Raw genomic sequence first — 51,142 nt, 5'->3', positions numbered from 1 at the left:
TCCTAAATGATTCTATTAAATTAGCAACACGATCATGTAGGGTTTCAATATCTTCCGCTGATACCGTAAACGTGACTAAGGTGGAAAAGAAGTTTTTCTTTTCTGAAATATGATCGTTTAGCACTTCGGCAATTTCAATCGTTTTATCATCTTTACTAGAAGAAAATCCCTCTGCCTGATAGCGTTCTTCAACATTATTACTAGCAGTCTTTAGCGATTGACTAGCACGAGTTGCCAAGCCATAGATACCCTCTGACTTATAATAATGTGCTTTCAAATTGATGTCGATTGGATAACTCATATTTTGTACCAAACGAAATAAATGAAAACCAGTAATGTTTTCTGGCGTTGTCGATAACACTAATTTGGCAACATAGCGCACATTGTCATCATTAACCAATTTAACGTAGCCACTCACTGCCCCGTCATCAATCACAGTATCACTTAATTTGAAAATATCACGTGCTTGTCCGACTTTTCTAAAATCATGGAGCTGTCCCTGGATAAAGTTATTACGCATTAAATGAACTAATTCATCAGTCGTTAAACGTCTTGTATGATCCAAATAGCCAACTTTTTCATAAGCCTGTTTTTCACTAGGTCTAAAGTCATCAAACATTTTTTTATCAAATGGCTTTTCATAATTAAACCAACCAGCCAGCTCATCTACAAAGTTATTTATAGCATTAGTGGCTTGTTTAATCACTTTACCAGAATTTTGATTATGTAATTTGATACCCAAAACAAATCGCTCAATTGTCTGTGACACACCAGTAGCGGTAATGGCACTAATTTCATCTACAATCATTTGAACAGGTGTCTCACCCATATCTGTTGCTAAAGAGGGTTGTAGTTCTTTATAACGATTAACCAAATCCAAATCACGATTATAAAGACGCAATTCAAAATCTTCAAAATCAGCGAGCCGATCAAATAACAGACTCAATTGTGTTTGTCGTTTGGAAATACCGGCCTCATCATTATCTGAAATACTTAGTGCTCCAATATTGAAATATGCCCAGGCTTCATTGTCCTGGGTTAATAAAATATTATCTTTCACGGCTTTAAATGGTACTGCTAGTTTCATTGATGTCTCCTTATTTTTTTATTTGTTATGTACCTACAAAGTCTAGGCTTTGTAGATGATTGCTAATAGACAATCACTTTTTTTGTATCTTCCAACACAAAACCATTCTTAATGCGCCACCTGATTTGAATTAAGCCATTCGCATCAAAATAGCGCAATTCAAGGGTAGTTTTGAGATACGTCCACTTAATATCTGTGACATTAAGGTCATAGAGATAAGCATTATAAATCGCTTTAAATTCCGCAACTAACACTAAGACCCTACATATTCGCCATGAGGTAGCTTCAAAAAATCGCCACCCAAAATCAGATCATGTCCATACTTTTTAAAGTCAAAATAGGTCTCAATCTCATCATTGGATAGCTGACCAACACCACCACGCCTTGCGATCACTTCGTTGGCTAAGTCATCTTCATCTTCTGCTTTGATAATTGTTAAATTTTCAACTTGGCTGTCAATCTGATTATCAAGTAAAACTAACCCTTGATCATATAAATCAGCCAAAGTCTCCTCATCAACACCATTTTCAACCGCTCTTTTGGCACTCTCAACCATGTTATTTAGCTTAACAATCGACTCATAAGGATCTATTTTAAATGGTGCTTCATAATCACTGATCATGATTTCTTCGTTACCAGTTCCTGATCCAATCACGCCTTTTTCAGTTAAAACTTGTGTTACCCGACTAGGTGACACAGGCAAGGTAAACCATTTACCAAGAGACGGTACATTTACAGCGCCAACAAATATTTTAATTTCACTAAACTTAATCATTAAAAAAACACCCCCTTTAGGTGCGAACTCATCAATCTTTAAAACGTTTGAATATCAATGCGCCTGCCATTGCCAAAACGCCTGAAACAGCACTTAAAATGCCAATTGATGATTTTGCTTGTGTTGCATGTGTTTCTGGTAGGGATTTGGCAACAGCGTCATCTAGCTTTTTCTTTGCTTCAACAACCTTAGCATTGCTAGCGTCCTTATCATTAGCTGTTAGCACTTGATTATAGGCTTCAACAGCTCGGGCAACACTAGGCACACTAGCGACTTGTGTTGGGACTAAAACAACATTACCAGAGCTATCAGGCGTTACTTCAACTGGTTTCACATGATTGATTTCACCCTGATCATTCTTATCAGGTGTTGTCGGTGTCAAAGGTACTGTGTTATTGTCGTTTGATGAACTTGACCCACCAGCATTTGAGTTATCTGTCCCACCATTATTTGATGATGAGCCACCTTGATCACTTGATGAATTTGAACCACCATTGTCTGATGATGAACTTGATCCAACGTTATCTGATGATGAACCACCATTATCAGTTGATGAACTGGAACTACCATTATCTGATGATGAACTTGATCCACCATTTCCTGATGATGAACCACCATTATCATCTGGCGGTGTTGAACCGTTGTCATTATCATCACCTGGTGTTGGCGTCGGTGTATCAGTGCCACTATTGTCACTTGATGAATTTGAGCTACCATTATCTGATGATGAGCTTGAACCTGTGTCGCCACCTGGCAAATTACTATCATCATTATCGCCAAAATCATCACTTGATGATGTCGCACTTGCCACTGGATCAACACTAGCCGTTAAGGCAACTGCCTTGACTTGTGGCAATACAGTAGTAGTCGCTTGTACTGATTGTGCTGTACTAGTATCAGTCGCTGTTGGTACAGTATCAGCGTTGACTGCTTGATGACCTAATGCTAAAGCACCAAGCACTGAACCTGCGATTAAAAGTTGTTTCTGCAACATAAATATTGTCTCCTAACAATTTAATATGATTGGGCTTCACACCCCATTTGGTTATGTTCTGTGATAACGTCACGACCAGCAGTTAATCTAATTAGTTTTGTTTCTTAAACTTTTTGCTGATTGCACCAAAGAAACCAAGACTGGCAATAGTTGCCACAAATCCTAACACTGCCCCACTACCTTGCTCATTAGCATTGGTATGTGGCAAAATGCTTGCCGTTTCAACTGCCTTTGGCGTTTCTGGTGTGGCTGTCTTTTCAACCTTTGGTGTCTTCTTAATGTTGTAATAATGCACCTCAACCTTTTGTGGTTGTGGCTTATCAACATTTGGCATATCCGCAACCGTTACCTTTTTAACACTGGCAACTGGTACAGCAGGTTCTTGTCCCTTTTCAGGTGCCACAACTTGTACATGATGAACCGTTGCTTTTGGTGCCGTAGGCTTCACAGGGTCTTGCTCATAAGTAGGTGCCTTTGGCGCTACGTTAGTATTCTTAATTTGCGTTGAAACTTGACCGTGCGTATTCCAGATCCATTTATCATCAACAATTAATACCTGTGTCAATGGACTAGTCTCATTTGGTGAGATTTTGAAAGTCTTGTTAATTTGAGCAGTCTTATTGATTGTCTTTGAGAATGTCGTGTTGCCGTCATGGTAAACCGAAAATAGTTCGTTGCCCTCATTGTCGTAAACGTGGGAGTTAATATTTTGGTTAACCGCTTGGTTTTGATAAGCATTAGTATACGTATATGAATACAATTCAATTGATGAAATCGTCACGGTTTCTGTCCCGTCACCATTTGAAACAATCTTCCAATTGATTTTACCTTTCAAAACACCATGACCAATGATATGCACACCGTCGTTCATGTCGTGTTCCAACGTAAACTCACCTTTTTTTGATCAACAGTGGCATTCATAAAGGTTTGATATTGACCAGATGAAGCGTCAGTTTGCGTTTGGGCTGTCATACTTGTCGTATGGTTAGTCCCATTCATATAGTCTTCAAGCGCTTTTTCATAGGCTGCTTTTTTATCAGCATTTACCTTATCAACCGCTGCCTTTTGTGCTTCATAGTCAGCCACTTGCTTTTGATATTCAGCCGTCAATTTAACCAATGCTTCAGTATCGGCTTTTTCACTTGCCACACCACTAGCTACTGCTTTGTTGTACAAATTAAGGTTATAAGCCATTGCATCTAATAAATCTTGAGCCTCTAAACCAGTCAAATCTTTGTACTTTGGCGAAACTTTTGAAACTTCAACACTCACGTCAAGTCCGGCATTTTTACTTGCCTCAACTTGTTGATCAAGATCTGATGTTGCATTATTCAAACCAGTTTCGCCTTGTTTAACTGCTTCATCATGATCAGCGTTAGCTTTAGCATAGTCGGCTTGCTTTTGTTGATATTCTGTCGTCAACTTTGCCAATGTTTCAGTATCAGCTTTTTCACTTGCCACACCGTCTGCGATTGCTTGCTTATACAAATTAATGTTATAAACCTTTGCGTCTAGTAGGTCTTGACCCTCTAATCCAGACAAGTCCTTATATTCAGGTGAAGATTGTGCGACTTCAACGTTGACTTTAATACCAGATTTTTCACTAGTATCAACTTGAATATCAAGGTCTGACGTTGCCTGGTCTAAATCAGCCTGTCCCTGGGTAGTTGCGTCTTTTTGATCAGTTGTTGCCTTGTCATAAGCTTGATCATTAGCTTGTTGCTTTGCCGTGGCATCTTTAACGGCTTGGTCTTGCTTATTCAAGTCAGATAGCAGTTCATCTGTTTTTGATGAAGCGTTGTCATCATTGATTGTGACATCAGTTGTATTACCAGTCGTCACATCAACGCTAGCCTTTGAAGCTGTATCTGCGTCATTTTTAACAGTATCTTGTGCCTTATCGACACTATCTTTTGCCTGGTCTTGTGTCACATTTGAACCAGCAGTTGTTGGCACCGTGCTTTTTTCAGCAGTTGATGAAACGGTATCAGCCTTAGCTGTATCATTTTTAGTTTGATCAGTTGATGAAGCCGTCAGTTGCACTTGCTTATCATCTTGCGCTGTGTCAGCCGTTTTTACAGCTTGTGCGTCAGTGTTTGAAACTGTATCAGCGCTTACTTGTGTGGTATTAGCACTCACAGCAACACCAGCTACCGCAACAGCTCCGACTACCCACAACTTACCTGACTTATACAACTTGTATGTTTTAGAATTTTCCATAATGAACTTAAATAAAAAGAGCTATCATTTTTAGCTCTATCCTTTCTCTCAAATATTCTTTTGTAATTGATTGATTAAATGCAAACCTCTAAATGTTCGCTGTACTAAAATAAATAAAATGGTCATCACAGTAGCGATTATCATTGCAACGTGACACGATTGACCAAAACTCATAAAGAGTAACAAAAGCGGTAATGTAAAACCTACATAAGCCAACCATATCACCGCTATAAAGATTAAATACACTAATTTGTTGACCATTCTTGATCCCAAAGACAACTAATCTTTAGTTGTCTTCTGCCTTTCTAATTTCTTGATTTGACTCTATAATGACTGGCGTGTCCGCCATGTGACTAACTTCAAAATAGCCAGTTGGCAAAACATGATCATGATAATAAACCGTTCGATTAAGTATTCTTTTAATACCAAATGTCGCAATCGAAATGGCATACTGCACTAATCCTAAGCCGTCAGGCTTAACTCTATTTGATAAAGAGACAATCCCAACAGGCATGCCAATATATGTGCCCACATAAACTAATTTACCTAAGTCAGAATTAGCATGATAAAAGGCTTGCAAAGGCTCATGCAAAATAAGATAAATCACCACAATTGAAGTAAAAAATATAATTGCTGGTTTCAAACTAATCCCAACAGGTAAGCTATATTCATCTGAAATTTTGCGAATGACAATATCTTGCTTCAAGGCTTTTTGATAGTTATAAACTTCTGCCATATTAACTAAATAGAGATTTGAAGATACCACCCACAGAGTTAAGGACACTATCTGGATTTTTAACCACAAAGTAGACTAAACCACCAATTGCAATCGTTACAACGATTTGACCAACAGAACCCTTAAAGAAATGTTGTCCTACTTTCCACATAATAATCATGGCAACAATGGCTGATACCCAACCTGCTACTTGACTTTGTAGCCCATTAAAACTAATCCCTAGTGTCGGAATTTGAAACATATAATTTGTGATGATTGCTTTCATCATAACCTCCTGTTAATTTAATAAACCGCCTTGTGTATGGATCATCTTAACCACATAATAGGTTGATCCCTTTGGCGAAACGGTCAAGGTAATCTGTTCTGAATGTTCAAGCTTTGTTTCTGTATCGGTTAGTGTCAAAAGATACTTAATGTTCATACTATTCTTAGAACCTGAAACATTGATTTGATCAATACTCTTAACTGCATATTGTCCCTCTAGTCCCTCTGGCTCTTTCATGATCAAGGACATATCACTAGCTTTTGAACTCACATACTTCTCACTAAAGGCTTGTACAAACTTTTGAACTTTATCACTGCTTGCCAACGTGGCATTATTGGTATCATCTTGATCAATCTTGCCAACATGTCCGACAATATCTTGTTCGGTTGTGGCATAAGGTAACGCCAAAACAGTGTACTGCCCTGCTTTTTGAGCAAAAGGCAAATTAAAAACGCGAATAATTGTATTTTTATCGTTGCCAACCGTATAGCCAACTTGATACTGTGCAATCTTCACGTCATTTTTAGTAAACGTATTTAATAATCTGGATCCCACATACGTCTCTTTTTGTGAGTCCTGATTATCATAAATTGTGCTACTGATATTAGTAGCAAAATACTTTTTTAAGGCTTTCAAACGTTTTTGCTTATCATCATCATTATCTGACTGCGTGAAATAAGTTTGAAAAAAACCTTGCGCATAACGATTAAGACTTGGTGAATAAACACTTTGTCCCATACTAGCTTTTTCTAGCTGGTCATCATACGTTTTCATCTTAGCAATGAGCTTATGATTAGTCTGGCTCACATTACTAGCTTTAATAAAAGCAATTGCACCACTCAAACCAACTAACACCAGGGCAATTTTAACAAAACGCCTAATCCATTTGCCCCGTTTTTGGACTTTGGCATAAGGCAATGATTGGTCTGGCTTATCACGAGACTTGACATAACCCTTTTTGATTGACTTTAACTTATCAAACACAAATTTTACATACCCCCAAACCGATCTACTTTTTGCGTAATTTCTTCGGCTAAATTGATGACGTTGTCCGCCACCTTTGGCAATGACTTGTATTGTTTGTTCAAAACAGCCAAGTTACGACGTAGGCTCGCTAGGTCATCACCAATTAAATCGCTCCACTTTGGATCATTTTCCATGATTTCCTTAGCTTTGTTCACAGCAGCATACAAATTACCGTCTTCGATTTTGGACAATGCCTTAAAATTAGCGACTTCGGTTGCAGTAGCGCTAAGTGCTTTTTTGAATTGTGTTCCTTGTTCTGACATCTGTGTGTCCTCCAATTTTTAACTTTTAAAAAGGTAGGTTGACCTTTTCAGCAACTGACAATAATTTCTTTTGACGCGGACTTAATTCTGCGTCATCAATAATTTCATCTATCGTTTCTTGACCAAAATATAGGATCAAGGCTTTTAACGTTGGTGCAACTTGTGTAATAAACCAATCAAGCGAACGCGCCATAGATAAATCGACTGGTTGAGCAACATACTCAACCACACTAGCCTGTTGCAAAAAGGCACGCCAGGGCGCCCATTGCTGTAACTTATCAATCTCTTTCTGCGCCATTTTATCAACGGGCACATCATAGAATCTAACGTATTCTTGAAAGTAGGCAAATAATTCGGTTCCGACTTTACGTTTTTCGACAAGGTGCTGGGCTAGTGTTTGTGCACGATCCTGCTTTAATTCAATTTCATAACGATTTTTTATGCCAATTTCTTCATGTGGAATATGTCTTTTGGTCGCCTGTTCCTTGTCTTTTTCATAAAAGCGAAAGAAAACTTGACCACTGCGCGAACCAAAATACATGGTTGCACCACCTGATTGACCATTACCGATAAAGGTTGGCTCACTTCTAAATTTTTGCGTGTAGCGCTTAGCTTCAACAATCTTGTAGAGATCAAAAATATTAAAAATTCGTTCCATATCGTTAAAAGCATAATCAATTCGTGTCACATGACCACCGTTATCCAAAGCAAGGCTTAGAAAATCAAAGATATTTCTATCTTGTTGCATGAGCATGTTTTCCAAAATACGTATGCCTTGCCCTGATACCGTGATCAAACTTTCTGGCGCGTCTTTTTTGCCATACACGGTGATAAATGCTTGACCTGCAAAAGCGTAGGTAATTGAATAGCCAAAACGTCCACCGTCACGTTGAATAAATAAATCATATCCCGACTGTAAAAGCGTCTTGACTAACCATTCCGCAGTACGCATTTTAAACGAAATACTTAAATAATCCAGCCATAAACTCATGCCATCTGCATTCAACAACACTCTCAGCGTATGCCGTTGATCTGCATTTAATAATCTGGCAATCACCTCATCACTACGTTCAATTTTATTGATGTAAGTGGGGCGCGACACGTTCAAAAATAAAGCCATTTGCGCCTGGGTTAATTCGAGTTCTTGTCGAAACGCAACCAAATCAACACCCGTGGTTGTTTCATAATCTAACTTAAAATATTTCTCTGACATGTTTTACTTGTTTGTAAATAACGTCCCAAATCTGCATACGATCCATTTTTTCATCAACAGACTTTGTAGCAAACGTCATGTACCAATCACCCTCTCCTTTCTGATAGACCTGTTCTGGATCCACAATAGCCCCCAATGCAAGTGCTGGGGGTAATTTATCACCTGCAACTTGATATACCCGCGTATCAATGACGTGATCGTCTAGAAAATGACCAAATAAAAACGCATAACCTGTATTATGCGTTGTGCCATATAATTCATTTGGTAGAATACCAAGATATTGATATAACAATTATCGTTTAAATAACCTCTTTTCTACTTTCATTAGATTAAATCTAATAATTAAGCAAATTTTTCATATTGATTTGTCATTATTACAGACGTTTTTACACGAATATTAAATCGCTGTAAAGCAACGCCCCGTAAGAATGAGGGCTTTTTGCCTGTTGGCTTTTCTGTAAATTTACCCCCCTATTAGTAATTTGGGGGGTTGGCGAATTTGATCAAGTGATTGTACGTTATCCAGCGCACAATCGGCTACAAAGACACAACGGCACGTAATCCCCTTTTACAACGCCACCAGTCGCGCACCAGCAGAGCTGGGCGCTTCCTTTTCCACAGCAGAGCTGTTCCATGGCTGAAAAGGGTCAACGTGCCGTAAGTGCTTTGCTTAACGCCTCATGCACCCCGACTGCCTACAATCACTTGATCAAATTAGACCTGCCAAATAACTAATAGGGACTAACTAAAAGTTCAATTCTACATATTTAGCGCTTTTACTGTCCAAAAATTCCTTAATCTCACCCATTGGCTCAACTGGAACGGCTGGATATTGCTGACCTAATTCATCAAAATACTTAAAAGGCACAAAGTCTTTGGGAATAACAGGCGCAAAAAATGATCTGGCTTGCCCTGGTGTCATTGCTAAATAACCCCACCCCTTTAAATTCTTTGAGAGTTCCTTAAACTGCACTTCGTCAACATCATCAGGGAACATCATAGACAGTCCACTAGATTTCATCTTACCAAGTGCCACACGGAACTGGAATTGATCACGAGACGCACTACCAATCGTATCAGCCGTTGGTTTCTGCATAGCAATCGCTACAAAGTACCCTAATTGACGACCTAACATGGTAATTTGTCCCAAAATTTGCTGGATTGCTTCACTTTCGTTATATTTCAAACCAGAAACAAACGCACCAAATTCATCAAAAACAAAAAAATGTGGTTTCAAGCCATACTTACGATAGTTGCCAACATTTTCTTCTAAATTGTCATTCAATAAAACATGATATTCACGACCACGCTTAATCATTTCCAAATAAAAACGATAAAATGATTTTAGAATATGATCACGACCATAAGTGACACGATACTTTAGTGACGCTGTTCTACCAAGCACTGATAAATCAGTCTCTTTAGGATCCGCAACATCAACAATCGCACCACTTTTAATCAGACCATTCAGCAAGCTAAACAAAAAGAATGATTTACCAGAACCCGTATCACCAGAAATAAGTGCCTGGGGATATTTTTCATAATCCCAAACCACCCCTTTCATAATTTCAATCGTATGATCTGTTATGGTCATGTCAGATAAGCCTAAGCGTAATCCCAACGGATTAGAAATAAAGTCAAATGACTTAAACCCAAAAATATCATTTGTTCCCACACCGTCCGCAAATAGCATAGCCGACATAGGTTGTGAAATACGTCGATCACGAAAACGATCTTGATACTTTTGTCCGTCCATTGGTAAATAGATTGAAAAGCCAACCTTACCATTGTTCTTTAAACTGACTTTTGGCAGCTTAATTTTTTGTTTTACCAATGCCAACCACCTTTCTCACCACTCAAATTGAAACTCAAACGGGGTTCTTTTTCATCAACTTCCTTGACCAAATAATATTGATTAGCAATTAACCAATTAGATAAGCGTTCTAAACGAAAAACAGTCGCCCAAAACCCTTGAAATTGATAAGTCTTCCAATACCAATAACTTGCACTAAGCACTAAGAGAACCATAGCAATCAAAGTTAAATAAAGACCTGGTAACAAACTATTAACAAAAGCCAACCAATCAACTTGTGTAACCAATGATTTGGTGAAGCTGACTAGCCCTTTACTAGGTGGCATAATGGCAAGTAAACGAAAAATAATCGTGATCAAAAATATGACCACTGGCACAGATCCAATCGCAATAAAAACATCACGCCTTAAATGCCTATGCCAATAACGAACACGGAAACCACGGGGAAATAATTTACTCATTGATTAACCCCTTTCCTGCCACTACTTAGTTTTAGTTTCAGTAGGCTTAGCAGTTGTTTGTGGCTTATTATCAGCAGTTGCCTTTGAAATACCACTAGCAGAGAAGAACAAAACATCTTGATCTGGATCATCATTGGTTGAACCGTCAAATAATGACACAACCAAATTTTCAAATTCAACCTTATCAAATGGCTTAAAGGCACCCTCTGGGAATACTTCAACAGGTACACGAACTGTTAATGCCTTACCATTTTCATCACTCACACGCACATCTTTAGCAATCAAATCACCAACACGGGAACCACGATCTTGTTGTTCCTGATAAGTCAAAGTCTCAAAGACATCACGAGTGGCACCATACATAAATGCACCAGTAAAGAAATCTGTATCAACAACAGGGAAATACTCACCCTTAACCACAACCATAGTACGGGCTGACTCATTCGCCCAGGTAGTCGCTACTGTTTCATTTTCTTTCTTAATAACAGCAGTCAAACCAGAAACTTTAGTACGTGAACCACCAATTGACACCAAATCAAGCGTCATATTTTCAAACTTCACAACATCTTTTGGCTTCAATCCCTCTGGCAACTTACCAACTGGTGTAACAGTCAAAGCATCAGCGTCAGAACCTTCAATCAAAAACTGTGGTCGCCCATTATCAGGTGTGCCTAAATACAAAAACTTCAAGTTACCCTTTTCAGGCAACAACTTCAACATTTTACTCATAAAAATAAAAACTCGCTTTCTTAATCAAAATAAAAAGAACACTCTAGATCAAATAATCAAAATGTTCTTAGCAACAAACCATTAAATTTTAGTCTCAACCGACACATGAAACTCATACTTACCAGCCAATGGCTTTAAATCAGCTAACAATTCCGCATGTTCCCTTGATGTCATGAGACGTTGATAGTCACTACGTACCACGAGAACAATTTTTTTGTCATCATCCATCATTGTCGTCCTTTCTTTCACTAAATTCCATCATCAAAAAACTTATTATCTTATAAAAATTAAAATCAAAAATGTAACTATACTTTGATCCATAGCTACAAATCGTACGCTCCACACCCACACTGCTTCATGGCACACTAAATAAACCTAAAATCGAATAAAACTTTATTCTCGGACACCATTGATATTCTATTTATCTCATTGTCCTTGGATCCCCTGACATCAACCAGACGATTACGGTGTTTTAATAGTGCAACGTCAGAACTCAAATCAAAGTAACGCTGCGACCCGAAATCAATCGACCCTCCGTAACTATCGCTACAATTTCAACAATAACTTGCCATGCTTAACCCTACTTTTTAACTAATTATTGTTTTTTCCATCAAAAACCGTTATGCTAAAGGTGCAAACTTTTAAACGAATGATGGTTACCTTTGTAACTTGATATTCAATTATTTGGGGACAATTATGTGTCCTTTTTTATTTCACAATTAAACTTATATTCTGCTGGTTACAAAATTTATTGATAATACTCAATGTGATCTGCTAACCATTTTTTTACCGCTGCCTTCGGATAGACGGTTGATTTTACACCGGTTGCTGCATCCTCTATCTCAATGTGCGGCAATCGATATCTAATACGAGAAAAATACGTTCTACCAAGACCAGTTTCTGCTGCAGCTTGGCTATCAGATTTCCATACAATCACATCATTTTGACGATGAAGCTTGTCAAGTTCTATTAATTGTTGAGAAAACAATTTTTCCATATTTTCTATTACATCATTAAATTCAACTTCAGCCATAAAACACCTTGCTATCTCCATGGATTACTACGTCCTAACTCTCTATATGATGTATGACTGGGTCTTTGTTACGACTAAACTGTTTTCCAGAACAAAAAATAAGCTCATCATAACTAACATTAAAATATGTCTCGATATTCCTAAGTACAGCTGTACTTGGAACAGTTTTCCCCTGTTCATAATTTTGCCAAGTTCGTTTTGAAATACCAACAATTCGAGCCATTTCATGTTGGTTTAGATTAAAGTTAGCTCGAAGAGCTTTCAACGTTACCTTCATGTCTCCTCCTTTCTGAATAACTTCATTCTATTACGGTTAAATCGTAATGTCAATAGAAAATAATGAATGAGGCTAGTTCAGTTTGATTCATTTACGGTTCTGCCGTATAATATCAATATAAAATAACTTGAAAGGTCAACGCTATGAGCTCATTAGGCAATAAAAAAATTATGGCGCAAAATATTTCTCGACTAATGAAATCAAAGGGTGTGACACGCAACAAAATGTCCGACGATTTATCAATTAGTTACACAACACTGACTGACTGGATAAAAGGCAATACTTATCCGCGAATTGATAAAATTGAAATGATGTCAAACTATTTTGGTGTGCCAAAATCAACCCTGATCGAATCCGAAAATTCGTTAACTATTAGTGATAAGGTAACCGCCATTTTAGCCAACCTTTCTATTAGTCGCCAAAAAAAGGTGTTAGCTTATAGTGAGCATCAATACCAAATACAAAATAGCCAGCCACAAATTTTTGATCATCCAAAACAAGAGATTGAACTTTACGGTGCCGTCTCCGCTGGCACAGGAGAATATTTAAGCGATGAGTATCGAGAAACCATCTCATATGACGGTATCATACCTGATCATGATTATGCAGTTATCGTCAATGGTGATTCAATGTTACCTTTATTTGAAGACAAGCAGATAATTTTTGTCAAAAAAAGAACCGATATTCGCACAGGACAAATTGTTATTGCAAACTATGATCAGCAAGCTTATGTCAAAAAGTTTGTTAGTGATGATAGTGGCGCACGGTTTGTTTCACTCAATAAAAAATATGATGATATGCCCATTAATGCCAACCATGAAACATCAATTTTTGGAGTGGTTGTTCTTTAAAAACAAAAGCTGAAAAATATTCTAATATTATCTTTAATTTATCTCGATATTAGTCCACATGGTCATGACTATAAACTGCCCTACTTCCTAGTTAAACACCTTGCTATCGTTTAAAATACAGGAAGGATAACAAAAAATGAGGTACACATATAAGAAAGAACGACGAGACCCACAAATACAAAGCTATATAACTACACAAGGCAAAAAATGGCGAATTAAATTTTCAATTACCGTACGCAACCAAAAGAAATTCATTGAAAAAAACGGTTTTAGATCTTTTGACGCAGCTAGGGCGGCTAAACAAGATCTCTTAAATCAAGTTTCAACAAATTTTAATAACAAAAACATCACCGTATACGAATATTTCAACCAATACTGCCAGGAAAAAATTGACAATGGTTCTTGGCGTTATACAACATATAAACAAAGTACTTATATGTTTGAAAGAAACGTATTTCCTACGTGGGGAAAGTTTAAATTAAAGGACGTAACACGTCTAGACTATCAATCATGGATTACTAAGTACGCAAAAACAAAAAGATATTCAAAAAATTACATGCGCTTACTTAACGGTCTTGTTGCAGGAGTATTCACTGATGCAGTTCTAAATGATGTAATAAGCAAAAGTCCTATACAAAAAATAAAAGTATCTGGCTCGCCCTCAAGGGACACTTCGATTACACGTTCAGAATTTAACACTGTCTTCAATTTCATTAAAGATTCAGAAAGATTAACACTCCAACAAAGAACAATGGCTTTGTTAACACTTATTGGACTCCGTCACGAAGAGATTATGGGGATAAGAGTTAAGTATGTCAAACAAAACATGCTAGGCATTTTTGAAACTATCAATATACATGGACAAGTTTCCACACCAAAAACCTCCTCATCAAATCGTTGGGTCCCAATGCCGCCGATTATTGAAGAACACCTACAGCGATGCATTCAACAGTCGAAGTTGGTATATGCATCTAACAACTTGATTATGTCAAAAAATGATCTGATATTTGTCAATCATTTAGCAAAACAAGTACGATATTCTGAGCTAGCAACAATATTCAAAATCATAAGTCGCGAAACGAATATACATGTTTGGCCACACAAAATGAGACATGCATTTTCAACCATAGCTTTCGGTATACCCGGATTGAATCCTAAAGACATCGCAAACATTCTGGGCCATTCAAAAATTGATATGTCATTGTATTATAATAACGGTACTAAAGAAGGTCAAACAGACGCAATGGAAAAAATAATAAGCCTCTTCTAGCTCCCAACTTTTCCCCAACTATGTATGAAATATATATGCAATTTAGTCAGTATATTAAATTAAAAACGTGATAAAGTCGCAGTATTATACAGTATATATGCTGTTTGCTTAAAACTTTATTATTATACCAAAAAAGCGCCCACCGGCGCTAATTTTTATAATTAATCAAATTGTTTGAGGTAATCCTTATAACCTTCTTCGTCAACGACCCAGTCGAGTTCACCGATATATTCAGCGTTGGGATCGTGGTAAGCAAATTCATGTTTGAACTTATAGAGACCATCAGAAACATCAAATTCACCAATGCCACCAAAATCATATTCGATTTTGCCAAGTGACAGTCCCCATTTCAGCATCTCATATTGAATGGCGGCTGGTGCGTTATGTTTACCAAATTCGCGATAAGAGCCAGCATACATATACCAAATCTCATCACCATAAGCAAATCCTAAGCCACCAGCAATCACTTGCCCTTCAAAATGAGCCAAGTAGACTCGGAACAAGCCTGTCCCTGCCCATAATTTTTGCATACGAAGGAAGTAATCTAATGGTCTGTGTGTGATACCATGATTTTTTGCCATTGCCACGTAGGTATCAAATAGTGCTCGAATATCCTCTTCACTATCACCAAATGTAATTGTCACACCATCACGAAATGCACGTCGAATATCATTACGAAGTTTAGGCTTGAAGTGCAACATCAATTCATCTTCATTGGTAATAGGCGTAGCACCTTCACCGCGACCATCATAGTATAAGACGACATTCTTACGTGGCTGAATATTACCATGCATGTGTGTAACTTGCGTATTACGTGTCTGGAAGCCTGCCTCAAGATATTTTTGATTCAACTCATCCGAATACTGTACTTCAGGATCCATTCTCAACAAGAAGACATTATCCGGTAATGCTGCTAAAGCTTCCTTAATCAAATCCTTAATTAAATCAACATCTTCAATATCGGCAACAGGTCCACGGCCAGCATAAGCTAAAACTTTTCCGGGAACAGCCTCAACTGTTAATACTGACATAACCGCATCAATTTGACCGTCTGTTTCATGATAAACATAAACGTGGTTCCAGTTTGCTTTCAATTCACCCCATAGTGGATCCTGTGTGACTTGTCCTCTTGGATTTTCACGCACAAACTTTTGATATGCTGAGACTTTTTCTTGATCATCTAAATTTAAAATTGTCATTTAACTTATAATCCTGTCGTAATTGAACCGTAATTTTCAATGAAATACACCAAAGTTTGCAATTCATTGGTTAAGTCAACGTTTTGAACACGTACGTTGGCAGGTACCGTGACACGCAAAGGCGTAAAATTCAAAATTCCCTTAACACCGGCACTCACTAATTGATCTGTAATATCTTGGGCAACACCTTGTGGCACAGTCAAGATCGCAATGTTAATACGTTGCGCACTAATCTGTTCCTTCAATTCACTCATTTTATAAATTGGTACACCAGCTAAAATAGTGCCTGTTCGCTTTTCATCGGCATCAAAAGCAGCTGAAATACGCATATTTGACGATTGATGGAAGTTAAAGTTAAGCAAGGCTTGTCCCAAATTTCCAGCACCGATTAGTGCGACGTTGATCAAACTATCTTGGTCCAAAACATTGGCAAAGAAATCCAATAGCGCTTTAACTTCGTAGCCATAACCTCTTTTACCTAGAGCACCAAAATAAGAAAAATCACGACGAATTGTCGCCGCATCGAACTTAATAGCATCACTTAATTCTGATGATGAAATACGATCTGTACCAGCATCATGTAAGAAAGTTAGATAACGAAAATAAATTGGTAACCGCTTAGCGGTTGCGCGTGGTATTTTTGGTTGTTGCGTCATAATATATCTCCAGTAATTTCACTTGTGAACTTTTGCATAGTAATTGTACCATATATTTAAGGGTTTTGCGAAAAGATAGTGAAACATTCACAATGATGTCACGATTGTAATAGTTCAAAATCCAATCCCGGATCCGTATTAAGGTCCAAATCCGCATAGATATTTTGTTTATAATTCCAGTAACCAGCAGCACCAATCATCGCAGCATTATCGCCAGTATACGCCACTGGAACTGGAATAAATACTGTATCATTGAAATCATTTAAAAGTGTTGTCAACGCTTCACGCAACTGGGAATTAGCAGCAACACCACCAGCTAAAACAAAGCTCTTAACTGGATAATGACGTAATGCACGCTCAGTACGACCGATTAACGCATCCACAACAGCATTTTGAAAACTCGTTGCCAAATCATCTTGGTTAATCGTTTCTTGCTTTTGTTCGGCATGGTGAACATAATTAATGACCGCACTCTTTAATCCTGAAAAACTAAAATCATAGTTGTCTTCATGAGCCATAGCCGTTGGAAATTTAATAGTTGCTTTACCACGATGTGCCATTTCATCAATGGTTTTACCAGCTGGATAAGGGAGTTTTAATAACCGTCCGACTTTGTCAAAGCTTTCACCAGCGGCGTCATCTCTTGTTTCACCTAATACTTCAAATTTATTTTCAGTTTTCATTAGGACTAATTCAGTATGACCACCAGATACCATCAGAGCCATAGCTGGATATATGATTGGTTGATTAAAATTTGCCGCAGAAATGTGTCCCGCTAGATGATTAACAGGTATGATTGGCAGGTCATGCGCCAAGGCAAATGTCTTAGCACCCATCAATCCGACCAGTAGTGAACCAACTAATCCGGGCCCATAGGTCACCGCAACCGCATCTAATTCAGATGGGGTGACCTGAGCTTGTTTCAAGGCATCATCAAGTACTCTGGTGATCCATTCAATGTGATGTCGACTTGCTACTTCAGGTACAATGCCACCAAACCGTTGATGGGAATTGATTTGCGTTGCAACACTATTGCTTAAAACAATGTGTCCATCTTCCACCACTGCTACACTGGTTTCATCAGCACTCGATTCAAATGCAATTATTTTAGTCAATTTTTCGCTCCATCATAATGGCATCAGCACCATTTTTGTAATATTTTTCTCGACGATAATAAGGTTGAAAACCAAATTTGCGGTACAGTGCCTGTGCTGCCGTATTGGTATTAGCTACTTCCAATAGTACGCGCTTCGTGTTAGGCAACGCAAAAACCGCCATCAGTAATGCTTGTCCAATACCTTGATGCTGAAATTTCGGCGAAACACCTAAACTACCAACTTCAACCTCATCTAAAATTTGTGTTGCACCAAGAAAACCACCTGTCGTCACAAAATAAATAGAACGTGGACTACGCAGTTCATGCTCAAATACTTCTTTTGGCCAAGGTGACGGTGCAAAAGACTCATTTGCTAATTGCCAAATGTCATCAAGATCTTCAATTGTTGCCCGTCTGATTATCAAAATTTAGTGTCATTGAGACCGCATCTTCGTGGTCACCAAGATAATAACCTTTCTTAATTTCCGTTTGCTCATAACCCAATTTACGATATAATGTCTGCGCATTGGTGTTAGAGCGACGTGCTTCTAATGTCATCGTTGACATATGCATGTTGTGTGCAAATTCATGAATTGACTCGAGCAGCATCGTACCAATACCGTGTTTCTGCCAGACTGGTACAACAGCGATATTAGTAATGTGCATATCGTCAATGTCTGAACGATACGCTGCGCCCGCAAAAGCAATAATTTGCCCACGACGCTCTACGACTAAATATAAACGAATATGTGGCCGAGATAATTCACTCATAAAATCACGCAATAGCCACGGTGCAACGCCCTCATAAACCGCTTCTTCTATTTTGATTAAGATGTCAATGTCTTTTAGTGTCGCTCGGCGCAAAGCAAAAGATATACCATTAATTTCGACCTGTCTTGCCTCAAATTTTGGTAAATTAAACGGTAAATGCTGTTGTCGTTTAAACTTCAAAAACATAATTTTCTGGTTTATCCTCACCGGGATGGGCTGCAAGCCAATTCAATTCGGCTTGCGTTTTCCGTAAATAATTGGGATTGAAATCAGCAATATGAGACGTTGGTGTTGCGGCGATACCTAATTTGATAATGCTTTTACCCTCAGGTAAACTATCTTCTGGCGTCAATACTGACGCACGATCACCAAATTGTTCGTGAATTTGGTCAAGAAATGGCGTCGTATCACCCATGAATAAAATATTATCTGACTGCGTCTTCAAGAAAGCAAATAGGTTGCTGATTGGCTGATGAGACTCTGGAAAAATTGACTTTTCTTCTTGATAGACACCAGCAAAAACATTTTGATTACGTGCGTCAAAAAGAGGCACAACGAGACCATCAAACGAAATTTGTGATGCTAAAACAGCTAGACTAGAAACACCAACTAATTCGGTATTTAATGTATCTGCCAAAACTTTCGCCACAGTAACACCAATTCGTAATCCTGTAAATGAACCTGGTCCTTGTGCCACAACAATACGATCAATATTTTGCAACTGCCATTTTTGACTTGCCAAAGCAGACTTAATAGCTGGCAATAACTGAATCGAATGATTTCGCGCTATATTGGTCGTAAAGACCTGTTTAATTTGTTCATCTTCTGCCAAACTCACTGTCAGTGGTTGGTTACTTGTATCAAATGCTAAAATCTTCATAAGTTTAATTTTATCACAAAAAAGCTGCCATAAGGCAGCCGTTCAAAACATTATTGTGTGACTTCTTTAACGAGTGCAATCACTTCGTCATTGGTTTCAGCATCTAACGCTTGCTTAGCCAATTCAGCCATCTTTGTTGTATCTAATTTTTTCATCAACGAACGCGTCTGCAAAACTGACGGTGCGCTCATAGAGAATTCATCCAAGCCCATACCCATCAAAATAGGAACAGCGATTGGATCGCCAGCCATCTCACCACACATCGCAACAAACTTACCTTCGTTGTGAGCAGCAGCAATAACGTTATTAATCAAACGCAAAATTGATGGATTATAAGGTTGGTAAAGGTAGGCAACCCGATCATTACCACGATCAGCAGCCATTGTATAACCAATCAAATCATTGGTACCAATTGAGAAAAAGTCAACTTCTTTAGCAAATTTATCCGCTAACATGGCAGCTGCCGGGATTTCAATCATGATACCAAGCTTAATGTCACCAACTTTAACACCGGATTCTTCAAGCTTAGTTCGTTCTTCAATATAGATTTTCTTGGCGGCACGGAATTCACCAAGTGTCGCAATCATTGGAAACATAATCCACAAGTTACCAAAGGCTGACGCTCTTAGTAACGCACGTAATTGTGTTCTAAATATTTCAGTTTGATCCAATGAAATGCGGATGGCACGATAGCCTAAGAAAGGATTTTCTTCTTCTGGCAATTGCCAATAGCTCAAATGCTTGTCACCGCCAATATCCATTGTTCTAACAGTAACCGGCTTGTCACCCATTTTTTCAACAACAGCTTTATAGGCTTCAAACTGTTCATCTTCAGTTGGCAAATGGTCTGATTCCATATAAAGGAATTCAGTACGATAAAGCCCAATACCTTCAGAACCATTATCTAAGACCGCAGCCATATCCTTTGGTGAACCAATATTAGCACCGACGACAAACTCTTTACCATCCGCGGAAACAGATTGTTCATCTTTAAGCTTTGCCCACTCAGCGCGTTGTGCGAGATAGTCATCAGCCTTTTTTTGATACGTTGCTAATGTGTCGTCGTCTGGATTGGCAATCACATCCCCAGTCAAACCATCAACAATGACTAAGTCGCCAGCAGAAATTTCCTTTGTTGCAACATCAGAACCAACAACAGCAGGAATCTCTAATGTACGCGCCATGATTGAAGCATGCGCTGTACGACCACCTAAATCAGTTAAAATACCCTTAACAAATTGGCGATCTAACTGTGCTGTGTCAGATGGTGTCAAATCCTTTGAGACTAGCACCACTTCTTCATCAATCAGCGCAGGATTAGGTAGTGAAACATTCAATAAATGCGACATAATTCGCTTTGTCACATCACGAATATCTGCTGCACGTTCTTGCATGTACTCATTGTCTGTCATTGCTTCGAACATGCCAATATACATATCCGTCACTTCTTTAACAGCAGCTTCAGCGTTCACCTTATCATCAGCAATCTTTTGCTTGATTGCCCCAGACATTTCAGGATCAGCTAACACCATCAAATGCGCTTCAAAAACTTGCGCTTCAGAAGCACCAAGATTTTTTTCAGCTTTTGATTTAATTAAAGTTACATCTTCACTAGAAGCCTTCAAAGCATCGTCGACACGTGCTTGTTCAGCCGTCACATCATTAATTGTTTTTTTGTCAAAAGACAAATCAGGATCAACTAACAAGTAGGCTTTGGCAATTGCCACACCATTACTTGCCGCGATTCCTTTGAAGTTCTTAGTCATTGTTATTCTGCGAGTCCTTCTGTGCCCATTGCTTCTACGATAGCTGCCATAGCAGCTTCTTCATCATCACCTTCAGTTTTGATTGTAACATCAGCACCTTGGCCAACACCCAATGACATTACACCCATGATTGACTTCAAGTTAACATCCTTACCTTGATATGACAAAGTAACATCAGAAGCAAACTTTGAAGCTGCTTGTACTAACAAAGTTGCTGGACGTGCGTGAATACCAGTTTCTGCTACGATATGAAAATCTTTTGATTGTGCCATGATTAATTTCTCCTTTTTAGCTGTTAATCAGCTTCTGAATATAGTTTATCAAAGCGCTTACAAAATATCAAGTAAAAAAAAGCACAAATCGCCGTTGTATCAAGCCATGACGCTGAAAACGCCTATCTAACAACGTTTTAAATGTAAACGTTTACATTTTGTTCACAATTTATTTTCTGTAAATTGAAAATATAGGTGTCATCTTGACACTGAACTTGATAACAATACTATCAATTATAAAAAGAAAAACGTCTTTACGACGTTTTTCTTTTACACACTAAACTCTTGATTTCCTGCCGCCTTACCCAGCCGATTGTTAAATGCCTTACCAATGCCAATTGGTGACATTTTTTCAACATAGATAGTGGCAACTGTGGCTTCATCGTCATAATAACGTAAACCAGCAAATAGTTGTTCTGTGGCTGTTTCTAATGACTCGCCAAGTGACCACGTTTTTTCTTTGGGAATTGCCATTGCTGCAATCGTTGCATCTTGTGCCATCACAACATCATTTTTTTGCAACACTTCTTTTAAGGTCAGTGCATCTAATCGGTCAAACATCACTACATTTTTATCTGGGGCATAGTGACGATATTTCATACCTGGTGCTTTTGGTGTGACATCGCTAGCAACTGATTTCGTGCTGGTTGCGTCAACAACCCTCACACCTAACACTGCTTCTAATTGTTGCTGTGTCACCGCACCAGGACGAAGAATTGTGGGTGTCGTTGCTGACATATCAATAACTGTCGATTCAACACCCACAGTTGTTGGACCATCATCCACAATTCCTGCAATTTTGCCCTGCATATCATGCCATACGTGTTGCGCCGTTGTAGGTGATGGCTTGCCAGAAATATTAGCGCTTGGTCCGACAATTGGTACACCAGCCACGCGTATTAATTGACGCGCAGCATCATTATCTGGTAGTCGAAAGGCCACTGTCTGCAAGCCGCCGGTGACGATCATCTCAACACGTCCAGGCTTGATAGGCAAAATAATGGTCAGAGAACCCGGCCAGAATGCTGCCATCAAAGTCTTAGCAGCTTCAGAAATCACCACAAACTCATCTAATTGTGATTCATCAGCAACAGTCATAATCAAAGGGTTATCACTCGGACGTCCCTTTGCCGTAAATACCTTTTGTACTGCTGCCTCGTTTGTTGCATCAGCACCCAAACCATAGACCGTCTCTGTTGGAAATGCGACAACCTCACCTTGTTGTAATAATGCACTTGCTTCAGCTAATGACTGCTTATCTGTTTTAAAAATTGTTGTTTTCATTTCTCCACTCGAATCATGCGGTCAAGTCCCGCAAAGTCTTGCCGCAATGTTATTTTGGCGTTGGGTAACGCCGCTTTCATCAAATTAACTACCGCTGGTCCTTGTTGATAACCGATTTCGAAGTACGCGCGTCCGTGTTCTGTTAAATGTTCATCTAACCCAGCAGCGATTCGTTCATAAATGTCCAAACCATCATGATCCGCAAATAACGCTGTATGTGGCTCAAATGTCAACACACTCGCATCCATCTCGTGCTTATCTTGGGTCGCAATATAAGGCGGATTACTGACAATAATGTCAAACACTAGTCCATCTAATTGACCATACACATCACTTTTGGCAAAGTGTAAAAATGACAATTCGAAGCGTTGCGCATTAGCTTGCGCAATAGTCAGTGCACCGTCAGAAATATCTGTTGCAAAGCCACGCACACGCTGATTTTCCAACATTAATGTTTCAATAATAGCACCGCTACCAGTACCAATATCTAACACAGAGACCGGTTGAACGCCCGATCCAGCATCTTTTAGAATCCAATCGACTAACTCTTCGGTTTCCGGTCTGGGAACCAACACCCGTTCATCCACTAAAAACTCACGACCAAAGAAAGGGGCATGACCCAAAATGTATTGTGGCGGCCTATTCTTTACCAATTCAGAGACCCACTTGGGCCAAACAGTCGCTAACGCTGCCGGCATTTGTCGACTCATGTTAGCGCGCAACATGCCATAGTTAATGTTAAACGCACCACTTAACAAAAAGTCCAGATTATCTTTCGCATCTTGTTCAGACATTCCAGCTTGGCGCAATTCAATTAACGCCCACTTTTTGGCCTCAATTAATGAAATTTTGACATGACTTAAGTCAGTTGGCTTTTTAATATCATCCCATTCAAACCATTTTGGTGCATTTAGCTTGTCCGATTGATTGTTGGCTTGTGGCTTGGATGAACCAAATTGTGGTGGCGTATCAAAATGCTTATCTGTCATTTGTTTAATTCCGCCAGTTTAGCCGTCTGATCAGCAATAACAAGGGCGTCAATAACTTCACCCAAATCACCGTTCATGATTCGGTCGAGTTTATTCAATGTTAACCCAATGCGGTGATCAGTAACACGATTTTGCGGATAATTATAAGTGCGAATCCGTTCAGAGCGATCTCCCGTTCCCACTGCAGATTTACGTTTCTCAGCATATTCTGCTTCATTTTGTTGCGCATAAAAATCATAGACACGACTCGCTAACAACTTTCGCGCTTTATCACGGTTTTTAATTTGTGTGCGTTCTTCTTGCATTTTAACCATAATACCCGTAGGTTTATGGATTAAACGCACTGCTGTTGAAACTTTATTGACGTTTTGACCACCGGCACCACCTGAACGGAAGAACTCTTCTTCCAAATCGGATTCGTTTAGCTCAAAATCAATATCTTCAAATTCGGGCATCACACCAACCGTTGCTATTGAGGTATGGACACGTCCTTGTGTTTCTGTTGCAGGGACACGTTGCACACGATGCGCACCACTTTCAAACTTTAACTTTGAATAGACGCTGTCGCCTGTAATCATTACCGCAACTTCCTTGTAACCACCAACTTCTGTTGTGGACTCATCAATAATACTCAATGACCAATTTTGCCGTTCAGCATAGCGACGATACATATCTAACAAATCGGCTGCAAATAAAGATGATTCGTCACCACCAGCAGCACCACGAATTTCCATGATAATATTTTTGTCATCATTAGGATCTTGAGGTAGCATCAAAACCTTGAGTTTATCTTCTAGTTCTTCTTGTTCTGGCTTGAGACTATTCAAATCTTCTTTGGCTAATGGCGCCATTTCAGGATCATCTAGTAAATCCTGCGCATCTTGAATATCTTGGATAACTTGCTGATAACGATGATAGACCTCAACTGTTTCACGGATACTACCCGCTTCTTTTGATAGTGCCATATAGTGCTGTCCGTCATTCATTACCTCGGGATCGGCGAGTTGTTCATTTAATTCGTCATAACGATCAACGACGGTTTGTAATTGTTGAAATATTGGATTCATATTTTCCTCCGTTATTATGTACGAGAATAATTAGTTCTCATCAAATTAATGCGATAGTAGTTGGTCAATTTTGTCTTGATCGGGGTGATACCAGTGAAAGCGGCAAGTTGGAATATACGCTTCATCACCACCGATAAACACTTGTGCCCCTTCACGTTGCGGTTTGCCATCAACAATTCGCAGTTGTGTCGTCGCTTTTTTGCCACAAAAAGAGCAAATTGTTTTCATTTCTTCTAATTTGTCAGCCATTTCGATCAAGCGCTTGGAACCAGCAAACAATTGATTGAACGCGTCTTGTTTCAGTCCAAAGGCCATGACCGGTATATGTAGCGTGTCAACCGCATAAGCCAATTGGTCGACTTGTTCTGGCTGCAAAAACTGTGCTTCATCTACCAATACTGCGGCTAAATTATCATCTTTGGCCGCTTTAATCACTTCGTACAAATTTTCTGTTTCGTGTACGGCCATGGCGTCGCGCGACATCCCAATACGACTAGCAATTTTGCCAACACCGTCACGTGTATCAACACTGGGGGTCATTAACAACACCTTGCGTCCCTGCGATTCATAATTGTGCGCCACTTTCAAAATTTCAATTGACTTGCCCGAGCTCATTGCGCCATATTCAAAAAATAATTGTGCCAAACCACTACCTCTTCTCAAACCAAACTATTTCAATTATACCAAATTACAACAACAAAAAAGCACGACAATGTCGTACTTTTTCACACATTATATCAAGTGTTCATGTGCTGCTTTTTGTATAGCTTGCTTTTGCCAAACCATGATTAGAATTAATAATACAAATGCCAAACTTGCCGCCGAGTAAAGCACTGTATTACTAGCCGTCCATCCAAAATGAGCCACTAAAATACCAATTAGTGCCGTCGCCGCCACTTCACCAACTAAATATTGGAAAAATCCCATAAATCCTGTTGATGACCCAACAGCAAACTTTGGAACTGCTTCGTTAACCATTAAACCAACCAAAGTCAACGGTGCATATATCAAAGTACTCATCAAGATTAATACAACGACAATTACCGCATGATTAGTTGCGGTGAAATAGACCGTCAAGCAACCAATTAGTGCCAAGACTGAAACGATACATACCAACGCACGTTTGCCCTTCAAGAAATCTGACACTGCACCTAAAATAATCACACCCGGTACGGCTGCTAATTCAAAGATACCAACCAACCACTTTGCCCATGAGGCATCAAAACCTTTAAATTGGTGTAAGTAACTTGGTATCCAAGACATCACACCGTACCGCACTAAGTAAAGTGACATTGACGTCAACGTAATTGCCCAGACAATTTTATTATTTAAAATATAGTGTCGGAAAACAAACCAAATTGATTGTTGCGTGGTGTCGCCTTCAACTGTCTCACCGTCTTGTAGGACAGTCACTTCACCTGTATATTCAGCAATCGAAGGCAGTCCAACGGTTGCTGGCCGATCGGCGCCTAAAATCGCAATTAAAATCGCAATCACGGCAGAAACAGCTGATGCTGTGTAAAAGATAGCAGCTATTGAGTGTGAAAACATCAAAATCGAAAACTCAACAATTGCCACACAAGCAAAGGCACCCGCATTATGGACGGAAGACCAAACAGCATAAACCGTCCCACGCCATTTTTTACCCCACCATAATTGAATGAGTTTTTGTGCAGCAGGTGCACCCATTCCCTGTGTCACAGAAATCAAAATCATCAGAAACATCATGACATAAAGATTTCGAGTTGAACCTAGGAATAAATTCAAAATTGCTGAGCCCATTAATCCTGCTGCTAAATAATAACGTGGATTCGATTTGTCACTCAACGCACCCATAAACAACTTGGAAATACCATATCCTACACCGAAACAGGCTAATACTAAACCAATATCTGCGGTCGTAAAATGATAAGCTTTCATAATATCATTTTGCTCAGTGGTAAAAATCAAGCGAATAATATAGTAGCCTATATAACCCACCACAGCTGAAAATAGTACGCCTACTTGGCGCCACTTATAGGTGGCTGCAATTTTTTCTTGTGGTACTTTTTGGGTGGCATCTGGTGCCGCCATTAAAAACTTAAATGGATTCATCTCTTTTCTCGCATTCGTTATTTATAAGTCACTACCGCTTCAAGTACCTGTTGGTGTGTCTCCCATTGTCCACGTATATTCAGCTTGATATGACTTCGCTTTAAGCGTGATATTCTTTGGAATTTCTAGGTAAAAACCGTTATTAACACGATCACCTTGTGAAAACAATGAACTACCAACAATATTGCCTGCCGTTGCCCAGTTACCACTATCAGGATTATCAGTCTGCCCTTTGAGTGACCCATACTCATAGGTGATCGTACCAAAAGTAGCTGCTGACATACCACTAGCCATGGTTGTAACACTATCATTTAGCGTGGTCGCGGGACCAGCCCCAAAATCACCATGCCAACTTGATTTAAATTGTGTTGCATGACCAGTATCCCCAGCAGCCACCATATTACCCGAAATCGTATAGTCAAATCCTGCATCTGCTTTAAGCAAAATACCCGGTTGAATATCAGAAGATGTCTGATCGTCATCATCTATATAAGTACCTGTAAACGGTTGTGACATTCTGATTGAAACATTCAGTTGTGAGGCGGCCACTTTCCCTGCGCGTTGATCAACCAATTGCACAAACGGACGTAAATACTTAGTTTGATATCCTGTGCCTGTCGCAATTTGATTTGCATTGACCAGTGGCTTAACATGGTATGAACTACCTGTGTCAGTAGCAATGCTTTCGTTTCGAAGATCAACCGCATTGATTTCTCCAAAATTGTAAACCGGCAAGTGAGAGATACCGAAGCCTTCCCCACCAACTAATGTCATCTCTGAATCGTTGACTGTGGCGCCCATATCACCCCAATCTGGATTGGTATTTGTTGTGGATAGCGTGTTGTTGTTTTCAACATCAAATGTAAAACCGTTTGAAATCGAACCATAGTCATCGGCATAAACACTTATTGGGGCCAACATCATGGCCGCTAAACACGTCATTAAGATTTTAGCCTTTATCATGTTTTCTCCTATTACACTACTTGTTTTCTTTCACTAGTCAGTGAGCTGTTAAAAACGCAACGCTATACACATTTATGATTTTTTTGATTGTCCCCCCCCGCTTACTTCAATTTTGAATCAGGCGTCTTAGCCATGACGTCGCCTGTTTTAGAATACGTTAAAATTGTGATCATTTTGCGAGGAATTATCGACTAAATTCGGAATATTCTACCCACCACATTAATCAATGTCCGGCACGTCACCAAGTTGCCATAATAGCACTGGTCCATCGTCATCATCATAATTGAACTTAGCCGGTGAATAATCAGTACGCCAACTATTCAGCGTTAAATACCATCCGTGTCCATTTGTTGTTTGATTCCACAGCGTGTCTAAACGCACGCTAGATTGCCCATTATTCCATTGGGGAGCCGTGGCAACTGTTAGGCTGTCACCAGCACTTGACAAGATTGAAGTGTTGTCTTGTTCATCAACGTATGCTAGTTGTAGCCCAGTATCTGTAAAAACGCCCGTGGACTCTAATTGTGCAGTCATTTGCCATGGTTTATTGTGATTCACAGAGCCATCATCTACGGTTAAATAACCATAATTTCGACTCAAATCAAGTGGTGACACATTAAACATGCCATTTTTACCCCGTTTTAATGGGTCAAAGCGCATCATTTCAATCGTGTCACTGATAAATGGCATTGCGGCATCTGGAGCAATATTGCGATACGTTACTGCCTCAGCCGTATAATCATGATAAACATGAGTAATACGTGTTGATTCAATTAACTCGCCATCACGCTGCGTTTTTACCCAAAATTCAATTTCCATATTAGCCGTAATTGGTTTGTCAGGATGGTCATTATTGTACGCCGCCATATCAAAGGTCCAATTCTTACCTTCACCATTTTCAGAGTTGGCTGCTTTAGTCAATGTCACCAACGGTGCATACTGCTCCGCGCTGTCTTCGGCGTTAAGTATCACCTCGTCAGCAGCAATTGCTGTTTTAAAAGTAATGTCTGACATACCAACAATAACCATTGAAGCTAAATCATATACTGGTGGGGCATAGGTTGGCGTTTTACGCACATTAGTTTCATAAGTCTGACCACCAGCGCTCACACTGATAGCATTATTACCTATTTGGTACTTAACGTGACTTGTAGCTACCCCTTCAGGAACAGAATCATCCATACTTTTCTTACTTTCAAAAACAAAGATACCATTATTATCAGTTACCACAGTATCATCAACTACCCCCGGTGAATTGGGTGACTACCACGTGACAGTAATGCCGTCGTTTTCATTTTCTGTTGCGAAATTAGCCATTCCACTGCACTCACTATCTGGTGTGGTAAATACAGGGACTAATTTTGATGTCGCTGATATTTGGCCACGAATGAAGTGATCAGCATCACTAACAGCGTTAGCCTGATCAGCTGCGTTGGGTATTCCCGCTCGTTTTGCTTCAGTATCGGCATCAGTTAACGGTGCATAGTCCAAAAAGTTCATTTTATGTGATGTGATTTCAAGGACATGGTGTTGTCCTCTGACCATCAAATTTTGTTCAACAGATTCGGTTGCCCCAGTTAATTGGTAATCACCATTTTTCGTTGTACCGTTATTACTCTGTGAAATTTGCTTGATATCGATGTTACCCCAATTACTAGCATCAGCAGGTGGGTTATTCGTCAAATAACTGCCACTGTTGAAACTGGAAATATTCTGATAAAAACTCACATTAGAATCAGTAATATCGGCTTTGAAATTGGCATTAAACGCGCCACTAGAAGCACTACGGCAATATCCGGCCCAAGTACCAGTGTTCGAACTTGATCCTGCATCTGCTATCAAAACATATCTAGGAGAATCAATATTTAATTCAATCCCACGGCAATTACGCGTTTGGGCATAAGAAACAAAAGTTTGCCCATAGCCCGTAGCTGTTTTGAGATAAAAAGTTGCATTTTTTCTAATGTTGATTCGACCTAAATGCTTATCACCAAAAGCTTGAATAACACCTAATGCTGACCTTTGCCCAGAACCTGGAGCAGCTGTTTTGGTTCCCTGGATGGCTAATATGCCTCCAGAGTTTACATTAATATTAATGGTTTTTTCAGGCGCATTGGGACCACGACTCGACTTGAACACAAAAGCGGCATCTTTGGCAGACATGACGAGTTGTCCTTTTATCGTGATTGCTGTAAATTCACCAGCAATCACACCTGTTTTAGCCGCCAACAGATTGGCTTCACCACAGCTATCATTTAATCGCGACAAATATACTTTTGCGCCTTGGTCAATGTCAACATCACCAGCAGAAGCATTGGTGTTATCAAAATACTCATTACTGGGTGTTCCAATGTTGGCTAAATTTGCATAAGTACTCCAAGTTGCTGCTATAAAAGATAAATTAGCATTTTGAAGACTTCGTGAATATAAATCTAAATTGTCATGAATACCTTTATAACGAACAGTCGATTCAGCATGAATACTTAAACCGACAAGTTGTGTACCACGAGTTGTCATTGATAAATGATTCTGAAGTGTAATCCGCATGCCTGGCACAACAAAGGCCGACATAGCATTCCCAGCAAGCTGGGTCTCATTGTTGTCTAATTCACATATCACATTGGATAGTGTTAATGTTCCGACTTCATTGCTATTACTCTCCGATGTATTACGATAAAGAATGCTGTTTTTGACATCGGATAATCTCTGAGTGTTTGGCAAACTATTATCACCACTAGTTGATTTAAAATTAATATCGTGAATACTAATATTAGGACTAACATTACCTGTGCCATCAACTTGCAAGCCATAAACAGTGTCATTAACAAATGTTATCGTCTTGTTAGTCGGGTATGTTGAATTGCTCGTAATCTCGATATTGTTTTGACGTGGCTGGGTCGCCGTACTTTGTGTATAATCAAAACTTTCTGTCACAATAATTTTTTGCGTATCAGGATTGTTCCAAGCCGCTACAAAACTTTCAGAATCAGACACTTCTACAATACCCGCTGCTTTTTGCAGGGGTACTTTTTCAGAATTTGTTGACCTATGTTCTGACGCTTTTGATTTTGTTTTATTTTCCGACTCAAAAGTTACTGATGGCACCGCAGCAGCTTCTTGTGAAGTCGTTTCTGGTTCATCTATCGTTTCTTCAGCCCTACTTGTAGCAGCTTGTGGATTCTCGATAGTGTCTGCCCGAACAGACATCAGCGGTAGCAAACTGTTCACAATCAGTACCGTCATCAAAAATAATTGCCTAATTTTCACAGCGCTCCTCCTTAGCTTCTAACCTTACTTCTATTTTACAGGGTGAATATGCCAAAAGTTCGGGGGGGGGGTGTGAAGAAAAATCAAACAGTTTGTGAAGAAGTTGTGTCCAACGGCATCGACCCCTTTCACAAACCACGTCATCACCGCTTGGGATATGTTAAAATGATATTTATGAAAGTGGGGATATTATGACACTTAAAAATTCATTAGCCAAAGCGACAGCAAAATCAGCATATTGGCTGTTACATGATGTTTTACATCGTGGGGGTACAAGTTTGCCCGGCAAGCTCGCCGTGGCAATCGACCCAGATATTTTAAAAAGTATTCAACAAGACTTTGATTTGGTGATTGTAACTGGTACAAACGGGAAAACCCTGACAACAGCACTTATCACTCGTGTTTTAGAAGCTGGCGGTCATCAAGTGATTACCAATCCATCTGGTTCTAACATGATTCAAGGCATCACGGGCACACTGGTAACAAGTCGTGTGACATCAAACAATGGCAAGAAACCAATCGCGGTGTTAGAAGTTGATGAAGCCAATGTCGAAAAAGTCTCAAGCGCCATCAAACCGAGAATGTTTGTATTGACTAACATTTTTCGTGATCAAATGGACCGTTATGGTGAAATTTATACGACCTACGACAAAATTGTCGCAGGTATCAGAAATGCCCCACAAGCGGTTGTTTTGTCAAACGGCGATTCACCCATTTTCACGCGTGGTGATTTTCCAAATGAGCGTCTTTACTTCGGATTTAACCACGTGTCGCCTGAAGATTATCAACCAAGTAAAGCACCCACTAACACTGATGGCATTCTGTCACCAACTGATGATTCAGTGCTACACTACGATTTCATCACTTATGCTAATTTAGGCAAATATTTCAGCGTAACCGATCAATTTGCACGACCTAACTTGCGCTATCAAGTCACCGCCGTCACCAAATTGACACCAAAATATTCTGAATTTAGTATTGACAATACCCCTTTACGAATTGAAATTGGTGGCTTGTATAATATCTATAATGCGCTGGCTGCATTTGCCGTTGGTCGAGAATTTGAAGTGCCAGCCAATGCTATCAAAGCAGCTTTTGAATCCAATGCACAAATTTTTGGTCGCCAAGAAGCTATTAATGTTGACGGCAAGGACGTCACAATTGTCCTAATCAAAAATCCAGTTGGCACTAACTCAGTCATTGATATGATGCTGACGGAAAACGATGATTTTTCACTATTGGCACTACTTAACGCAAACTATGCTGATGGTATTGACACAAGTTGGATCTGGGATGCTGAGTTTGAAAAATTGCATGCATCACATTTACAAGCTATCGCAACTGGTGGTGAGCGTTACCGAGACATGCAAGTTCGTCTCAAAATGGCTGGATTTGCTGACCAAAGTGTCTACGAGGATTTGACAAAAGTTGTTGATGCTATCAAGTCACTACCGACACAAAAGGTTTACATTGCAGCAACTTATACTGCAATGTTACAATTACGCGAACAATTGCGTAGCGCTGGTTATATTAAAGGAGGATTCTAATGGCTGATTATACGATTGCCGTAGCCCATCTTTATGGCGACTTAATGAATACCTACGGCGACTATGGCAACATTATCGCATTGACCTATTACGCCAAACAAATTGGTGTCGATGTTGATTATCAATTGGTGTCATTAGGGGATGATTTTGACGCTGATCAATATGATTTTGTTCTCTTCGGTGGTGGACAAGATTACGAAGAAACCATTGTTGCTCATGATTTACAAGACAAAGCAACTGAAGTGAAGCAATACATTGAAAATGACGGACCGTTATTGGCCGTTTGTGGTGGTTTCCAATTACTAGGTCACTATATGATGATGGCTGACGGTACAAAAGTCGACGGTATTGGTGTCATGGATCACTACACAACCAATATGCACGATCCAAAACTAACCGTACGCAATAATGAGCGTTTAACAGGTAATATTGTCATTAAAAATAACGAAACCGGCGAAGAATATCATGGCTTCGAAAACCACCAAGGCCGCACCTTCTTAGGTGAAAGTGAACGCGCTTTAGGGACAATTGTCTCTGGTAATGGTAATAATGGTATGGATCAAACAGAAGGTGTGATTTATCGTAACGTTTACGGTTCCTACTTCCACGGGCCAATTTTTACCCGTAATGGCAACTTGGCAAAACGTGTTTTAACCACTGCGTTAACGCGTAAATATCCAAGCATTGATTGGCAATCAAAACTCAATGCGATTCCAACCGAAACATTTTAAAGCACACAAAAAGCGGCAATCATTGATTACCGCTTTTTGTGTGCTTTAAACTTGTTATTTTGTCGGTTCAACAAAGTGTGCAGCTAACAAGCGACTTGCCATGAAAATAATCAAGCCAACAATGATACTTGAAACTGTTACATCGCTCAACCAGTGGGCGCCAATGCGCACACGGCTCATTGCGGTCAAAATCCCCATCGCAATCCCAAATATCGTCATTTTCTTTTGGGCACTAATGTTACCACGAGGAACAAAGAAAACCAAATATAAGAACAACCACCCAGACATGGTGTGACCTGAAGGAAATGAGTTATGACCGTTGATGCCGTTTAAATGATACCATGGGGTAAATTCACTCATTGTATTGCCAGCAACTGTCGTCATTTCATAAGGTCGAAAGCGCCCCCATAATGACTTCATTTCACCAATCGTGGTTTGCGCGATGAAAACAACAGCGATACCGACCAAAGCTGCTGTTATCAAATAGCGTATGTCTGCATCACTCTTACTTTGTAACCAGTTATAAAATAATACTGAGAGCACAGCTGTTAAGATGACTGCGAGGCCCCAGCGCAAAACTTCAGGATAATTCTTTACCGCAGCGGTGTTGTTTGCAACGCCCATTGGAATACCCTTAGACAAATTATTCAGCATTGAATAGGTATAACTCAACATATCTTGCAAAATAGCTAACATTTGATTAAACGCAAATGCTAGTGCACCAATTGTCATCACATAACGCAAAACGTCATCTTGTATGCGTCGCCAGATGGTCCACGCAATAATTTCAAATGCAGCAAACAAAACAATATTTGCCCCTTGATCGGCATAGTTTTGGAAAATATTACCAAAAACTGAATTTTGGTTCATAACTAAATTAGTGACATTTTTATCAAAAAAAGTCGCTACCAAAAGGCTTACCACCCCGAGACCCAATAAAACTGTGAATACTTTGTTCTCACTTGACGTCGTTTGAAAATCCGTATCTGTCGCGTCAAATGCCTTAATGTTGGCATCATTGCCTGTTAATTGCATAGCTCAATCTCCTCATATCTGATAATTTCAGTATAAAGGGTTGATGTTATATTTTCGTCAATATCGTGTAAATATCCACTTGGTGCAAGATTAATTGGCTGTTTGTTGGTCTGGAATTGTAACTGTGATTGTTGTACCAACTTTTGGCGTCGAATCGATCGCAATATCACCATCATGCAATGTAATAATTTGTTTCACAATAGCCATACCGATGCCTGACTCGCCTTTAGTTGACATACGTGATGGATCTACTTTGTAATAACGTTCAAAAACGTTATCAACTTGTTCAGCTGTCATGCCAATCCCTGTATCTGCCACCTTAAAAATTGTCGCATTATGTTGGCGCCCCACTGAAACTTTAATCTGTCCTTTTTGTGTAAATTGAATGGCATTATTAATCAAATTAAATAATACCTGTGTGAGTCGATCCTGATCTCCAAAAACCGTGGCTTGTTGGTCACCCGAAACTGCAATAGTTGTCTCTTCATGTGCTGCCTTACTGGCTAATTGGTTACTTAAATCACTAATCATTTTATAAGCATCAATTTTTTGTTTCCGTAATACAATTTTATTAGCCCTTAACTTTTCATAATCAAGATTTTCTTCCACTAAACGAATGAGACGTTGGGTTTCTTTTTGCATCAGTGCGTAAGCGCGTGACTTCTCCTCTTCTAGAAAAACATCATAAGCTAGTCCTTCTAACAGACCAGACATAGTGGTTAGCGGTGTCCGCATTTCATGTGAGGCATTAGCCATAAACTGCTTGCGTCGTTCCTCTTGCTCAATAATTTCATCACTTTGGGCACGCAATGCTAATGATAAATTATTGATATCCCTAGCTAAATGTCCGAGTTCGTCTTTACCAGTTCGTGTTAGCTTTAGTTCATAGTTACCTTCAGTCATTTGCTCTGTTGCTTGTTGCATATCAGTAATCACGTGTGACCATCGCCATGAAATAACGGCTGCTAATGACATCGCTAGCGTTCCACCTATCACCATAGCGGCAACCATTTCTTCTAACAACATGGTTGATTGCGCACTGCGTCCTACAATTTGACGTGAAACACGGACAACGCCAAGCTTTTCCCCGCCATACATCCAGCCACGATACACTGATAACTGTTCACCCGTGCGTGTTCGCTTAATCCGCGCGTCACCAGAAAAAGTTTCCTGCCAAAGTGTTTCACTAATCTTTTTGGGCCCAGTACTACCATACACACGTTTGTGGGTTTTATTATCATAAATTGATACTTCAACACCTTGGTCAGACATGACTTTTCTAGCGGTTTTAAATGCACTGGGATCAACGTTTAATTTTTTTTCATTATCCTCTTCAGTATCAACGACCAACGAAAAAAAAGTCGTCGCATAATTATTAAGATTACTGTATGTTTGCTCATAAACAGAGTGAAACATAAACTGCGCAAATAAAAAACCAACAATGACAATCATCGTCATAAGTATGGCGAGAAAAGCAAGCATTTGTTGGTGCATAATTTTCATTCTGGTTCAACTCCTGAGTCATCGAACTTATAGCCGACTCCCCAAACGGTCTGAATGACTTGAGGACCGGCCTTTTCAATTTTTTGGCGTAACTTTTTCACATGGGCATCGACGGTACGTTCATCCCCAAAGTATTCATAATCCCAAACCATTTGCAACAGTTGAGATCTCGAAAACACTTGTCGTGGCTTAAGAGCCAATGTTTTGAGCAATTCAAATTCTTTGGGGGTCAACGCATTAACTGGCTTACCATCCAAGAATGCCTCACGTGTATTCGAATTAAGTTGGAAATGTTCTGTCGTCACATCAAATTTTTCGTGAGATGGTTGTGTATTGATAGCAGCCTTTTCCCCACGACGAGCAATAGCCTTAATACGGGCAATTAATGTAATCGGACTAAATGGTTTGGTCACATAATCATCTGCGCCCATTTCAAGTCCCAACACCTGATCTGATTCACTATCTCTGGCAGTCAGCATGATTAATGGTACGTTGTCGTTCATTTCACGTATTTTTGAAGCCACCTGCATGCCACCCAATCCCGGCAAATTGAGGTCCAATGTAATTAAATCAAATGCGAAGGGATCTTCAGCAAATAAGGCAACCGCTTGATTACCATCATAGCTGTACGTTGCTTGCCATCCTTCCTTTTTGAAAAACATGCTCATCATCTCGGATACAGATTTATTGTCTTCAATCATTAATATTTTCATCGAAATTATCCTTAATTATTATCTTATATCTAAGATTATACGTCATGATACCATTTTATGCACGTACATTCACACATGAACACCTATTTTTGTAATAATTATGATTTTTTTTGGTCAGTTTCTTCATGCTTTTGTGTTTTCACTTTTTTAACTTCACGATGATACCATCGCATAATCATGACTAAACCAACGGTTGAGATGGTCATTGCAATGACAACCCAAATAAAAAAGAGTGTCCACTTTGTTTCCATTGACATGTTTACTGCCTCCTATTAATGGTAAAAATTGTGTCTAAATTGCACATTTATGTACGTGATGTATCAGTGTATAGACACTGATACATGTCACATTACTCAGTTAAATGATAATAATATGTTGAAACAGAAATATCATCTCGTGAAGCAAATGCTGTGCGTAAACGCAGAGAATTTTGGTTATGCAAAACGTTTTGCCAAGGTTTCTTAGGCACAAATTGTGGCACCAAAACAGTGACTGAATGATTGCGCTTTTTGGCTTGCTTTGCCACTGCATCAACGAAGCTCAACGCCGGTTTGACGATGGAACGATATGACGAATGAATATCAACATATCTTACATCTGGAAAGTCCAGCTTAAATTGCGTTGAAGTTTCTAACTCTTTTTTAGGATTAACATCAAAACTGACGTGCATGGCAACAACATAATCGCCAATTGACTGTGCATAATCAATCGCCTCAGTCGTCACCTTAGTGATGTTTGAAACCAATACAATTACAGTTGCGCCATCGTAATGATGGCGAACGGCATTATCATTTTTGGCATACTGTAACCGGAGCTGTTTGCCAATACTCAAATAATGATGTTTTATTTTGAGAAAAGTAAACATCACCAACGGCATAATCAGCAAGTATGGCCAAACATGCTCAATTCTAGTTGCAAACAATGTTATCACCAAAACAGCCGAAATAAAAGCACCAACGAAGTTAATGACTGCTTTCAAAACCCAACTTTTAGGTTTTTTATGCCACCAGTGAATAATCATGCCTGATTGTGACAACGTAAACGGCACAAAGACACCAACAGCATATAGTGGAATCAAGGCATCTGTCGAACCATGAAAAATAAGCAATAAGATGATTGCCCCAAAAGACAACGACAAAATACCATTTGAATATCCCAAACGATCACCTTTATCCATATAAAGATGTGGCAAATATTTATCACGTGCCAAGTTCAACGCCAACATTGGGAAAGCTGAAAATCCAGTATTAGCCGCAACAGCTAAAATCATCGCTGTTGCTAACTGAACAATATAGAAGCCGATATTTTGTCCGCCAAAAGTCGTCATTGCAATCTGTGACAACACCGTTGAATGTGCATTAGGGCGAATGCCGTACCAATAACTTAGAAAAGTAATACCACCAAAGAATGCCGCCAGAATCAATGCCATTAAGGCTAATGTTGACGCCGCGTGCTTCTCTTTTGGCGCCTTAAAATTAGGCACAGCATTGGAAATTGCTTCAACTCCGGTTAAAGAAGATGAACCGCTTGAAAAAGCGCGCATGAACAAGACAAATGATAAACCACTAAAGCTAGTCCCAATTTTAGCAGCAGCATGATAAGGCAACTGACCAGTAACTGCTTGAAAAACACCCCAAGCAATCATAATCGCCAAAACCGTTATAAAAAAATAGACTGGAATCATTAAGAAATTAGCACTCTCGCGAAGACCTCGCAGATTCATACCAGTTAAAAGTAAGACAACGATAATCGACAATGGCACCGTAAATGGTAAAATCGCTGGCACGGCAGCCGTAATCGCATCTGCTGCCGCCGAAGCTGAAACGGCCACCGTTAGCATATAGTCAACTAACAGTGAACCACCAGCTACTAAACCTGCTTTGGACCCCCAATTTTCACTCGCAACGGCATACGCACCGCCACCCGATGGGTAAGCGTGAATGATTTGACGATAACTCATCACAATAGCCGCTAACAAGACCAAAACAAGTAATGCGATTGGCACCTGAAGCCACAATGCAACTGCGCCCGCAGCCAATAAGGCTGTTGTAATTGACTCTGTTCCATAGGCAACTGATGATAAAGCATCTGATGAAAGTAATGCCAAGGCTTTGGTCTTGGACAAAGATTGTCCACCCTCGTCCAACGTTTTCAATGGCTTGCCAATCAAGATGCGTTTGATATTTTGAAACATATCATAATCTCTCAATACATTTATTTATTACTCAACATATTCTACGCTATTTTTATATATTAAAAAAGCCGTCAATATGACGACTTTGTAACAAAAGACGAACGTAATTAATTACTGTTAAACAACTTCAAGGTGCAAATCATTTTGCTTCGTGTGTCCTGTTTTACGTAAGAAATAATAAAATGCTAATGACGCAACAACTGGTACAACAATGCCAAAGACTGCCACTAACAACAATCCACGTGGATCGCTTGACGCTAAGGCGATGGGTGCGATAAAGCCATTCAACCCTAAACCAGCAATGGCAAATGGTACTTTCAATCCAAAGACACCAACAGCTACCATCGCAGAAACGCCAGCAATCAAAGCTGGACCAAACATCAATAGTGGACTCTTAAGCAAGTTTGGAAATTGCACTTTTGGTGTGACAATTGTTTGTGCAAAATTGGCACCCAAATCATTTTGCTTCCAACCCATTGCAGTATAAACAACAAATCCTGCAGTAGTACCGATCAAAGCAGCACCACCCGATAGTGGATCAAGCATGACAGCAATTGCCAATGCCGCCGAAGAAGCAGGTGTCATCAAAAATAGGAACCAAACAACTGATACGACAAACGCACCCAAGAATGGATTGATTTTCATTGTTGAAGCAAGTGATTCTGATACCCAGTTCAAGAATGGCGTTGTCACAGATGCAGTAGCCAAACCAAAGAATGTTCCCGCCAATACTGCACCAAATGGTACTAACATCATGTCCAAAGGTGTTTTACCTGTCAACCAGTTACCGACAAGCACTGCCATTAAAGCAGCCAACACCGCAGAAATAGGTTGTCCAGAAGTCATTACTAGTGAACCAGCGGCCTGATCGGCAGCCCATCCCGTAGCTGTATGAGTAGCAGGTGCAACTGCCGACGTAAAGTAAACTGCGTTAGATCCAACAGTGGCTGCAATTAAAGCAGCACCAGTTGTGAGCAAATTTGAACGCATCGCAATTGCGATACCTACACCCAAAGCAGGTGCCAACATTTTTTGACCCATCAATCCAGCCTGTACTAATGGTGTGAAATGGAATGCGTTACCAAGCGATGCCATTAATAATCCCATACCCAACACAGCAAGAATTGCATGTGAAATGCCTTGTGAGACGTCATAGACGACTTCTCGAGTCGTTCGTGGCGTGGCTTTGCGGTCACTTAATTTTTCAGTTTTGTCAGTCGCATTTGATGATTGCGTTTTTGATAGTGTTGCGTCCATAATAATTCCCCTTCGGGCCCGTTGCCCTTGCTCCATTTTTACTCATAAGCTGCGCATCTTATGAAAAAACTCTAAGAAAAAAGGAGCGCTAGATATACTAGCGCTCCTTTAAGTTATACGAATCTAGTCGACAACTTCACGCCAGCCTTTTTATCAAAGGCCAGCATCACAAAGTGAACCAACCTTGAAGTCAAATAATAATGACGACAATGTTGATTTGAATGCTTTGTGTGAAGTTGTTTACACTGAGACGTTGCATGTAACATTTTTCCTTTAAGTTAATAAAATCATTATGACACCATTGTTTTAAAATGTCAATAGTCTAATTTAAAAAAGATAAATTTAATTTTTAGGCAATAAACTACTTATCCCCAAACTTCATCTAAAATTTCTTTTACCAATTGTAGCTTAGCCCATTGTTGTGCATCAGTCAAAATGTTGCCTTCTTCGGTTGAAGCAAAACCACACTGCGTTGATAACCAAAGGCGATCCAATGGCAAATATTTGGTTGCCTCGTGTATTCTAGCAATGATTGTCGCCTTGTCTTCAAGTTCACCTGTTTTGGTGGTGATTAGTCCCAATACGACTTGCTTATCACCAGACACTTTTGCCAACGGTTCAAAACCACCAGCACGTTCCGAGTCATATTCTAAGAAATAATTAGTGACGTTTTCTTGACCAAATAATTGATCTGCTACATCATCGTAACCACCACTTGTTGCCCAGTCAGAGTGATAATTACCACGACAAACGTGTGTATTAATGGTTAAATCGTCAGGTAAATCAGCAATCGCCCCATTGTTCAAATCAAGATATAACTTTTTCAAATCATTGATATCAAAACCAGTTGCAGCATAAACATCCTTAAACTTTGGATCAACTAGTAATCCCCAAGTACAGTCGTCAAGTTGAATGGTGCGCGCCCCAGCATCGTACAAAGCTAATATTTCTTCATGATAAACACGTTTAATATCATCAAACAAAGCTTCATCACTATCATAATACTTAGCAATACGTTCCACGTTCACACCACGACTCAGCTCACCATAGAATTGTGATGGTGAGGGAATCGTAATTTTAGCCGCCACACCAGCTTCATCTGCCAAAGCTTTGACGAATTTAAAATGTTGAATAAATGGATGCGTCTCTGCATTAAACCCTAACTTACCAGTCAAACGAGCTGAATCATCACGTGTTTCTTCATGTGCAAAGAAATAGCCCTCACCGTAGTTAAAACGTTCGACACCTTCAAATCCCCAAAAATTATCCAAGTGCCAATACGAGCGACGGAACTCACCATCTGTGACGACGTCTAAACCTGCCTCAACTTCTTTGTTCACTAGTTCTGTGATTGCCGAATTTTCGACACCTTCGAGTTCTTCAGCAGTTATATTTCCAGCGGCGAATGATTGTCGCGCCTGCTTTAATGCTTCTGGTCGTAGAAATGAACCAACATGTTGGAATCCAATTTTTTGTAATTTTTGTGTTGTCATTATTATTCTCCTGTTGTTATCATGCAATATTTTTCAACTTCAAATTGTCAATTATTTACCCACTCATTTGGGCACCACTTCCTCGTAAAAACACGGCCGTTGCAACTTTGTCTGCATATAAATACTGTATTTTTTGGTATCTAATTGTCATCGCAACTTCCTTTCAAAATGCGCTAGTCATCTAACCATCAAAAAACCGCAGTCTAAAATAATAGACTGCGGGACGACTTATCGTGTTACCACCCGGTGTTTATGTGCTGCTCACGCGAGCACACCTCAACATCAATCATTAATTGTTGAAATACAATTAAGAATTGGCGCGGCTATAACGGGCGCACCCGGACACTGCTTGCGTTCATACCTAATGACCACTCACATTATCAATCACTCCAAGACCATATTCGAATTTTCTCACAATTCACTCTCACCAAACGTGAACTCTCTTTATGTGATAGAATACTACTTATCTTTTCTACGTTAGAAATAATATATCTTATTTTAATTAGTTTGTCAACTTATTTTCATTTAATTCTAAACAACTTTGCGTTCAAAAGCATCACTTGAAATGCCTTGTGCCAAAATAATTTTAGCCCATTCTTTAGCAGAATGAAGGCTATGATCTTTAAAGTTACCACAGCTTTCAATTTCAGCAGCTGGTATTTCGGTTACTTCGTCACTGACAATTTTTTCCAAAACTTTTTTGAATACCTTAGCTAATGTTTCAGAATCATAGTTCACCCATGAAATAACATGGAAGCCGGTACGGCAACCAAATGGTGAAATATCAATAATGCCATCAATTTCATCACGTACTAGACCTGCAAAAAGATGCTCTAAAGTATGTAATCCACCGGTTTCAATGGCTGTTTCGTTAGGTTGCGTGAGGCGCAAATCATAGTTAGTAATACTGCCACCATTGGGACCGGCTTGTGTTTCAATCACACGCACATAAGGCGCTTTAACTTTTGTATGATCTAAGGTAAAACTTTCAACAACTGTTTCTGACATTATTTCACTCCTTTAAAATACGATAGTGGTTTGACCACTTCTGTTTTTGTACCGTGATACTTGTCGGTGATGTATTTTTGCGATGCCTAATCACGGTATAATGTTAACAACTTTTGATACGTTTTATTGTCTTTATTTTTAGCTGCTGTTGCCAAAATATTGACGTTAGCGCGGGTGTGATTATTGATATGTTCGTAATAAATCGCATCTTTTAAAACATTTAATCCTGCAGCTTGTGAAACCGAATTAGATATCAATACAGCATCAACGCCATTGTCATGTAGTAGCCGCCCACCAGTTGTATCATCAATTTCTTTAAATTTAAAATGGTGCGAGTTAGCCGTTACTTTTTCCAAACCATCTAGAGCCCCAAAGTCAGATGCAATCTTAATCAAACCAGCATCAGCTAATAATTTTAGACCGCGCGCCTCATCTGCTTGATCCTTGGCAATCGCAATCGTTGCCCCATCCGGAATATCTTTTACCGATTTATATTTACTAGAATAAATACCCAATGGTTCCAGATAAGTTGTCCCAATGGCAACTAGTTTTCCATCTTTACTGTCTTGATTAAATGCTTGAAAGTAGCTATATGACTGAAAAGCGTTAACATCTACTTGCCCCTCCGCTGTTGCTTTGTTAAGCGTTAAACCATCTGTAAATTCTTTGACTTTGATGTTTAATTTTAAGCGTTTGGCAGCGTCGCTTTTTGCTAAATGGCGCCAAATATCGGCGTCACTGGTGACAGAACCAATTGTAATGGTGTTAGTTGATGCCTTTTTTGAGGCGTTTGCATATGTCACACCACCCACAATAATGACCAAAACGACCAAGATCACAAACCAAGTTTTTTTGCCCATACCATCTCCTTATTTAGTCTAATTAAGCTAATTCAGCATCCGCAATACGCTTAACCAAGTCAAGTTTGCGCCACTGATCAGGAATTGTCAAAATATTTCCTTCTTCGGTGGACGAAAAACCACATTGTGTTGACAATGCTAATTGTTTTTTGGGCACAAAGGTTGCGGCTTCATTAATTCGCGCCACCACATCATCAACATTTTCTAGATCCGCAGATTTAGACGTCAACAAACCCAGCACAATTTCCACATTGTCTCGTCCGTTATAAATCGTCGTCAGTGGTTCAAAATCACCGGAACGATCGTTATCATATTCCAAGAAAAAAGCGTCATAGTTTAGTTGACCCAAATATTTCGCCACTGGTTCATAGCCGCCCTCAAACAAATAAGTTGATTTAAAGTTACCGCGACAAATGTGCGTCGACAATTTAAGGTCCTCTGGCAACCCAGCTAATGCCTTGTTGATCACATAGACATCATCTTCAGCTGTCTTCACAAATTGTGCATGTTGCTCAGGGTTTTCTGCACTCGCATTAAGTTGTGCGATTAAATACGCCCAAGTTGTATCATCGAGTTGAATATAACGTGCACCCAAATCATAAAAATGTTGCAATGTGTCATGATAGGCTTGTGCCAAATCATCTAAAAAGGCTTCCCATGTATCATAATACTTTGACCACAAATCAGAACGGTGATCACGATTGATGATTAAACTAGGTGATGGAATCGTTTGTTTAGGTTCCACACCGTCTGGCACGATTGATTTCAAATATTGAAAATCTTTAAAGAATGGATGATCCAAATTAGCATGAACCTTACCATTGATACGTACGTTAGTAGACCGCGTTTTTTCACCATGAAATTTGTATGAATCTTCTTGATCATAAAATTCAAAACCACCCAATTGACCTAAGAAATCCAAATGCCACCATGAACGATTAAATTCACCGTCCGTCACTGCCAATAGACCAGCTTCTACTTGCTTAGCCACTAACTTTTTGATTTCTGCCTGTTGTACCTCACGCAATGCATCAGCTGTGATTTCACCATCAGCGTACTGTTCACGTGCCTCTTTCAAGTTATTAGGACGTAAATACGAACCCACTTGGTCAAAATGATAGTTTAATTTTCCTGCAGTTGTCATGTTTTCTCTCCTTCTTATGTTCAAATTGTTGCTAATCCAGCGTCTAAATCACTAATTAAATCAGCCATATCCTCTAATCCCACTGAAAATCTCAGTAATCCAGGACTTATACCAGTCTTTATCAATTCTGTTTGATTGAGTTCAGCGTGGCTCATTTTAGGTGGATAACTGATGATACTTTCCACAGCTCCCAAACTGACTGAGAATGCGGGTATTTTAAGTGCGGAAACGAGTCGTCTGGCATTGGCTTCACTACCAACATCAAAACTCAATACAGCGCCACCATTTTTTGCTTGTGCTAAGTGAACATCGTGCCCGGGATGTGTTGCCAGGCCGGGATATAGTACGTTCACGATTTTAGGATGTTGTGCTAAATGTTCAGCAATTTCTTGTGCAGAATGAGCAGCATGCGACATTCGAACACCTAATGTTTTGATGCCTCGTAATAATAACCATGTATCCAAAACACCAAGGGTTGCACCAACAGCATTTTGAATAAAGTAAATCTTATCAGCTAATTGCTGGTCATTGACCGCGACTGCTCCTGCCAAAATATCTGAATGTCCTGCCAAAAATTTGGTTGCTGAGTGGACAACGATATCTACGCCTAAATCTAATGGCTTTTGCAGAAATGGTGACATAAATGTATTATCAGCAATTGTGATTAACCCGTGTGCTTTAGCAATGGCTACTACTGCTTTAATATCCGTAATATGCAAAATGGGATTGGATGGCGTTTCAATATACAGCGCTTTGGTTTCTGGCGTAATAGCCGCTTCAATAGCCGATTCATCAGCAAAATCGACAAAGTTATGTGTAATCCCCCAACGTGGTAAAATTTCTTCCAACACGCGGAATGTTCCACCGTATACATGCTGACTTACAACTAAATGATCCCCAGCCGATAAGGTAAATAACACACTGCTGATTGCTGCCATCCCAGTGCTAAACAAATAACCATATTGACCATGCTCTAGTGTTGCAATAGCTTGTTCGCCTGCCTCGCGCGTTGGATTGCCGGATCGTGCGTAGTCATATTCACCAAACTGATCAAATTATGGTTGATCAAATGTCGAACTTAATTGAATAGGCGTGTTAATCGCGCCAGATATAGGATCGTGCACAGTTGCTGCTTGAATAATATCTGTCCATTCGCTCATTGCCTTGCCCCCTGTATTGCATTTACCAAATCATCTAAAATATCATGCTTTTCCTCAAGACCTGCACTGACACGCACAAGATGATCCGTAATTCCGAGTTTTTCTCGTTGTTCTGCTGTCATATCATGATGTGTTTGAACAGATGGTATTGTAATCAACGTTTCAGGCCCACCTAGACTTTCAGCAAATGAACAAATATTTAGCCCTTGCAAAAAACGATCAACATCATAATCCTCTGACAAATAAAAGCTCACCATACCGCCTAATCCTGCATACAAAACACGTTCTACCCCTGAAACATTAGCTAATTTTTCAGCTAGGAAATGGCCATTTTCATTATGCCTTGCCATTCTCAAATGTAAGGTCTTCAAGCTTCTTAACAATAACCAAGCACTAAACGAATCTAGCACCTGCCCACGTGTGACTAATGTATCTTCAATTTTTTGGGCCAAATCATCTCGCCCAGCAACGACAACACCAGCTAAAATATCATTATGCCCGCCTAAATACTTTGTAGCAGAATGAACGACAATATCAGCGCCGAGTAGTATCGGGTTTTGGAAAATAGGCGTTAGAAATGTGTTGTCTACCGCGACTAATATATCCGGACGCACCGCTTTGACCGTTTCACATAACCAATGAATATCAATGACTTTCATAGTCGGATTGGAAGGTGTCTCAATCCAAATTAACTTGGTCTCTGGTTTAATGAGTCTCAAAATGTCATCCCCATCGGTCCAGTCGTCATAGGTCACACCACTCTGGTCAACTAAACTATCAAAGTAACGGTATGTCCCCCCATACAAATCATCTGACGTAATAAAATGATCACCATTTCTAATTAAAGCAGCAAACACTAAGTCAATTGCTGCCATGCCGGAACTTGTAGCAAATGCTTGCCGGCCATGCTCTAACTCGGCTAATTGTTCTTCCAAAATACTTCTGGTTGGTGTATTCATTCGGGCGTAGTCAAATCCTGTTGATTCTCCTAAACCCGGATGCCGATAAGCCGTTGAAAAATACAGTGGACTAACAACTGCTCCTGTTTTAATATCGTCGGTGCCATTACCACCTTGTGCTAATAAAGTGTCTATATTTGTCATAAGTTTCTCAATTCAATGCTGATATTAGGTTAATTGCTGTTATTTTGTGCGTGTTTGCCACAATCAGTTGACCCCGATTTTTAAAAAATTGGTTTGCCGTTTGTTGCCAACTGTTGACTGGATAGCCATCGACAAAATAATTTTCCGGTGCAAGTATCGTGTTATCAATTACTAAGTCGCGTTCATATTCATCGGCCAACGTTGTTGTATCATATTCTAGATGACCGGTAATATACGTCGAGTTCACCCCTTCGTCTCGGAGAATAAACGCACCCAATTCGTTATCGTCAGCTACTTTTAGACGTCGTGGTACGCCTAATGCCGGTACAGTAAAGTATCGCGATTGCGGCATTTTCAGCACTTCTAACCCAAAAGATAATTTACTTCGCGTTACATGGCTAGGTCGATAAACCCCTGACACTTTGTTTTTAATCGCTTTGACTGGAAAATTTCTTTCAGCATAACCTGCCGCATAAGTCGCCCAACAAGCAAACAAACTTTCCGTAACACTCGTTTTTCGCCACTGCAACAAATGCTGAAATTCTTCCCAATAGTCTATTTGCTCAAACTTGATTTGATCAACAGGCGCGCCAGTTACGATCAACCCATCATATTGTTGGTGCCAAATATCCTCTAATGTCAAATAATTATCAGCAACTTCAATTGCACTATGACGCAAATTATGAGTGGCTGGTACCGCAAACGTAACACGTACGTTGATCGATAGTAAGTTTAACAGCCGGACAAATTGTTTTTCTGTTTGTAAGCGATTGGGCATCAGATTAACTAATAGAATCGTTATTGTTGGTTGTAGTAATTTGTATGAACCAATCATCGTCTGCTGCTGTTTTAATAAACCATTTTCTAAAATAACACTCATAACTTACCTCCTTAATTTGACAATTTAGCAAAATAACACAAAAAAACCGCAATCTATTAATAATAGATTGCGGGACGTTAAAAACGTGTTACCACCCGGTGTTCATGTAGGTTCTCGCACCCACACCTCCAAACGTACGCCGCTACTCTTTCGTCGAGAACATCTGTGAAAGTCTTTGGTAATACGTTGTCTGGTAACGGGTGACACCCGATTTCAACTTACTGCGTTGCACATATGAGTGGACGCTTGCTCGTATCCGTGAAAACTCCAAGACCATTTTCCCAGAATCAACCTTATCTGCTTTCACCAACGACAGACTCTCTTTTTAAGGCATTTTATGGTACTTATCTCTTCAACGTTTATGTTGCTTTTAACTATAACTTTATATCCACAGAATGTCAACAGTTTTGTCATAATTAAATTTAAAAATATCACAATAACCACATAAAAATTATATCACTGAATCATGGCATACCGTTTAACACGTTTAATTTGATAATGATACATGGTGATTCCTATCAGTAACCAGATTCCTGCGACAACACTATCAAGGAATAGACTCCCTGATCCAGTTAGAAACCATTGCATTGTCTGTGAAAATGGTAAGCACTGCGTGAGAAAGTCTAACCATTTAGGATAAAGTGATACTGGTACAATAACACCACTGAGTAAAATAAGAACAGTCCCTAAAATGTTTGCCGTCAAATAAGGATCGTCGTGCTGCCACGACACTATAACCGAAACAAAAGCAATGATACTACCATAAAGCAGGAGCAGTGGTAGCACCAGAACAGCTCGACTCAACCATGACACATCTCGCGTCACAATTGTCACTAAAAATAGGGTAATGATTACCTGCCCTAACGCAACAATCCAGACTGCACTAAATTTACTAGTCCAATATTTTACTGAATAAGGTGATACTACCGCCATCTCCAAGGCAACTCCGTGAACCTGATCGTTAACAAAAAGCGATGATAAACTGCCTAGTAGTGTGCCAACAGCTGTCATTAAGCTGATGGCCACCACTGACTTAATAGCCGAGATTGAACTAAATTGGGCACGCAATAATCCAACCATTAGGATTTCGAGAACAGGTGCAATCACAAAACTAACAACAAACGTTCGCCAATTTCTGAAATAAGGTAATGAAAGCAAGTCTATTTTTAACATTAGACCACCACCATATCACCAGTAACACGTAGTCGTTGTAAAGATATTTTCAACAGAAAATGTGCCAAAAATAGCCATACTAGACTGAGTATCAACATTTGTAACACATCAAAACCAGTAACCAATTTAGGTTGTAAAATCAGTTTCACAGGCGTTGCCATAGGTAAAAACAACCGTAACACTTCAACTACCATTTGATAGCGTTGGGGAACAGTGTAGATACCAGCCCCAATCAAAATCGGTACTAATAAAAGGCTTTCATACAACATGGCATTTGGTGTTAATACAAATAAGCCAGCTACCACAAAATCTAGTAATATGACGCTTAACCATAGCGTTATAACACCCAACCCTAGCATCCAACTAATACCTGTGGTATTAATGCCCAACACCAAACTCACAAGCCAAGCAACAGGAAATGCTAACAAACCAAAACACGCTGCTGGGATTATCAGAGTCGCCAAACTCACCGCTTCTCCTTTGCTGGTATCAAGAACGTAAGCCAGAGTACCTTGCGCACGTTGGTATGGTATAACACCTGCTGCAGATGTACCAGCCGCCCAAGTACCAATAATACCTGCTCGCAACCAAATCGTTTGGTTGCCCAAATCATGAACAGCGTTTGCAGCGACATATTGCATCAATACGTAGCCAATCGTAGTCACAAAAACAATCGTACGAAAATAGCTGTTTTGAGCAAACAACTTCAAATGAAACCAAGTCAGCGTCATAAAGTCAATCATGTTAACGCCTCAATTCTGGCGCAAGCGCCAAGTAGGACTCTTCAAGCGTTGCTGGCCGATCAACTTTGGTAACACCTGATAAGGCAACCACACTTGCCACCGTCCCATCATGAAGAATTTTACCTCCGCCGATTAGCAAAACACGATCTGCTAAATCCTCAACCTCAGTCATTGTATGACTTGTCAGCAAAATTGTTTTACCTTGATCTGCTAATCCGCGTACCAAGCGCCGTATTTCATGAGAGATTTCCACATCCAACCCGCTGGTTGGTTCGTCAAGCAAAATAACATTCGTGGCCTTCAATAAAGCACGAGCGATGTGCATTCTCTGTCGCATGCCACGCGAAAATTGTGCTAACTTTTTGTCACTAACATTGGCGAGCTCAACATTTCGTAGTGCTTGATATATGCGACTACGTCTTTCGCGACGTGGAATGCCAAACAATGTTGCAAAAAAGTTCAAATTATCATAGGCTGTCGCCCGTGCATAAAAGCCTAATTCACCACCAAAAACCGTAGCAATATTGGTAGCCATCAATTTTTGATGGGTTAATATGTTCACACCATCCACCAATACATCACCACTTGTTGGTGTCAGATAACCAGAAATCATTTTAACAGTAGTCGTTTTACCAGCACCATTTGGCCCTAGTAACGCCACTATTTGACCTGATTCGATCTTAAAAGAAACATCATCAACGGCCACAAATTCACTTACCTCGTTAAATGTTCTTCTTAAGTGACGTACCTCAATTGTTGTCATGACGTACCTCCACCAAGCAAGAAACATGATATTGTTTTATTCTATTCAATTTTTTATCCTTGTACTCTAAATAAGTAGGTCAACGTATCGAACAACCTACATGCAATCTAGTGCACAATTTTGAAAGTTATGCTTGCAGAAATTGTGCACACTCAACATCAAAATTATTATTCATAGCAATCATTGCGCTACCTCCAAACACGGGTTAGGCGATGACAAATATCATCGCAGCCAGTTTAAAAACGTTTTTATATCAAATGATATCACGTTTTTATTATACAGTTATGAGATTACATGTCAATAAAATTATAATCATCCACCTTATTCATCCCCGAAAAATGTGCTATAATGCTGACAAGTATTAGAAAGACAAACTATGTTAAAAGTCAAAAAAAACAACTAAATGTAGAATAATAATTTGGTTGAACGACAAATAAACGTTTTAAATTACTATTTTAAAACGTTCCCATGGTTTGTTAATTAAGAGGTGAAATTATGAGTTATATGAGCTTAGATTC

The 51,142-nt window shown here is 39.5% G+C and carries 51 protein-coding genes, 3 pseudogenes and 2 other annotated features; of the genes and pseudogenes, 4 read left to right on the top strand and 50 right to left on the bottom strand.

What is annotated here, in order from left to right:
• The 18 genes and pseudogenes from BMG01_RS04555 to BMG01_RS04470 form a co-directional block, all read right to left on the bottom strand.
• Positions 1 to 1,087 (bottom strand): annotated as a pseudogene (locus BMG01_RS04555) (hypothetical protein); the annotation flags it as partial.
• A gap of 62 nt (positions 1,088 to 1,149) precedes the next feature.
• Positions 1,150 to 1,341: a hypothetical protein gene (locus tag BMG01_RS04550; protein ID WP_004903368.1), complete on the bottom strand. Its 192-nt coding sequence runs from the start codon at positions 1,339 to 1,341 to the stop codon at positions 1,150 to 1,152.
• Positions 1,341 to 1,862, bottom strand: a complete 522-nt coding sequence (locus BMG01_RS04545; protein WP_036068574.1) for an antirestriction protein ArdA — start codon at positions 1,860 to 1,862, stop codon at positions 1,341 to 1,343. Before BMG01_RS04545 ends, BMG01_RS04550 begins: the two co-directional genes overlap by 1 nt.
• Before the next feature lie 31 nt (positions 1,863 to 1,893).
• The gene (gene uasX, locus BMG01_RS04540; RefSeq protein ID WP_036068597.1) at positions 1,894 to 2,853 is read right to left on the bottom strand and encodes a serine-rich aggregation substance UasX; all 960 of its coding nucleotides are present in this window, start codon (positions 2,851 to 2,853) and stop codon (positions 1,894 to 1,896) included.
• 94 nt (positions 2,854 to 2,947) lie between these two features.
• The gene (locus tag BMG01_RS11425) at positions 2,948 to 3,739 is read right to left on the bottom strand and encodes a hypothetical protein (protein ID WP_233127269.1); all 792 of its coding nucleotides are present in this window, start codon (positions 3,737 to 3,739) and stop codon (positions 2,948 to 2,950) included.
• Complete coding sequence (locus tag BMG01_RS11420) at positions 3,724 to 5,076, bottom strand: KxYKxGKxW signal peptide domain-containing protein (protein ID WP_233127268.1); 1,353 nt, start codon at positions 5,074 to 5,076, stop codon at positions 3,724 to 3,726. The genes BMG01_RS11425 and BMG01_RS11420 overlap by 16 nt, the downstream gene beginning before the upstream one ends.
• A gap of 286 nt (positions 5,077 to 5,362) precedes the next feature.
• Positions 5,363 to 5,812 (bottom strand): TcpE family conjugal transfer membrane protein, encoded by a 450-nt coding sequence (locus tag BMG01_RS04525; RefSeq protein ID WP_036068576.1) that lies wholly within the window; start codon positions 5,810 to 5,812, stop codon positions 5,363 to 5,365.
• Between the two features lies 1 nt (position 5,813).
• The gene (locus BMG01_RS04520; protein WP_010015777.1) at positions 5,814 to 6,077 is read right to left on the bottom strand and encodes a TcpD family membrane protein; all 264 of its coding nucleotides are present in this window, start codon (positions 6,075 to 6,077) and stop codon (positions 5,814 to 5,816) included.
• A gap of 12 nt (positions 6,078 to 6,089) precedes the next feature.
• On the bottom strand, positions 6,090 to 7,061 hold the full coding sequence (locus BMG01_RS04515; RefSeq protein WP_036068579.1) for a conjugal transfer protein: 972 nt from the start codon (positions 7,059 to 7,061) through the stop codon (positions 6,090 to 6,092).
• A 5-nt stretch (positions 7,062 to 7,066) separates the two neighbouring features.
• Positions 7,067 to 7,366 (bottom strand): hypothetical protein, encoded by a 300-nt coding sequence (locus tag BMG01_RS04510; RefSeq protein ID WP_010000722.1) that lies wholly within the window; start codon positions 7,364 to 7,366, stop codon positions 7,067 to 7,069.
• A 25-nt stretch (positions 7,367 to 7,391) separates the two neighbouring features.
• Positions 7,392 to 8,579, bottom strand: a complete 1,188-nt coding sequence (locus tag BMG01_RS04505) for a replication initiation factor domain-containing protein (protein ID WP_036068581.1) — start codon at positions 8,577 to 8,579, stop codon at positions 7,392 to 7,394.
• Complete coding sequence (locus BMG01_RS04500) at positions 8,560 to 8,871, bottom strand: hypothetical protein (protein WP_014335282.1); 312 nt, start codon at positions 8,869 to 8,871, stop codon at positions 8,560 to 8,562. Before BMG01_RS04500 ends, BMG01_RS04505 begins: the two co-directional genes overlap by 20 nt.
• A 453-nt stretch (positions 8,872 to 9,324) precedes the next feature.
• Positions 9,325 to 10,413, bottom strand: a complete 1,089-nt coding sequence (locus BMG01_RS04490; RefSeq protein ID WP_036068584.1) for an ATPase, T2SS/T4P/T4SS family — start codon at positions 10,411 to 10,413, stop codon at positions 9,325 to 9,327.
• Positions 10,407 to 10,853 (bottom strand): hypothetical protein, encoded by a 447-nt coding sequence (locus BMG01_RS04485; protein ID WP_036068585.1) that lies wholly within the window; start codon positions 10,851 to 10,853, stop codon positions 10,407 to 10,409. The genes BMG01_RS04490 and BMG01_RS04485 overlap by 7 nt, the downstream gene beginning before the upstream one ends.
• Before the next feature lie 21 nt (positions 10,854 to 10,874).
• On the bottom strand, positions 10,875 to 11,582 hold the full coding sequence (locus BMG01_RS04480; RefSeq protein ID WP_036068586.1) for a hypothetical protein: 708 nt from the start codon (positions 11,580 to 11,582) through the stop codon (positions 10,875 to 10,877).
• A gap of 81 nt (positions 11,583 to 11,663) precedes the next feature.
• Complete coding sequence (locus BMG01_RS11305) at positions 11,664 to 11,810, bottom strand: hypothetical protein (RefSeq protein ID WP_198939019.1); 147 nt, start codon at positions 11,808 to 11,810, stop codon at positions 11,664 to 11,666.
• A gap of 520 nt (positions 11,811 to 12,330) precedes the next feature.
• Complete coding sequence (locus BMG01_RS04475; RefSeq protein WP_036068588.1) at positions 12,331 to 12,615, bottom strand: hypothetical protein; 285 nt, start codon at positions 12,613 to 12,615, stop codon at positions 12,331 to 12,333.
• A gap of 34 nt (positions 12,616 to 12,649) precedes the next feature.
• Positions 12,650 to 12,892: a helix-turn-helix transcriptional regulator gene (locus BMG01_RS04470; RefSeq protein WP_036068589.1), complete on the bottom strand. Its 243-nt coding sequence runs from the start codon at positions 12,890 to 12,892 to the stop codon at positions 12,650 to 12,652.
• Between the two features lie 143 nt (positions 12,893 to 13,035).
• Here BMG01_RS04470 and BMG01_RS04465 point away from each other — a divergent pair, with 143 nt between their 5' ends.
• Both BMG01_RS04465 and BMG01_RS04460 read left to right on the top strand, forming a co-directional pair.
• Positions 13,036 to 13,743, top strand: coding sequence for a S24 family peptidase (locus BMG01_RS04465; protein WP_036068590.1), 708 nt, complete (start codon positions 13,036 to 13,038; stop codon positions 13,741 to 13,743).
• A gap of 136 nt (positions 13,744 to 13,879) precedes the next feature.
• Entirely contained in the window at positions 13,880 to 15,013 is a 1,134-nt protein-coding gene (locus tag BMG01_RS04460; protein ID WP_036068591.1) for a site-specific integrase, read from the top strand.
• Between the two features lie 161 nt (positions 15,014 to 15,174).
• Here BMG01_RS04460 and BMG01_RS04455 read toward each other — a convergent pair whose 3' ends face one another.
• The 16 genes from BMG01_RS04455 to BMG01_RS04380 form a co-directional block, all read right to left on the bottom strand.
• Positions 15,175 to 16,212 carry a peptidoglycan bridge formation glycyltransferase FemA/FemB family protein gene (locus BMG01_RS04455; protein WP_004914548.1) on the bottom strand — a complete coding sequence of 346 codons (1,038 nt, stop codon included), beginning with the start codon at positions 16,210 to 16,212 and terminating at the stop codon, positions 15,175 to 15,177.
• A 5-nt stretch (positions 16,213 to 16,217) separates the two neighbouring features.
• A complete protein-coding gene (locus BMG01_RS04450; RefSeq protein WP_004914549.1) occupies positions 16,218 to 16,868 on the bottom strand; it encodes a redox-sensing transcriptional repressor Rex in 651 nt (216 codons plus the stop codon).
• Between the two features lie 98 nt (positions 16,869 to 16,966).
• Positions 16,967 to 17,983, bottom strand: coding sequence for a tRNA (adenosine(37)-N6)-threonylcarbamoyltransferase complex transferase subunit TsaD (gene tsaD / locus BMG01_RS04445; protein WP_004914554.1), 1,017 nt, complete (start codon positions 17,981 to 17,983; stop codon positions 16,967 to 16,969).
• Positions 17,976 to 18,389, bottom strand: a complete 414-nt coding sequence (gene rimI / locus BMG01_RS04440) for a ribosomal protein S18-alanine N-acetyltransferase (RefSeq protein WP_004914557.1) — start codon at positions 18,387 to 18,389, stop codon at positions 17,976 to 17,978. The genes tsaD and rimI (BMG01_RS04440) overlap by 8 nt, the downstream gene beginning before the upstream one ends.
• Entirely contained in the window at positions 18,364 to 18,921 is a 558-nt protein-coding gene (gene rimI, locus BMG01_RS04435; RefSeq protein ID WP_004914560.1) for a ribosomal protein S18-alanine N-acetyltransferase, read from the bottom strand. The genes rimI (BMG01_RS04440) and rimI (BMG01_RS04435) overlap by 26 nt, the downstream gene beginning before the upstream one ends.
• Positions 18,905 to 19,615, bottom strand: coding sequence for a tRNA (adenosine(37)-N6)-threonylcarbamoyltransferase complex dimerization subunit type 1 TsaB (gene tsaB, locus BMG01_RS04430; RefSeq protein ID WP_004914562.1), 711 nt, complete (start codon positions 19,613 to 19,615; stop codon positions 18,905 to 18,907). Before tsaB ends, rimI (BMG01_RS04435) begins: the two co-directional genes overlap by 17 nt.
• 50 nt (positions 19,616 to 19,665) lie before the next feature.
• On the bottom strand, positions 19,666 to 21,381 hold the full coding sequence (gene ptsP / locus BMG01_RS04425; RefSeq protein WP_004914565.1) for a phosphoenolpyruvate--protein phosphotransferase: 1,716 nt from the start codon (positions 21,379 to 21,381) through the stop codon (positions 19,666 to 19,668).
• 2 nt (positions 21,382 to 21,383) lie between these two features.
• Positions 21,384 to 21,653, bottom strand: coding sequence for a phosphocarrier protein HPr (locus BMG01_RS04420; RefSeq protein WP_004914567.1), 270 nt, complete (start codon positions 21,651 to 21,653; stop codon positions 21,384 to 21,386).
• A 270-nt stretch (positions 21,654 to 21,923) separates the two neighbouring features.
• Positions 21,924 to 22,937, bottom strand: a complete 1,014-nt coding sequence (locus BMG01_RS04415) for an L-threonylcarbamoyladenylate synthase (protein WP_004914570.1) — start codon at positions 22,935 to 22,937, stop codon at positions 21,924 to 21,926.
• Positions 22,934 to 23,926 (bottom strand): peptide chain release factor N(5)-glutamine methyltransferase, encoded by a 993-nt coding sequence (gene prmC, locus BMG01_RS04410; protein WP_004914573.1) that lies wholly within the window; start codon positions 23,924 to 23,926, stop codon positions 22,934 to 22,936. The genes BMG01_RS04415 and prmC overlap by 4 nt, the downstream gene beginning before the upstream one ends.
• Positions 23,923 to 24,993, bottom strand: coding sequence for a peptide chain release factor 1 (gene prfA / locus BMG01_RS04405; protein WP_004914576.1), 1,071 nt, complete (start codon positions 24,991 to 24,993; stop codon positions 23,923 to 23,925). Before prfA ends, prmC begins: the two co-directional genes overlap by 4 nt.
• Before the next feature lie 45 nt (positions 24,994 to 25,038).
• Entirely contained in the window at positions 25,039 to 25,638 is a 600-nt protein-coding gene (locus tag BMG01_RS04400) for a thymidine kinase (RefSeq protein WP_004914579.1), read from the bottom strand.
• A gap of 87 nt (positions 25,639 to 25,725) precedes the next feature.
• Positions 25,726 to 27,087 carry an MFS transporter gene (locus tag BMG01_RS04395; protein ID WP_004914581.1) on the bottom strand — a complete coding sequence of 454 codons (1,362 nt, stop codon included), beginning with the start codon at positions 27,085 to 27,087 and terminating at the stop codon, positions 25,726 to 25,728.
• A gap of 39 nt (positions 27,088 to 27,126) precedes the next feature.
• Complete coding sequence (locus BMG01_RS04390) at positions 27,127 to 28,050, bottom strand: WxL domain-containing protein (protein WP_004914584.1); 924 nt, start codon at positions 28,048 to 28,050, stop codon at positions 27,127 to 27,129.
• Between the two features lie 219 nt (positions 28,051 to 28,269).
• On the bottom strand, positions 28,270 to 29,280 hold the full coding sequence (locus BMG01_RS04385; RefSeq protein WP_036068592.1) for a hypothetical protein: 1,011 nt from the start codon (positions 29,278 to 29,280) through the stop codon (positions 28,270 to 28,272).
• A 33-nt stretch (positions 29,281 to 29,313) separates the two neighbouring features.
• The gene (locus BMG01_RS04380) at positions 29,314 to 31,317 is read right to left on the bottom strand and encodes a hypothetical protein (RefSeq protein ID WP_036068594.1); all 2,004 of its coding nucleotides are present in this window, start codon (positions 31,315 to 31,317) and stop codon (positions 29,314 to 29,316) included.
• Between the two features lie 191 nt (positions 31,318 to 31,508).
• Between BMG01_RS04380 and BMG01_RS04375 the strand changes: the two genes are divergently transcribed.
• Together BMG01_RS04375 and BMG01_RS04370 are read left to right on the top strand one after the other, a co-directional pair.
• Entirely contained in the window at positions 31,509 to 32,864 is a 1,356-nt protein-coding gene (locus BMG01_RS04375; protein WP_004914594.1) for a Mur ligase family protein, read from the top strand.
• Positions 32,864 to 33,595, top strand: coding sequence for a type 1 glutamine amidotransferase (locus tag BMG01_RS04370; RefSeq protein WP_004914597.1), 732 nt, complete (start codon positions 32,864 to 32,866; stop codon positions 33,593 to 33,595). Before BMG01_RS04375 ends, BMG01_RS04370 begins: the two co-directional genes overlap by 1 nt.
• Before the next feature lie 54 nt (positions 33,596 to 33,649).
• Here the strand turns inward: BMG01_RS04370 and BMG01_RS04365 are convergent, their stop codons facing one another.
• The 16 genes and pseudogenes from BMG01_RS04365 to BMG01_RS04295 form a co-directional block, all read right to left on the bottom strand.
• Positions 33,650 to 34,630 (bottom strand): phosphatase PAP2 family protein, encoded by a 981-nt coding sequence (locus tag BMG01_RS04365; protein WP_004914599.1) that lies wholly within the window; start codon positions 34,628 to 34,630, stop codon positions 33,650 to 33,652.
• Between the two features lie 90 nt (positions 34,631 to 34,720).
• Positions 34,721 to 36,133, bottom strand: coding sequence for a cell wall metabolism sensor histidine kinase WalK (locus tag BMG01_RS04360; protein ID WP_004914603.1), 1,413 nt, complete (start codon positions 36,131 to 36,133; stop codon positions 34,721 to 34,723).
• Positions 36,130 to 36,846, bottom strand: coding sequence for a response regulator transcription factor (locus BMG01_RS04355; RefSeq protein ID WP_004914605.1), 717 nt, complete (start codon positions 36,844 to 36,846; stop codon positions 36,130 to 36,132). The genes BMG01_RS04360 and BMG01_RS04355 overlap by 4 nt, the downstream gene beginning before the upstream one ends.
• A 98-nt stretch (positions 36,847 to 36,944) precedes the next feature.
• On the bottom strand, positions 36,945 to 37,103 hold the full coding sequence (locus BMG01_RS11300) for a hypothetical protein (RefSeq protein WP_004914608.1): 159 nt from the start codon (positions 37,101 to 37,103) through the stop codon (positions 36,945 to 36,947).
• A gap of 92 nt (positions 37,104 to 37,195) precedes the next feature.
• Positions 37,196 to 39,040 (bottom strand): APC family permease, encoded by a 1,845-nt coding sequence (locus BMG01_RS04350; RefSeq protein ID WP_036068595.1) that lies wholly within the window; start codon positions 39,038 to 39,040, stop codon positions 37,196 to 37,198.
• Between the two features lie 117 nt (positions 39,041 to 39,157).
• The gene (locus tag BMG01_RS04345; protein ID WP_004914613.1) at positions 39,158 to 40,297 is read right to left on the bottom strand and encodes a PTS transporter subunit IIC; all 1,140 of its coding nucleotides are present in this window, start codon (positions 40,295 to 40,297) and stop codon (positions 39,158 to 39,160) included.
• Between the two features lie 365 nt (positions 40,298 to 40,662).
• On the bottom strand, positions 40,663 to 41,790 hold the full coding sequence (locus BMG01_RS04340; RefSeq protein ID WP_004914615.1) for a 5-methyltetrahydropteroyltriglutamate--homocysteine S-methyltransferase: 1,128 nt from the start codon (positions 41,788 to 41,790) through the stop codon (positions 40,663 to 40,665).
• Between the two features lie 216 nt (positions 41,791 to 42,006).
• Positions 42,007 to 42,274: a binding site (T-box leader), on the bottom strand.
• A 47-nt stretch (positions 42,275 to 42,321) separates the two neighbouring features.
• Complete coding sequence (locus BMG01_RS04335; RefSeq protein WP_004914617.1) at positions 42,322 to 42,798, bottom strand: S-ribosylhomocysteine lyase; 477 nt, start codon at positions 42,796 to 42,798, stop codon at positions 42,322 to 42,324.
• Positions 42,798 to 43,658, bottom strand: a pseudogene (locus tag BMG01_RS04330) (MetQ/NlpA family ABC transporter substrate-binding protein). Before BMG01_RS04330 ends, BMG01_RS04335 begins: the two are co-directional and overlap by 1 nt.
• Positions 43,659 to 43,680: 22 nt before the next feature.
• Positions 43,681 to 44,802 (bottom strand): vitamin B12 independent methionine synthase, encoded by a 1,122-nt coding sequence (locus tag BMG01_RS04325; RefSeq protein ID WP_004914620.1) that lies wholly within the window; start codon positions 44,800 to 44,802, stop codon positions 43,681 to 43,683.
• A 20-nt stretch (positions 44,803 to 44,822) separates the two neighbouring features.
• Positions 44,823 to 45,962, bottom strand: a pseudogene (locus BMG01_RS04320) (PLP-dependent aspartate aminotransferase family protein).
• Positions 45,959 to 47,065, bottom strand: a complete 1,107-nt coding sequence (locus tag BMG01_RS04315) for a PLP-dependent aspartate aminotransferase family protein (protein WP_036068596.1) — start codon at positions 47,063 to 47,065, stop codon at positions 45,959 to 45,961. The pseudogene BMG01_RS04320 and the gene BMG01_RS04315 overlap by 4 nt, the downstream one beginning before the upstream one ends.
• 7 nt (positions 47,066 to 47,072) lie before the next feature.
• The gene (locus BMG01_RS04310) at positions 47,073 to 47,945 is read right to left on the bottom strand and encodes a homoserine O-succinyltransferase (protein ID WP_004914626.1); all 873 of its coding nucleotides are present in this window, start codon (positions 47,943 to 47,945) and stop codon (positions 47,073 to 47,075) included.
• Between the two features lie 67 nt (positions 47,946 to 48,012).
• Positions 48,013 to 48,310: a binding site (T-box leader), on the bottom strand.
• A gap of 91 nt (positions 48,311 to 48,401) precedes the next feature.
• The gene (locus BMG01_RS04305) at positions 48,402 to 49,118 is read right to left on the bottom strand and encodes an ABC transporter permease (RefSeq protein WP_004914627.1); all 717 of its coding nucleotides are present in this window, start codon (positions 49,116 to 49,118) and stop codon (positions 48,402 to 48,404) included.
• Positions 49,118 to 49,861, bottom strand: a complete 744-nt coding sequence (locus tag BMG01_RS04300; RefSeq protein ID WP_004914629.1) for a hypothetical protein — start codon at positions 49,859 to 49,861, stop codon at positions 49,118 to 49,120. Before BMG01_RS04300 ends, BMG01_RS04305 begins: the two co-directional genes overlap by 1 nt.
• Position 49,862: 1 nt before the next feature.
• Entirely contained in the window at positions 49,863 to 50,624 is a 762-nt protein-coding gene (locus tag BMG01_RS04295; RefSeq protein ID WP_004914631.1) for an ABC transporter ATP-binding protein, read from the bottom strand.
• Between the last annotated feature and the right edge of the window lie 518 nt (positions 50,625 to 51,142).

The sequence above is a fragment of the Leuconostoc sp. BM2 genome (assembly GCF_002095565.1).
GTDB classification, from domain to species: Bacteria; Bacillota; Bacilli; order Lactobacillales; family Lactobacillaceae; genus Leuconostoc; species Leuconostoc falkenbergense.
The sequence above is the reverse complement of the archived record's forward strand: the minus strand, read 5'-3'. Positions and strand labels throughout refer to the sequence as shown.

Excerpts from the sequence above, each read along its gene's own strand:
- BMG01_RS04310 (WP_004914626.1), bottom strand. The coding sequence starts at position 47,945 with ATGAGTGTTATTTTAGAAAATGGTTTATTAAAACAGCAGCAGACGATG.
- BMG01_RS04455 (WP_004914548.1), bottom strand. The coding sequence starts at position 16,212 with ATGACAATTTTAAATTTAGATGATCAAGAAAAAGTCTCAGCATATCAA.
- BMG01_RS04415 (WP_004914570.1), bottom strand. The coding sequence starts at position 22,937 with ATGAAAACAACAATTTTTAAAACAGATAAGCAGTCATTAGCTGAAGCA.
- BMG01_RS04335 (WP_004914617.1), bottom strand. The coding sequence starts at position 42,798 with ATGTCAGAAACAGTTGTTGAAAGTTTTACCTTAGATCATACAAAAGTT.
- BMG01_RS04345 (WP_004914613.1), bottom strand. The coding sequence starts at position 40,297 with ATGGACGCAACACTATCAAAAACGCAATCATCAAATGCGACTGACAAA.
- tsaB (WP_004914562.1), bottom strand. The coding sequence starts at position 19,615 with ATGAAGATTTTAGCATTTGATACAAGTAACCAACCACTGACAGTGAGT.
- rimI (WP_004914560.1), bottom strand. The coding sequence starts at position 18,921 with ATGTTTTTGAAGTTTAAACGACAACAGCATTTACCGTTTAATTTACCA.
- BMG01_RS04510 (WP_010000722.1), bottom strand. The coding sequence starts at position 7,366 with ATGTCAGAACAAGGAACACAATTCAAAAAAGCACTTAGCGCTACTGCA.
- BMG01_RS04450 (WP_004914549.1), bottom strand. The coding sequence starts at position 16,868 with ATGACGCAACAACCAAAAATACCACGCGCAACCGCTAAGCGGTTACCA.
- BMG01_RS04355 (WP_004914605.1), bottom strand. The coding sequence starts at position 36,846 with ATGAAAATATTAATGATTGAAGACAATAAATCTGTATCCGAGATGATG.
- BMG01_RS04475 (WP_036068588.1), bottom strand. The coding sequence starts at position 12,615 with ATGGCTGAAGTTGAATTTAATGATGTAATAGAAAATATGGAAAAATTG.
- BMG01_RS04365 (WP_004914599.1), bottom strand. The coding sequence starts at position 34,630 with ATGCAATTAACAGGCAATGATGCCAACATTAAGGCATTTGACGCGACA.
- BMG01_RS11420 (WP_233127268.1), bottom strand. The coding sequence starts at position 5,076 with ATGGAAAATTCTAAAACATACAAGTTGTATAAGTCAGGTAAGTTGTGG.
- BMG01_RS04505 (WP_036068581.1), bottom strand. The coding sequence starts at position 8,579 with ATGTCAGAGAAATATTTTAAGTTAGATTATGAAACAACCACGGGTGTT.
- prmC (WP_004914573.1), bottom strand. The coding sequence starts at position 23,926 with ATGACAGATAAGCATTTTGATACGCCACCACAATTTGGTTCATCCAAG.
- BMG01_RS04465 (WP_036068590.1), top strand. The coding sequence starts at position 13,036 with ATGAGCTCATTAGGCAATAAAAAAATTATGGCGCAAAATATTTCTCGA.
- BMG01_RS04460 (WP_036068591.1), top strand. The coding sequence starts at position 13,880 with ATGAGGTACACATATAAGAAAGAACGACGAGACCCACAAATACAAAGC.
- BMG01_RS04395 (WP_004914581.1), bottom strand. The coding sequence starts at position 27,087 with ATGAATCCATTTAAGTTTTTAATGGCGGCACCAGATGCCACCCAAAAA.
- BMG01_RS04520 (WP_010015777.1), bottom strand. The coding sequence starts at position 6,077 with ATGAAAGCAATCATCACAAATTATATGTTTCAAATTCCGACACTAGGG.
- BMG01_RS11305 (WP_198939019.1), bottom strand. The coding sequence starts at position 11,810 with ATGGATGATGACAAAAAAATTGTTCTCGTGGTACGTAGTGACTATCAA.
- BMG01_RS04470 (WP_036068589.1), bottom strand. The coding sequence starts at position 12,892 with ATGAAGGTAACGTTGAAAGCTCTTCGAGCTAACTTTAATCTAAACCAA.
- BMG01_RS04325 (WP_004914620.1), bottom strand. The coding sequence starts at position 44,802 with ATGACAACTGCAGGAAAATTAAACTATCATTTTGACCAAGTGGGTTCG.
- BMG01_RS04315 (WP_036068596.1), bottom strand. The coding sequence starts at position 47,065 with ATGACAAATATAGACACTTTATTAGCACAAGGTGGTAATGGCACCGAC.
- BMG01_RS04485 (WP_036068585.1), bottom strand. The coding sequence starts at position 10,853 with ATGAGTAAATTATTTCCCCGTGGTTTCCGTGTTCGTTATTGGCATAGG.
- BMG01_RS04370 (WP_004914597.1), top strand. The coding sequence starts at position 32,864 with ATGGCTGATTATACGATTGCCGTAGCCCATCTTTATGGCGACTTAATG.
- BMG01_RS04305 (WP_004914627.1), bottom strand. The coding sequence starts at position 49,118 with ATGTTAAAAATAGACTTGCTTTCATTACCTTATTTCAGAAATTGGCGA.
- BMG01_RS04340 (WP_004914615.1), bottom strand. The coding sequence starts at position 41,790 with ATGACAACACAAAAATTACAAAAAATTGGATTCCAACATGTTGGTTCA.
- BMG01_RS04300 (WP_004914629.1), bottom strand. The coding sequence starts at position 49,861 with ATGATTGACTTTATGACGCTGACTTGGTTTCATTTGAAGTTGTTTGCT.
- BMG01_RS04375 (WP_004914594.1), top strand. The coding sequence starts at position 31,509 with ATGACACTTAAAAATTCATTAGCCAAAGCGACAGCAAAATCAGCATAT.
- BMG01_RS04350 (WP_036068595.1), bottom strand. The coding sequence starts at position 39,040 with ATGTTTCAAAATATCAAACGCATCTTGATTGGCAAGCCATTGAAAACG.
- prfA (WP_004914576.1), bottom strand. The coding sequence starts at position 24,993 with ATGAATCCAATATTTCAACAATTACAAACCGTCGTTGATCGTTATGAC.
- BMG01_RS04360 (WP_004914603.1), bottom strand. The coding sequence starts at position 36,133 with ATGAAAATTATGCACCAACAAATGCTTGCTTTTCTCGCCATACTTATG.
- ptsP (WP_004914565.1), bottom strand. The coding sequence starts at position 21,381 with ATGACTAAGAACTTCAAAGGAATCGCGGCAAGTAATGGTGTGGCAATT.
- BMG01_RS11300 (WP_004914608.1), bottom strand. The coding sequence starts at position 37,103 with ATGTCAATGGAAACAAAGTGGACACTCTTTTTTATTTGGGTTGTCATT.
- BMG01_RS04525 (WP_036068576.1), bottom strand. The coding sequence starts at position 5,812 with ATGGCAGAAGTTTATAACTATCAAAAAGCCTTGAAGCAAGATATTGTC.
- BMG01_RS04545 (WP_036068574.1), bottom strand. The coding sequence starts at position 1,862 with ATGATTAAGTTTAGTGAAATTAAAATATTTGTTGGCGCTGTAAATGTA.
- BMG01_RS04420 (WP_004914567.1), bottom strand. The coding sequence starts at position 21,653 with ATGGCACAATCAAAAGATTTTCATATCGTAGCAGAAACTGGTATTCAC.
- BMG01_RS04295 (WP_004914631.1), bottom strand. The coding sequence starts at position 50,624 with ATGACAACAATTGAGGTACGTCACTTAAGAAGAACATTTAACGAGGTA.
- BMG01_RS04390 (WP_004914584.1), bottom strand. The coding sequence starts at position 28,050 with ATGATAAAGGCTAAAATCTTAATGACGTGTTTAGCGGCCATGATGTTG.
- BMG01_RS04480 (WP_036068586.1), bottom strand. The coding sequence starts at position 11,582 with ATGAGTAAAATGTTGAAGTTGTTGCCTGAAAAGGGTAACTTGAAGTTT.